Source organism: Gammaproteobacteria bacterium, from assembly GCA_013697705.1.
Classification (GTDB): domain Bacteria; phylum Pseudomonadota; class Gammaproteobacteria; order UBA6002; family UBA6002; genus UBA6002.
Genome location: JACCWJ010000025.1, coordinates 173,015 through 230,685 on the forward strand (window position 1 = coordinate 173,015; position 57,671 = coordinate 230,685).

General features: G+C 38.7%; 52 protein-coding genes (2 of these 52 running past the window's edge). 31 read left to right on the forward strand and 21 right to left on the reverse strand.

The window, feature by feature from the left end; translation table 11 throughout:
- From H0U71_06110 to H0U71_06125, 4 genes are all read right to left on the reverse strand, one after another.
- Positions 1-856: the 5' portion of a hypothetical protein gene (locus tag H0U71_06110; GenBank protein MBA2654621.1), read on the reverse strand. 347 nt of this gene lie to the left of the window's left edge; only the first 856 of its 1,203 coding nucleotides appear in the window; its start codon is at positions 854-856; its stop codon lies beyond the left edge, outside the window.
- Between the two features lie 110 nt (positions 857-966).
- A complete protein-coding gene (locus H0U71_06115; protein MBA2654622.1) occupies positions 967-4,059 on the reverse strand; it encodes a translocation/assembly module TamB domain-containing protein in 3,093 nt (1,030 codons plus the stop codon).
- Positions 4,056-5,762 carry an outer membrane protein assembly factor gene (locus tag H0U71_06120; GenBank protein ID MBA2654623.1) on the reverse strand — a complete coding sequence of 569 codons (1,707 nt, stop codon included), beginning with the start codon at positions 5,760-5,762 and terminating at the stop codon, positions 4,056-4,058. The genes H0U71_06115 and H0U71_06120 overlap by 4 nt, the downstream gene beginning before the upstream one ends.
- A gap of 31 nt (positions 5,763-5,793) precedes the next feature.
- Positions 5,794-7,059, reverse strand: a complete 1,266-nt coding sequence (locus tag H0U71_06125; GenBank protein ID MBA2654624.1) for a divalent metal cation transporter — start codon at positions 7,057-7,059, stop codon at positions 5,794-5,796.
- 96 nt (positions 7,060-7,155) lie between these two features.
- On the opposite strand from H0U71_06125, the gene H0U71_06130 reads away from it, so the two are divergent.
- The 6 genes from H0U71_06130 to H0U71_06155 all read left to right on the forward strand — a co-directional run bounded on the left by H0U71_06130 (position 7,156) and on the right by H0U71_06155 (position 11,590).
- A complete protein-coding gene (locus H0U71_06130) occupies positions 7,156-8,097 on the forward strand; it encodes a type I pantothenate kinase (protein ID MBA2654625.1) in 942 nt (313 codons plus the stop codon).
- 94 nt (positions 8,098-8,191) lie between these two features.
- Entirely contained in the window at positions 8,192-9,271 is a 1,080-nt protein-coding gene (locus H0U71_06135) for a saccharopine dehydrogenase NADP-binding domain-containing protein (protein MBA2654626.1), read from the forward strand.
- A 17-nt stretch (positions 9,272-9,288) separates the two neighbouring features.
- Positions 9,289-10,692, forward strand: a complete 1,404-nt coding sequence (locus H0U71_06140) for a cysteine--tRNA ligase (GenBank protein ID MBA2654627.1) — start codon at positions 9,289-9,291, stop codon at positions 10,690-10,692.
- 111 nt (positions 10,693-10,803) lie between these two features.
- On the forward strand, positions 10,804-10,974 hold the full coding sequence (locus H0U71_06145) for a DUF1328 domain-containing protein (protein ID MBA2654628.1): 171 nt from the start codon (positions 10,804-10,806) through the stop codon (positions 10,972-10,974).
- A gap of 50 nt (positions 10,975-11,024) precedes the next feature.
- Positions 11,025-11,282, forward strand: a complete 258-nt coding sequence (locus tag H0U71_06150; GenBank protein ID MBA2654629.1) for a hypothetical protein — start codon at positions 11,025-11,027, stop codon at positions 11,280-11,282.
- A gap of 101 nt (positions 11,283-11,383) precedes the next feature.
- Positions 11,384-11,590 carry a hypothetical protein gene (locus tag H0U71_06155; protein MBA2654630.1) on the forward strand — a complete coding sequence of 69 codons (207 nt, stop codon included), beginning with the start codon at positions 11,384-11,386 and terminating at the stop codon, positions 11,588-11,590.
- Here the strand turns inward: H0U71_06155 and folD are convergent.
- The 3 genes from folD to gloB form a co-directional block, all read right to left on the reverse strand.
- Positions 11,587-12,438, reverse strand: coding sequence for a bifunctional methylenetetrahydrofolate dehydrogenase/methenyltetrahydrofolate cyclohydrolase FolD (folD, locus tag H0U71_06160; GenBank protein MBA2654631.1), 852 nt, complete (start codon positions 12,436-12,438; stop codon positions 11,587-11,589). The two genes, H0U71_06155 and folD, sit on opposite strands and share 4 nt — an antisense overlap.
- Positions 12,439-13,638 carry a transglycosylase SLT domain-containing protein gene (locus H0U71_06165; protein MBA2654632.1) on the reverse strand — a complete coding sequence of 400 codons (1,200 nt, stop codon included), beginning with the start codon at positions 13,636-13,638 and terminating at the stop codon, positions 12,439-12,441.
- A gap of 382 nt (positions 13,639-14,020) precedes the next feature.
- Positions 14,021-14,779, reverse strand: a complete 759-nt coding sequence (gene gloB, locus H0U71_06170; GenBank protein MBA2654633.1) for a hydroxyacylglutathione hydrolase — start codon at positions 14,777-14,779, stop codon at positions 14,021-14,023.
- A 100-nt stretch (positions 14,780-14,879) separates the two neighbouring features.
- Here gloB and H0U71_06175 point away from each other — a divergent pair, with 100 nt between their 5' ends.
- The 3 genes from H0U71_06175 to dnaQ are packed head-to-tail and all read left to right on the forward strand — an operon-like array spanning position 14,880 to position 16,749.
- Complete coding sequence (locus tag H0U71_06175) at positions 14,880-15,602, forward strand: methyltransferase domain-containing protein (GenBank protein MBA2654634.1); 723 nt, start codon at positions 14,880-14,882, stop codon at positions 15,600-15,602.
- Positions 15,602-16,048, forward strand: coding sequence for a ribonuclease HI (gene rnhA / locus H0U71_06180; protein MBA2654635.1), 447 nt, complete (start codon positions 15,602-15,604; stop codon positions 16,046-16,048). The genes H0U71_06175 and rnhA overlap by 1 nt, the downstream gene beginning before the upstream one ends.
- A 2-nt stretch (positions 16,049-16,050) precedes the next feature.
- The gene (gene dnaQ, locus H0U71_06185) at positions 16,051-16,749 is read left to right on the forward strand and encodes a DNA polymerase III subunit epsilon (GenBank protein ID MBA2654636.1); all 699 of its coding nucleotides are present in this window, start codon (positions 16,051-16,053) and stop codon (positions 16,747-16,749) included.
- Between the two features lie 141 nt (positions 16,750-16,890).
- Here dnaQ and H0U71_06190 read toward each other — a convergent pair whose 3' ends face one another.
- The gene (locus H0U71_06190) at positions 16,891-17,598 is read right to left on the reverse strand and encodes a dienelactone hydrolase family protein (GenBank protein MBA2654637.1); all 708 of its coding nucleotides are present in this window, start codon (positions 17,596-17,598) and stop codon (positions 16,891-16,893) included.
- A gap of 99 nt (positions 17,599-17,697) precedes the next feature.
- Between H0U71_06190 and H0U71_06195 the strand changes: the two genes are divergently transcribed.
- The 3 genes from H0U71_06195 to H0U71_06205 all read left to right on the forward strand — a co-directional run bounded on the left by H0U71_06195 (position 17,698) and on the right by H0U71_06205 (position 20,882).
- Positions 17,698-18,030: a hypothetical protein gene (locus H0U71_06195; GenBank protein ID MBA2654638.1), complete on the forward strand. Its 333-nt coding sequence runs from the start codon at positions 17,698-17,700 to the stop codon at positions 18,028-18,030.
- Positions 18,031-18,045: 15 nt separating this feature from the next.
- Positions 18,046-19,455, forward strand: coding sequence for an ankyrin repeat domain-containing protein (locus H0U71_06200; GenBank protein ID MBA2654639.1), 1,410 nt, complete (start codon positions 18,046-18,048; stop codon positions 19,453-19,455).
- 62 nt (positions 19,456-19,517) lie between these two features.
- Complete coding sequence (locus tag H0U71_06205; GenBank protein MBA2654640.1) at positions 19,518-20,882, forward strand: MATE family efflux transporter; 1,365 nt, start codon at positions 19,518-19,520, stop codon at positions 20,880-20,882.
- A 7-nt stretch (positions 20,883-20,889) separates the two neighbouring features.
- Here H0U71_06205 and H0U71_06210 read toward each other — a convergent pair whose 3' ends face one another.
- The 11 genes from H0U71_06210 to H0U71_06260 all read right to left on the reverse strand — a co-directional run bounded on the left by H0U71_06210 (position 20,890) and on the right by H0U71_06260 (position 32,542).
- Positions 20,890-24,780, reverse strand: a complete 3,891-nt coding sequence (locus H0U71_06210) for a hypothetical protein (GenBank protein MBA2654641.1) — start codon at positions 24,778-24,780, stop codon at positions 20,890-20,892.
- Positions 24,781-25,499: 719 nt separating this feature from the next.
- Positions 25,500-25,796, reverse strand: coding sequence for a hypothetical protein (locus H0U71_06215; protein ID MBA2654642.1), 297 nt, complete (start codon positions 25,794-25,796; stop codon positions 25,500-25,502).
- Positions 25,797-25,818: 22 nt separating this feature from the next.
- Positions 25,819-26,118 carry a hypothetical protein gene (locus H0U71_06220; protein MBA2654643.1) on the reverse strand — a complete coding sequence of 100 codons (300 nt, stop codon included), beginning with the start codon at positions 26,116-26,118 and terminating at the stop codon, positions 25,819-25,821.
- Positions 26,119-26,203: 85 nt separating this feature from the next.
- Complete coding sequence (locus H0U71_06225) at positions 26,204-26,506, reverse strand: F-box protein (protein ID MBA2654644.1); 303 nt, start codon at positions 26,504-26,506, stop codon at positions 26,204-26,206.
- 415 nt (positions 26,507-26,921) lie between these two features.
- Positions 26,922-27,131, reverse strand: a complete 210-nt coding sequence (locus H0U71_06230; protein ID MBA2654645.1) for a hypothetical protein — start codon at positions 27,129-27,131, stop codon at positions 26,922-26,924.
- Entirely contained in the window at positions 27,104-27,379 is a 276-nt protein-coding gene (locus H0U71_06235) for a hypothetical protein (GenBank protein MBA2654646.1), read from the reverse strand. The genes H0U71_06230 and H0U71_06235 overlap by 28 nt, the downstream gene beginning before the upstream one ends.
- Positions 27,380-27,464: 85 nt before the next feature.
- Positions 27,465-27,800, reverse strand: a complete 336-nt coding sequence (locus H0U71_06240) for a transposase (protein ID MBA2654647.1) — start codon at positions 27,798-27,800, stop codon at positions 27,465-27,467.
- Positions 27,758-27,988, reverse strand: a complete 231-nt coding sequence (locus H0U71_06245; GenBank protein MBA2654648.1) for a hypothetical protein — start codon at positions 27,986-27,988, stop codon at positions 27,758-27,760. The genes H0U71_06240 and H0U71_06245 overlap by 43 nt, the downstream gene beginning before the upstream one ends.
- 285 nt (positions 27,989-28,273) lie before the next feature.
- Complete coding sequence (locus H0U71_06250) at positions 28,274-28,567, reverse strand: XRE family transcriptional regulator (GenBank protein MBA2654649.1); 294 nt, start codon at positions 28,565-28,567, stop codon at positions 28,274-28,276.
- Positions 28,567-28,929 carry a type II toxin-antitoxin system RelE/ParE family toxin gene (locus H0U71_06255; GenBank protein MBA2654650.1) on the reverse strand — a complete coding sequence of 121 codons (363 nt, stop codon included), beginning with the start codon at positions 28,927-28,929 and terminating at the stop codon, positions 28,567-28,569. Before H0U71_06255 ends, H0U71_06250 begins: the two co-directional genes overlap by 1 nt.
- 238 nt (positions 28,930-29,167) lie before the next feature.
- A complete protein-coding gene (locus H0U71_06260) occupies positions 29,168-32,542 on the reverse strand; it encodes an ankyrin repeat domain-containing protein (GenBank protein ID MBA2654651.1) in 3,375 nt (1,124 codons plus the stop codon).
- 319 nt (positions 32,543-32,861) lie between these two features.
- On the opposite strand from H0U71_06260, the gene H0U71_06265 reads away from it, so the two are divergent.
- The 10 genes from H0U71_06265 to H0U71_06310 all read left to right on the forward strand — a co-directional run bounded on the left by H0U71_06265 (position 32,862) and on the right by H0U71_06310 (position 44,808).
- On the forward strand, positions 32,862-33,809 hold the full coding sequence (locus tag H0U71_06265) for an MBL fold metallo-hydrolase (GenBank protein ID MBA2654652.1): 948 nt from the start codon (positions 32,862-32,864) through the stop codon (positions 33,807-33,809).
- A 50-nt stretch (positions 33,810-33,859) separates the two neighbouring features.
- The gene (locus H0U71_06270) at positions 33,860-35,113 is read left to right on the forward strand and encodes an MFS transporter (protein ID MBA2654653.1); all 1,254 of its coding nucleotides are present in this window, start codon (positions 33,860-33,862) and stop codon (positions 35,111-35,113) included.
- Positions 35,110-36,366 (forward strand): bifunctional phosphopantothenoylcysteine decarboxylase/phosphopantothenate--cysteine ligase CoaBC, encoded by a 1,257-nt coding sequence (gene coaBC / locus H0U71_06275; protein MBA2654654.1) that lies wholly within the window; start codon positions 35,110-35,112, stop codon positions 36,364-36,366. The genes H0U71_06270 and coaBC overlap by 4 nt, the downstream gene beginning before the upstream one ends.
- 316 nt (positions 36,367-36,682) lie before the next feature.
- Positions 36,683-37,774: a spermidine/putrescine ABC transporter ATP-binding protein PotA gene (gene potA / locus H0U71_06280; protein ID MBA2654655.1), complete on the forward strand. Its 1,092-nt coding sequence runs from the start codon at positions 36,683-36,685 to the stop codon at positions 37,772-37,774.
- The gene (gene potB / locus H0U71_06285; GenBank protein ID MBA2654656.1) at positions 37,767-38,621 is read left to right on the forward strand and encodes a spermidine/putrescine ABC transporter permease PotB; all 855 of its coding nucleotides are present in this window, start codon (positions 37,767-37,769) and stop codon (positions 38,619-38,621) included. Before potA ends, potB begins: the two co-directional genes overlap by 8 nt.
- Positions 38,618-39,385 (forward strand): spermidine/putrescine ABC transporter permease PotC, encoded by a 768-nt coding sequence (gene potC, locus H0U71_06290; protein MBA2654657.1) that lies wholly within the window; start codon positions 38,618-38,620, stop codon positions 39,383-39,385. Before potB ends, potC begins: the two co-directional genes overlap by 4 nt.
- Positions 39,382-40,407, forward strand: coding sequence for a spermidine/putrescine ABC transporter substrate-binding protein (locus H0U71_06295; protein ID MBA2654658.1), 1,026 nt, complete (start codon positions 39,382-39,384; stop codon positions 40,405-40,407). The genes potC and H0U71_06295 overlap by 4 nt, the downstream gene beginning before the upstream one ends.
- A 201-nt stretch (positions 40,408-40,608) precedes the next feature.
- Positions 40,609-41,766, forward strand: a complete 1,158-nt coding sequence (locus tag H0U71_06300; GenBank protein ID MBA2654659.1) for a Fic family protein — start codon at positions 40,609-40,611, stop codon at positions 41,764-41,766.
- Between the two features lie 596 nt (positions 41,767-42,362).
- Positions 42,363-43,523, forward strand: a complete 1,161-nt coding sequence (locus tag H0U71_06305) for an F-box protein (protein MBA2654660.1) — start codon at positions 42,363-42,365, stop codon at positions 43,521-43,523.
- Between the two features lie 211 nt (positions 43,524-43,734).
- Positions 43,735-44,808 carry a hypothetical protein gene (locus H0U71_06310; GenBank protein ID MBA2654661.1) on the forward strand — a complete coding sequence of 358 codons (1,074 nt, stop codon included), beginning with the start codon at positions 43,735-43,737 and terminating at the stop codon, positions 44,806-44,808.
- A gap of 195 nt (positions 44,809-45,003) precedes the next feature.
- On the opposite strand, the gene H0U71_06315 is transcribed toward H0U71_06310, so the two are convergent.
- Positions 45,004-45,693 (reverse strand): L,D-transpeptidase, encoded by a 690-nt coding sequence (locus H0U71_06315; protein MBA2654662.1) that lies wholly within the window; start codon positions 45,691-45,693, stop codon positions 45,004-45,006.
- A 279-nt stretch (positions 45,694-45,972) separates the two neighbouring features.
- Between H0U71_06315 and sohB the strand changes: the two genes are divergently transcribed.
- The 5 genes from sohB (at position 45,973) to H0U71_06340 (ending at position 50,151) form a co-directional block, all read left to right on the forward strand.
- Entirely contained in the window at positions 45,973-47,004 is a 1,032-nt protein-coding gene (gene sohB, locus H0U71_06320) for a protease SohB (GenBank protein ID MBA2654663.1), read from the forward strand.
- A complete protein-coding gene (locus H0U71_06325; protein MBA2654664.1) occupies positions 47,004-47,909 on the forward strand; it encodes a cation transporter in 906 nt (301 codons plus the stop codon). The genes sohB and H0U71_06325 overlap by 1 nt, the downstream gene beginning before the upstream one ends.
- Before the next feature lie 395 nt (positions 47,910-48,304).
- A complete protein-coding gene (locus tag H0U71_06330; GenBank protein MBA2654665.1) occupies positions 48,305-48,670 on the forward strand; it encodes an Hpt domain-containing protein in 366 nt (121 codons plus the stop codon).
- A 22-nt stretch (positions 48,671-48,692) separates the two neighbouring features.
- Positions 48,693-49,400: a bifunctional 2-polyprenyl-6-hydroxyphenol methylase/3-demethylubiquinol 3-O-methyltransferase UbiG gene (gene ubiG / locus H0U71_06335; GenBank protein ID MBA2654666.1), complete on the forward strand. Its 708-nt coding sequence runs from the start codon at positions 48,693-48,695 to the stop codon at positions 49,398-49,400.
- A gap of 61 nt (positions 49,401-49,461) precedes the next feature.
- Complete coding sequence (locus tag H0U71_06340; GenBank protein ID MBA2654667.1) at positions 49,462-50,151, forward strand: HAD-IA family hydrolase; 690 nt, start codon at positions 49,462-49,464, stop codon at positions 50,149-50,151.
- A 54-nt stretch (positions 50,152-50,205) separates the two neighbouring features.
- On the opposite strand, the gene pepN is transcribed toward H0U71_06340, so the two are convergent.
- Positions 50,206-52,851 (reverse strand): aminopeptidase N, encoded by a 2,646-nt coding sequence (pepN, locus tag H0U71_06345; GenBank protein ID MBA2654668.1) that lies wholly within the window; start codon positions 52,849-52,851, stop codon positions 50,206-50,208.
- A gap of 188 nt (positions 52,852-53,039) precedes the next feature.
- Here pepN and H0U71_06350 point away from each other — a divergent pair, with 188 nt between their 5' ends.
- The 4 genes from H0U71_06350 to H0U71_06365 all read left to right on the forward strand — a co-directional run.
- Positions 53,040-54,341 (forward strand): MFS transporter, encoded by a 1,302-nt coding sequence (locus tag H0U71_06350; protein ID MBA2654669.1) that lies wholly within the window; start codon positions 53,040-53,042, stop codon positions 54,339-54,341.
- Positions 54,342-54,374: 33 nt separating this feature from the next.
- Positions 54,375-56,303, forward strand: a complete 1,929-nt coding sequence (locus H0U71_06355) for a hypothetical protein (protein MBA2654670.1) — start codon at positions 54,375-54,377, stop codon at positions 56,301-56,303.
- 65 nt (positions 56,304-56,368) lie between these two features.
- Entirely contained in the window at positions 56,369-57,343 is a 975-nt protein-coding gene (locus H0U71_06360) for a hypothetical protein (protein MBA2654671.1), read from the forward strand.
- 110 nt (positions 57,344-57,453) lie between these two features.
- Positions 57,454-57,671, forward strand: partial view of a sodium:proton antiporter gene (locus H0U71_06365; protein MBA2654672.1) — the 5' end (the start) only. It continues 1,018 nt past the right edge of the window; the window shows 218 of its 1,236 coding nt (coding positions 1-218); its start codon is at positions 57,454-57,456; its stop codon lies beyond the right edge, outside the window.

A 57,671-nucleotide genomic window follows, 5' to 3' on the forward strand; every position in this document is an offset into this window, starting at 1 on the left:
GGATACTGTCGAGATCATAATTATTTGAAACAGCTTTAGACTGAGGATTATTAAAGAAGGTTGGTTGCGACTGACTAGGCATAGCTGGCGCTTGACCGGAAGAATCAAAAACGTTTTGACGCTTGGGAGGTCTTTGACCGGCACTATCTTGCCCGATAGGATATTGAGTGGAGGCTCTCGTAGAAGTATTATTACTGTTGTTATTGCTGGCGTCATTGATTTGGATGAAGATGCGTTTGTGGCTGTTATTTACATCCTCCGAGCCGTTGATAGATGTAACAATTTTCTGCCTCAATTCTTGGCATTCTCTTTTAAGAGTATTGCTACTTCTCTGGTGTTTAACAATTTGATTTTTTAAAACTTCGATGGTATTTAATAGGACGCTTTTTTCTGTGCTAGCCCTCTCTAACATTTGCTGAAGAGCGTTGTTTTCATTAATTAGTTCAATATTGCTTTGTGCAAGATCATCTACAAGGGTCAAGGTGTTGCCAAGATCCTGTCTGAAAAATTGTTTTGAACCATTATGATATTCAGTAATATGATCAATCATCACCTTTTTTGTTTCTGCAGTTAGTTTGGCGTGGATTTGTTCCTTTGGAATTTTGAGAACAGTAACTAGCATCGTTTGTGGGTGCCTAAGCAGGTGCCTCAATCCGTTAAGGAGGGGAGCTGTATTACGGGGAGTGTTATCAAAAAAAACCAGCTCATTGTCAAGAATCGAGCTGATATAAAGAAAAAGGTTGGTTTGGGGTAAAGCCGCATCAAGCTGTGTTAATAAACTATCTAAGGTAGTTTTGATTTTTTTTACCTGTTCTGCACTTAGCTTTATTTTTTCGATCTCACTTAAAACGATCATATTGTGAACTCCAGGGTTTTTAAAAAAAATGAGTATACTACTAAAATTTAACAACTAACATATGGGATGTGCTGATAATCGAATAATTTTTTTCCTACTCAACAATGGAATTATTTCTCTACGGAATACAAAATGTCCACGCCACTACCGTTAGTATTTGCAACGCTTTGCACGGTCCAAAATTTATTTAATAGATAACGTACTTTAAGTGTATTGGTATGGTCGAACAAATCTAAGCTGTAATTAACGTAGAATTTAGGCGATAGATATTTCCCTAGTACAAATGCCGTGTGTTGAGTGGTTTCTTGGGTGCGAGGATCAATTTCTGACTGGGTACCAATATCCAATTCAGCAAGCCCCAATCCTTTTTTAAGTTGGTCTTTTATGTTTAGTAATTTATTATTCCCGCTAAAATTTAAGGCATCAGCGGCTTGTAACAGTAATTGCGTATTAGATTTATTAACTGATTGATTAAGGGAGTTCAGCGGCATTCCTAAAACTAAATAGGAAAGAATATCAGCTGAACTTTTACCCGCCGGCTCAGAATAAAGATTTATTTTTGGTTCGTGGAGCGTGCCTGTCACTTGCACGCCCACTTTAATGGTTTCTTCACTGGCAAATAATGAATTACTTTTCGCTTGTAGTGATCGAGTAGCCTTGATATTCAACCCGGGATTGCTAATAGGGCCTCCTGTAAACAGAAGTCTGCCATCATTAATCTGTAATGTTTTACCATAAATGGAATAATTCCCATCTTGCAGCCATAATTCGCCGTTCGCCACGGTAGCCTTGGTAGGGTCATCTTCGATTTGCATTTGGCCGCGTACTTGCCCTTTAATGCCACGAGAGTTCAAATAAATTTTGTTACCCAACGATAAATGAATGGAGCTCATCATTCGAAAACTACTATTTTCAACCTTTTTACCATCTTCTTGGATAAAGACTATGTCATCCGAAGCAGTTTCAGTATTGCCAAAATCGTGAGGATGGATATTAGCTTCTGGAATTACAATATTTCCCGAGAGTTTTAACGTTTTATCGGCTAAAGCTAGATGCATATTCGGGGTAGCAAAAATCTTTATTTCGGGCTGATTACAAATTAAAACATTGGTGCCTTGCAGATCAAGCTCCAACGGGAAGGCACCTTGTTCAATTTTTGTTTGTCCATTCAGGTTTAAAATTCCCTTTCCTGAAGTAAGGCTGCCACTATAAAGAATTAGATTATTAGTGCTTTTGGCGCGAATATTTACATTAGTTATCTGCAAGTTTATTTTTGGAATCTGAAAGCTTCCTTGACTGAAATTTAATTCACCGGCAATGTTAGGGTTGCTAAGTGTGCCGCTAAACGCATAGTTACCCATTATTTTCCCCGACAGATTTTTAATTGTAGGGATAAGAGTTTCCAGAATGCGAGGCTGATTTAAATTAAAGGATACGTTGCCTGCGATTTTTTGATGGGTTTGTGTTGCACCCAATTTAAAATTCGGTAATTCAAGAGTAGATTTAACTTGGCCGTCTGGAAAAAGGATTGAAAGGTTAGACTTTAAATTGTCTCCATCCATAAGAACGTTAATTTTTCCTCCCGTGTAAGGGAATGTTTCTGGATCATGAAGCTGATAATGCAATAGGCCGGGGCTCAGTTGTGCCGCAACATTAAGCCTAGCCTTTTTCTTAAAGTCAGCTGCGGCTGCCACATTAATTTTACCGTTGATGCGTAGCGATTCAGGAAAAAGAAAGTTAATTAAACTCAGATCGAAATTTCGTATCTCCATTTTACCTTGTAGGCTTTTGCCAACTAAATAAGTGCCATGCAGCATGATGTGACCTTGGCTGCTTATTAATGCAAATGGGCTTAGGGTTAAAGAATGTTTATTAACGACTACAGCAGCTTTTTTTGCTAAAAGCCAACGCTGATTATTATTGTTTAACTCAAATTGATTAATGATGCCTTTCCATGTCTCTGAAGCATAACTACCTATGATATGAATCGCGCCATTTTGATCTTTAGTATTTACCTTAATCTTAATGTCATGATGTTTTAATTCACCGGTAGCTTGCAAGAGAAGACGGGTGATTTTGTACTGCTTAAACACAAAGTTGTTTAATGTAAACTCAGAATCAAGGGTAGGCTTTGTGTTAATACTGCTAACATTTCCGATCGCTAATAACTCACCTTTAGCGCTAGGAAAATAATGATCTATAGTGGCAACATGCAACTTCCAGTTGATTCGCTCGGGTAAATTTTTATCTTGCTGGATTTGTAAGGTTGAGTTTTTAGAAAGAATATTTAAATTTATTTCTGACACTAAACGCTTATTTAAAATAACTTCCCCGTGTCCTTCGATTGGCTGATCATGCACCACGCCTTGTAGCTTATCCAGCTTGATAATAGTATCTTTTTTGTGATGTTGAGCATTCAAATTAAAACTAATAATCTGCGACCACTTGCTATGCCAAAAATCGTTTAGATGAAGATTGTCAGAAACAATTTGCAAATTGTGGTTATTTCCTTCGCCACTACCATTTACAAATAGTTTGCCTTGATGGTTATCATAAACTTCTGAATTGAGGGCATATCGTTTTTTGTTACCATAGAAATGTATTTTACAGTCTGTTTTATTGATAGAAGTGTGCATATCAAAATACATATTATTTTTGTTTTGATTAAGTTTTATAAAGAAGCTCTCATCATTTTCTTTATAAATGAGCACGTCTAAATTTTTCGCGCTGAGATTTGCTGAGCCCACTAAGGGCGGTAGTTGGAGTGTGAAATCCTCGCCGTGCTTTACTTGTAGATTTTTGAGGGTGATTGTATTGGCTTGAATTCCAAAGGGTAAAGGGAAACTATCATGGGAGGATTTTTTTTGTTTTATATTGAGTAAATGCGCATTGATAATAACATTTTCAGCGGTTAATTCTTTCATTACTAATTTTAGCCAAAAAATATTGAACGTATTTTGAGAGGTCAACTTGTCAATATCTAGATCTAGGGTGTCGGAGTGATATTTAAGCTTTAAAATTTCAAGTCTACCTAAAAGCTTGCCAGAAATTTTTTCATAACTCAGGCCAGGCGTTTTTCTGGCAATTATTTTAAAGACAACTTGTGTTCCCGCATCCGAATAGAGAAGAAAGTTACCTGTCATGCCTACAAATAACAAAGCAAGGGTGACTACTGTGTTGGTAACTATTTTTTTTATATTCAAAGTTCTGGTCCCATGCTGAATTGTAATAAGCGAGGTTGCCCCGGTTTATCTAACGCTTGGGCGAGCGTTATTTCTATTGCACCTATCGGTGAACGCCACAGGACCCCGACTCCCACGCTCTTCATTAAATTATTGGTTAGCCCATTACTCACATTGCCAGCATCCATAAATAGAGCCGCGTAGAGGTTGCCTTTAATTTTTTGTTGCAGTTCAACTGATCCCACGAGCAATGTTCTACCGGGGCCGATTTCTTGGAATTGATATCCGCGCACAGTTTGCGACCCCCCGGTATAAAATTGTAATGAAATGGGCAACTGATCGATATCTGAAATAAACGTGTAGCCCAATTGTCCTCTAGCGACGAGCCGAGTTACTGACGAAAGAGGTACCAATGCTTTAGCTTGTACTAATCCTTGAATGAAATCTGTGTTTGATATTAATGACTTAGTTGCACCTCGCAAATTAAAATTAATTTGATAGCCTCTATTCGGATTTAACGGGTCATCACTTTTGATTCGTGACCAATTAAGATTGGGTAACAGCATGGTAGAATTAATGATTGGGCGCCCGTCAGTGGGAACGGAATGCTCGTCACGTAAGCCGAGCGAAAGAGTTTGCTGCCAACCAAAAAATGTTCGAATATAGCTGGCTTCAATTTTTTCATTGCGACTCTTACCGCTGGTATCTAAGTGCTGTTCTTCTGCAGCTGCGCTTAGTTTATATAAATCAGTGACAGGATTATACCCTGGGATGACATAGCTTGCCTCGCAGTGATTCATCTTTTGAGAAGGCTGTATAAGTGCCTCAAAATGATGGCCGCTTGGATTTAGACGACGCACCTGCAGCTCTGCGATGCCTCTTGGTCCAGTATCCGTACCAAATCCTAGACCTAAGCTATATTGCACCTTTTTGCGAGGGATTACTTCAACCTCAATGGGTACGTTTAAGTTCTCAGCTTGTTCCGGACGAGGAGTCACTATGACTTGCTGAAAAAAATTAGAATTGCCTAAGTTTTCTTGCAGCTTTACAATTTTTTTATTGGAATAGGGCGCCTCTTTTTTAAAGGGTACGAATCTTTGCAAAAATCGCCGCGAATAGGGTGAAGGCAAAAAGTGTATCTCGCCAAAATAATAACGTGGCCCTGTATCAAAACGGATGCTGATCGTCGCTTCATACTTTTGTAAATCAATAAAGATAGTGCTCTGCTCAATTTTTGCTGCAAAATAGCCGCGTTGTGCAGCAAGATCAACTAATCCTGATTTAGCCTCATGATAAACTTTTGAGCGAACCACATCTCCTTGTTTCAGTGGAAAATTTTGTAAATACAACTGAAATGCTTCATCCGATAGACCTTCACCGCTGACCTGCAAATCGAGCTTTGTGATCCGCAGTAATTCCCCGGGTTTGATATAAAAGTTTATGACCCAGTTATTTTTCGCATGATTAAGGGTGGTTTTCACATCCGGTTTGAAATAACCGTAGGCAGCCAAAGAATTTTTTATCTCGATGGTGGTCTGTTCTAAATATAATTGCGCCTGTTGCGGGGTCAAAGAATTTTGAACCTCATCGGGGCCACTTTTTGTTCTCACAATAATATCAGCGAGAATATCACCGCCTACTCCATGGAAATTTTGTTTTACCTGAGTGGATGCGATGGTTGTATAGAAAATCAAAAAGGTTATTAGTAAAAATTTTTTTATCATTATAATTCTTTTTTTTACATTATTAACGTACTTAATTATACAGCGGAAAAAAGAGTAACAGCACATACAAATTGCTAATGGCAATTAGAAAGATCAACCCAATTTTGCTCAACAAAACAAGCGCCCTGGGTGGTACAGCTTCTTTTGGCATCATATCTGCACAGGTCGCAACCCTATAGTTCAGAAACCCAAAGATAGGCGCTGTTAGAAATGCGAAGATAGTGGCAATATCGATCAATTTTTTCATGCTCTTGAGAAAATAGCCTGAAAGTAAGGTACTTATCAATATTAATATCAATAATCCTATCCAGTAGATAAGGTCACTATGTTGCTTTTGTTTTGGTATTAAGAGAGTCAAAGCATTGGTAAAAGCACGAGGGTAGGCGTCAAGGCACGCCAAGGTGGCACTAAAAAGCACTGAAAATATAATAATTGCAATGAAAGGTTCGCCCCATTTTCCAATATGCGTGGTGAATAAGGTGATCAGTTGTTCAATGAATAGAAAACCAGAGCTAGAAAAACTTTGACTCGAGGCAAACATGACAAAAGCCCCGAGTGATACAAAGATGACAGCCAAAACAGCGGAAATTGCATACCCAATATTAAAATCGGTTAACCCCTCTTTCAGGGTGGGCCATCGTTTTGTTTCACGCGCTTTTGCCTTCGTCCATAACGTTAGCCAGACAGAAACATCAATCGGGGCAGGGGTCCAGCCCATTAACGCAATAACAAAAGTAAATTCCGCAAAGTACGAAATATTAAATAGAGGGCTGCCTAGGGTTTTAATGCCCTTGGGGAGCGCGATAAAAAAAGTAACCAGTGCGCTAATCACTAAGACTGCAATAATAATTTTCACCGTCCTATCAAGCCAGGGATATCTGCCAAACAATAGAATTAGGCCGCAAACACTCAGAAGCATAATGCTTAAAATTAAGGGTGAAATAGTGGTGTTTAAAAAATATGCCAGAATGTTGGCATCCATCAGGGTTAATGCTGCGATAGTTGGAAAGGCAGTACACGTAATTAAAATAATGTAGAGGAGGAGGGCCCATCGTCCAATTTTGAAATAGCCCTCTAGAATGCTCTGCTTATTTGCGGCGCTGAAACGTTGGGCAAACTCAAAAAAAGGATATTTTAAAATATAGATAAGAAGGATAAGTGGTAGCAGCCGTAAGCCATATTCTGCCCCTGCATGCGTGACTTGGACAAAATTCGCGCCACCTACTGTGACACATGCAAATAAGATGCCCGGACCTAAGTTGCTTAATATACCAGATAAACGTTTTATTTTTTTCACATAATTATTCCGAGCTGGTATAAGGTTACTATTAAATACGATTGGCCATTATATGAATTTTGGCTCTAAAAAGAAAAACTTTTAAGAAAGTGATTTATGGAAATTATTTATTCTCCTTATCTGCGCTTTGATAGATTCGCCTGGCGAGACTTCAGAGGCAATATGCCGTTAACATTGACTAATGAGGATATTGTAAAATTACGCGGAAAATATGAGTCGGTTTCCTTAGATGAAGTAATCGAAGTCTATTTGCCGCTTTCACGTTTGTTGAACCTGTATGTCACTGCAGCACAAGAATTATTTCAGGTCACCGCACAATTTTTGGGTCATCCAGAGCCTCGGGTTCCTTATATAATTGGGATTGTAGGCAGTGTAGCAGTAGGTAAAAGCACGACTTCAAGAGTATTACAGGCCCTACTTTCGACGTGGGATACCCATCCGAATGTGGAAATTGTCACCACCGATGGCTTCTTATACCCGAATGAAATTTTAGCGCAAAAGAACTTATTGCAGCGCAAAGGATTTCCAGAAAGTTATGACCTTAGACGATTAATCACTTTTTTAAACGATTTGAAGGCGGGCAAAAAAGAGCTTGAGGTCCCTATCTATTCTCATCAGTACTACGATGTCACCTCTGAAGTCCAAAAAATTCATCATCCTGATATTGTCATATTGGAAGGCTTGAATTTGTTACAACAGACCCCCGACAGCCTCAATAAACAAAAAACTCAGGTTTTTGCGACAGATTATTTTGACTTTAGTATCTATGTGGATGCCGACACATCCATGATTAAGGAATGGTATCTGGAACGTTTCATGAAATTTCGAGAACTTGCCAGAAAAGACCCGTCACTTTTTTTGCATCAGTTTACAGCAATGTCAGACAAAGATGCGCTATATCATGCAGAGAAAGTGTGGATAGAGATTAATGCACTTAATCTTAATGAAAATATCCTGCCTTATAAGGAACGAGCAAAGTTAATTTTACATAAAGACAAAAATCATTCAGTACAAGAAGTTTATTTAAGAAAAATCTGAGATGCTAGGACCTAGATGACAATCGTTCCCTAGACGAATATACTCTTTTAGTTGTAGCTATCAGCAGTAGTTTCGGAATTAAGAAGGGAAGGAAATGCATAAAACATTCATTGCAGGTGCAGGGACCATTGGCACACTAATCGCCGCTCTATTAGTAAATTCAGGGGGCTATGAGGTTTATTTAGTCGATAATAACCTATCGCATTTGTCCCTACCTCCTTATAAAAATTTGCATTTACATCAGTTGGATGTGAAAGACAGTGAACAGTTAAAGCAGTATCTGCTAGACAATGAGATTGAAATAACCATCTCTAGCCTGCCTTATTTCCATAACATGTTTATTGCGAACGCTGCAGCAGAATTGAACCTTAATTATTTCGATTTGACGGAAGACATTAATGTGGCAGCCGAAGTGCGACGTTTGGCTCACAATAAAGCCGCAGCGTTTGTACCTCAATGTGGTATTGCTCCAGGCTTTATCAATATTGTAGCTAATCATCTCATGACCCGATTTGATAAAATTCAAGCGACGTATCTACGGGCAGGCTGCTTGCCAAAAAGTTCTCATAATGCGCTCCAGTATGCGATTACGTGGTCACTCGATGGACTCATTAATGAATATGGCAATACCTGTTATGGATTGGTCAACGGGGAAAAGGTGGCCTTACAACCGCTTGATGATTTAGAACTGGTGGAATTGGATGGCACACTTTACGAAGCATTCAATACCTCTGGTGGTGTGGGCAGTTTAAATGAAACCTATCAAGGTAAGGTACAGACTTTAAATTACAAAACCTTACGTTATCCAGGACACTGCGAAAAAATGCGCTTTTTGATGAAGGATCTTCAGCTGAATGAAGATCGCCCTACACTGAGAAGAATTTTAGAAAAAAGTCTCCCGAGAACAGATCAAGATGTCATGTTGTTATATGTTTCAGTGACCGGTGAAAAAGAAGGTAGCTACTACGAGCAAAGTTATGTTAAAAAAATTGAGCCCATGGTCTTACATGAGCGAAAATGGACCGCTATTCAAATCAGCACTGCCTCGAGTCTGTGTGCGGTCGTTGATTTAGTCATGGATAACCCCGAGGACTATAGAGGGTTTATCCTGCAGGAACAGTTTGCGCTAGAGAAATTCTTAAACAACCGTTTTGGTCAAATTTTTAATTTATAAGAAGGTTAGGGATCACAATGTTGCATATTTACAATACTCTCACGAGACAAAAACAATTATTTAAGCCATTGGAAGAAGGCAAAGTAAATATGTATGTGTGTGGTATGACGGTTTACGATTTCTGTCATATTGGTCATGGTCGCATCTTTGTAATTTTTGACATGATCGTTAGATTTCTGCGTTTCAGAGGATATGAGGTTAATTATGTCAGAAATATTACCGATATTGATGACAAAATTATTCAGCGTGCCAAAGAGAATAATGAATCTATTCAAGCGCTAACCACGCGCACCATTCAAGCGATGCATGAAGATGAGCGGGCCCTTGGTGTACTTGCGCCGACATCTGTACCCAAGGCCACAGAATTTATCAGCGAAATTATTGCCATGATTGAAACCTTGATGGAAAACAAATATGCCTATCAGGCCTCAAATGGGGATGTCTATTTCGAAACGAAGAAGTTTTCAAGTTATGGTGAAATGGCGCAACAAGATTTAGATAAACTGCGGTCAGGAATCCGGGTTGATGTGGTTGATGCCAAAAATGACCCGCTTGATTTTGTATTGTGGAAATTGGCGAAGCCAGGAGAGCCAGAATGGGACTCTCCATGGGGAAAGGGACGGCCAGGGTGGCATATAGAATGTTCTGCAATGTCCAACAATTTGTTAGGTCCTCAATTTGATATTCATGGTGGTGGTCTAGATTTGCAGTTTCCCCATCATCAGAATGAGATTGCCCAGTCAGAAGCAGCGAATGGTTGCCAGTTTGTAAACTATTGGATGCATGTGGGTTATGTCACCATAGATAAAGAAAAAATGTCTAAATCGTTGGGTAATTTTTTCACTATACGAGAGGTGTTAGAAAATTATCATCCAGAAGTGATACGTTACTTTATGATTGCGAGTCATTACCGCAGCCCTATTAATTACTCACAACAAAATCTAACTAATGCGCGAAATGCATTAGAACGTCTTTATTCATCCTTGCGTAATTTGCCTGAAGTAGGCGAGAAAGATGATAAAGGCTTTGAACAACAATACATTGCTGCTATGGAAGATGATTTCAATACTCCTGTTGCTCTCGCTGTTCTTTTTGATATCGCAAGAGAAATTAATCGATTAAAAGATGAAGAGAAATTTAATGAAGCAGCGCAGGTGAGTGCCCTTCTAAAACGATTGGGTGGTTCATTAGGGTTATTACAAAATGATCCAGAAACTTTTTTAAAAGGTAGCCTTAGTGGTGCAGAAGTTGATCACATTGAGTGCTTGATTAAAGCGAGAGAAACCGCGAGAGCTGACAAAAATTGGGCAGAAGCAGATCGTTTGAGAAATGAACTTCAATTGTTAAAAGTAATCATTGAAGATGGCCCACAAGGGACTACTTGGAGAAAAGAAGCTTTAGCTGAGCATGATTACTCTTAAAAAACAATGGGATTGGGCACTACACTACGCGATTAGCGAGGCTTGACATTGTAATCATGCATGCCTATATTAAGAGACGTTGCTTTTTAATAAAAGTAAAGGGAGTTTACTATGCTAGGATGGGTAATTTTATTTCTGATCATCTCTATTATCGCTGCGGTGCTTGGGTTCACCGGTGTTGCTGTTGCAGCTTCGGGTATTGCTAAGATAATATTTTATATATTTCTAATTTTACTTGTTCTTTCTCTAATTTCGTACATTATGAGAGGTCGGGGTCCCTAACCTCGTATTAATTAGAGGGAAATTCTAATTTCAACTACGGAGATCATTCAATGAAAAAGATAGTTTTAGCTGCTGCTGCTGGTTTATTGACACTTGGCTTAGCTGCTTGCGAACAACGTATTGAACCTGCTACAACAACTGATGGCACAACACCTGCTACCAGTTCTTCTAGCACGACAACAACCGTTCCAGCAGACACAATGACAAGTCCATCAACAACGACCACAACACCTGACACAACAACTACTGACACAACACCTAGCATGGACACTACAAAACCTGCTACAGATACAACAAAACCTCAATAATTCGTTTTTGAGTGTTACGGTAAAGATATCCCTTAGGATATCTTTACCGTTGCTGTTGTAAGTAACAAAATTCTATCAAATTTTAACTCTGAAGGTTCGGTATGAAAAAATTAACGCTGACATGCCTGGTTTTATCCTTGGTGCTGACCCTGCCCGCTTGCCAGCAAAGTCAAAGTGAACTTGATACCGCTAAAATTCAAGAATCGATAGATAAAATCAAATCCAAAATTCAAGAAAGTTTAAATAGTCAGAAATCTGACAATAAGAAAGATGAATCAAGCTCTGATGAGCCTAATAGCGCGGATTAATTGCGTAATTCAGCGGCTTTAAGGGTGTTTTCTAAAAGCATCGTCACCGTCATAGGACCCACTCCACCTGGTACAGGAGTAATCCATGATGCTTTCTCTGCCGCACTTTCAAATTCAATATCACCTTTTATTTTGCCGTCATCCTGACGATTAATACCCACATCCACTACTATCACGCCTTGTTTTAACCACTCAGATAAAATCACGTCCCGTTTGCCAATCGCAACGACAAGTAAATCAGCGCTGGAGACTTTAGCCGCTAAATCTTTGGTATATCGATGGCAAATCGTTACCGTGGCTTTTTTTAACAACAGCTCTAATGCCATAGGTCTGCCAACGATGTTCGAAGCGCCGACAATGACGGCATTGAGGCCCGTTAATTCAATTGCATAGTGTTGTAACAGTCTAATGATGCCAAAGGGCGTGCAGGGACGTAATAAAGGTCTGCGAATAGCAAGTCTGCCGACGTTATAAGGATGAAAGCCATCCACATCTTTGGTGTAACTTATTTTGTCAATAATGCGCGCACAATTGAGATGCTTGGGAAGGGGAGTTTGCACAATGATCCCATCAATAGTTTCATCCTGATTGAGCTGGTTAATAAGCTCTTCCACTTCATCTTGACCAACGTTTTCTGGTAATTCGTAGGCGAGTGAATGGAATCCTGCTTTTTTACAGGCAATATGTTTGTTGTTCACATATATTTGGGAAGCTGGGTCATCACCCACTATGATGACTGCTAATCCTGGGATGCGTTGTTTCTGCAGTATCCTTTTTTGAATCTGAGCGGCAAGCTCTGATTGAATTTGATGAGCTACAGACTTCCCGTCTAATATTTTTGCTGACATTTATCTGACCTTTCTACAACCGGAAACACTAATCTTATGGCCCACCGGTAATTGTTTTTCATTTTTTAAGTGGTTAATCTGTTTAAGATCTTTGGCAGAGATATTAAACTTTTTAGCAATACTCAATAAAGTATCACCCTTTCTTATCTTATATTTTATAGGTTTATGTGAGGTAATCGTTGGCGAAGGTAAGGGTTCTGTTGCTTCAATTTTTGCACACGTTACTTGCTCATCGGGGGTGGTAGAGATTGCACACGTTCCTTGCGGCACTAATAAAGTGAGAGAACGAGGAACTGTGGCCGTATTTTGCCGGATTCCGGGATTAAGTTGTCGTAAGGTGCGATTATCAATACCTAAATCTCGGGCAGTTTCTGATAAATTGATAACGTTTGCTTCTTTCCAGGTTTTTTCTTGCACCGTTGCCTGATTGGCCACATGAGGCAAGGAAAGCTGATATTCCTCAGGTTGTCTAATAATACAAGCAATTGCTAATAACTTAGGAACATATTCCCGGGTTTCCCGGGACAGGGGTAATTCCCAAAAAATACGAGAATGCTTCCGGGCAGCCGACAAAATTTTGCCTTCTCCCGCGTCGTATGCAGCCAAAGCGAGCAGCCAGTCTTTATTAAAATAGTGATATAAGTAGGTTAAATAGGTCAAAGCAGCTTTTGTAGAAGCGGTGACGTCTTTTCTCCCATCATAGGAGGAATTCATTTTTAGACCAAACTTTGTGGCGGTGCCTGGCATAATTTGCCATAAACCCGCAGCCCCTGATTTTGCGCCAATAGCCGGATTGTAATGACTTTCTAAGATCGGAATCAAAGCAAGCTCAGCAGGCAAATTGTTTCGATGCGTCTGTTCGTAGACATAATAAATAAAAGGCTCTGCACTTTTTAAAGCGCGACATAGCTCTTTGGGGTGTTGTTGATACCAGAGTATTTGTTTTTGAATATTGGGATTATTTTGGTCACATTCGATACCAAAATCTTTGCTCAACTGAGACCAAAAGGTGACTTCTTGATGAGATAAATGGAGCCATTTAGGCGCTTTAAGAAACGACTGTGCATTGTTACACAGCATTAACAAGGAAAGAGAAATGAATAATAACCAGCCTGGGCTCTTTTTGGCTCTTATTAATTTGTAGCTACTCGCCCCTGGAAGCGGATGTCCACTCTTGGCGGAATTTAAATGATTTTTCACAAGAAAACTGCTCACATACTCATGTATGCTCCGCTTTATTTTTTGAAAAATCATTTAAATTACGCTCAAAATTGAACGTCCTAGCCAACTAATCACTGTGGGTGCGAGTAGATCCATTAATTTAACCATCGCAGGATATTAGCCCCTAACGTAAAAAAAGTCCACCTCTCTCCTCCCGCGGCCTTCAAACCCCAGTGCCTCTCAATGCAGGAAGAATACTGAAATTATTCATTATAACTAGCACGAACATTCAGATTTGCGCTGAATTTCAACGAAAAATCAAAAGAAAAAGCGCAGCATACTAGTGTATGTAAGCAGTTTTCTTTTGATTTTTCGTTGAAATTCAGCCGAATATGGATGTTCGCATCTAGTGGCTAAGCAGCTAAGAATGATTTTTCCAGTCACGGAGGGCCTTGAGTACTTCTACAGGATGAGTCAGGGGGGAGCCTGCGTATTTTTCAGCGGCTGTTATCACGTTTTTTTGGTCACAGCGCAAAAAAGGATTGGTTTTTTTTTCAATTGCAATCGAGGCAGGAACAGTGGGAGTGTTGTTTTTTCTGAGAAGGAGCGTTTCATTATAACGCTGTTTAATCTCCTCATTGTCAGGTTCAACCAGAAGTGCGAAACGCAAATTATTCTCTGTATACTCATGTCCACAGTAGACTAAGGTCGTTTCGGGGAGAGATTTTAGTTTTATCAGGGATTGATACATCTGCTCTATGGATCCTTCAAAAATTCTGCCGCAGCCCGCAGTGAATAAGGTATCTCCTGTAAACACCATTCCAGCGTCATAGTAGCCTACGTGCTCGAGAGTATGTCCGGGTAATCCAAATGTAGTAAAGTTAAGACCTATTTCATCGATATCAAATTGGCCATCAAGTACGATAGGGCGGGTTACTTGAGCAATAGCGTGGGGGCCATATACGGGCACGTTAGCATAATCCAGTAACCCCTTGACCCCATCAGTATGATCATAATGGTGATGGGTTAACAAGATGGCGCTCAATGTGAGATGTTTTTCCTGCAATAGTTTGATAACCGGGGTAGCGTCACCGGGATCTACCACGGCGCAATAGAAATCTTTTTGGAGACACCATATGTAGTTATCTCTAAACGCTAAAATAGGAAATATGGATGTCATAGCGCTCCCCTCTAAAATAAAGAAATTACATATTAGCATTTTTTGGATAAAATAAGATTTTAACGTAGGCGAATGTCGGGATGGAAAAGGAATAAAGCTATTGGAAAAATCACAGGGGGTTATAAATTATCCTAACAAATATTTTTTAGACAGTGAGCAAGATGAATTAACCTCTCTTTCATCCCAACTTTATGGCTATTTCTTAGTGCAATTAGGGCTAGATGGAACCTATGATTTAAAAACCCCCAGTAGAATTATGAAGCATGTTTATGTAGGGCAGGGCGCTGAGGCAGACGGTAACCTTTGCTTGGTAGAATCTTCCTTCAAAGAACTTCCTTTCCAAAGTGAGAGCGTCGATGTGTTTTTTTTGCCCCATACCCTTGAGATTGCCTCTGAAGCGGATAAATTATTAAACGAAATTTACAACATTCTAATTCCAGGAGGCAAACTCATTCTATTAGGGTATAATCCATTAAGTTTATTAGGTTTGTCTAAATTAGTTAATTCCGCCAAAAATAGTGCTTTCAATGGAAAATTCCGTAGCATTGGTCAAGTAAAGTCATTGTTAGATACCAATCGATTTTCCATTAACTACCAAAACACTTTTTGTTTTAGACCTCCATTTAACACGGAAAATTTGCTCAAAAAAGGCTCTTTTTTAGAGTCAATAGGCAAGCATTGCTTTCCTTCTTTAGGTAGCGTTTATATTTTAGTAGCAGAAAAGAGAATGGCAGTAATACCTCCTTTAAAAATGAAAATTTTTTCAAAGAAAATACCCGTAGCGAGAGGTTTTCCTGAGCCGAGTACTCACAAAGGGTTGTAATGAGAGTAGAAATTTTTACAGATGGCGCTTGCAGAGGCAACCCAGGCCCTGGGGGCTGGGGCGCGATACTTCGCTATAAAGATCAAGAAAAATATATTAAGGGAGCTGAGCTTAATACGACTAATAATCGTATGGAGTTAATGGCCGCCATTAGAGCGCTAGCGGCACTTACGCGTTCCTGCGAAGTGGCCATTACCACCGACTCCAAATATGTAAAAGACGGAATAACTATTTGGCTAGCTAATTGGAAAAAAAATGCGTGGCGCACGAGTCAAAAAAAACCTGTAAAAAACCAGGATTTATGGCAAGAGTTAGATGTAGAAACAAGACGCCATCAACTCACCTGGCATTGGATTAAAGGCCACAGCGGACATAGAGAAAACGAAACAGCAGACAAGTTAGCCAATGAAGCCATTGATGAATTATTGATTACTGCAGGACTTTGAAAATGAGACAAATTGCATTAGATACTGAAACGACCGGTTTATCCACAGAGCAAGGACACCGCATCATCGAAATCGGCTGTATTGAAATTATTGATCGCAAGATCACGGGCAATAATTTTCATTGTTATATCGATCCCGATAGAGAAATTGATCCCAATGCATTTGCAGTGCATGGAATTTCAAATAATTTTTTGTTAGGCAAACCAAGATTTAAAGCAGTGTTTAATGATTTAATCGCTTACGTTGCTGACGCAGAGCTCATCATTCACAATGCGCCTTTCGATGTTGGATTTTTAAATTATGAGTTTTCCTTAATCAATCATTCAAAACAGATGACAGAGTATTGCAGTATCTTTGATACATTGCCGTTTGCTCGGCAACGACACCCAGGTCAAAAAAATAGCCTGGATGCCCTATGTAAACGGTACGAAATTGATAATGCACACCGACAGTTGCATGGCGCGTTACTGGATGCGGATTTATTAGCGCGAATTTATCTTGCGATGACAGGCGGCCAGGGAAGTTTATTTTCTGAAGAGCATGCTACTTCACATGATGAGCACGCGGAAATTATGAAACAACTTGTCAGAGATAAGCCGTTGCCTGTTATGGGTATCTCGGCAGAAGAAGAAAGTGCGCATCTTAAGTTTGTTGAAATTTTAAGTAAGAACGGTGGGACCAATCTTTGGGACGAAGATTAGTTGCTGTTCAGCCTCTAGAGGCGAACGTCCTAGCCAACTAATCGCTGGGAGTGTGAGTAGATTCGAGTGCAACTCTGAATGTTCGTGCTTAATTCTAGATAGTTTCAAACTATAGATAGAGCAAATCTCAGCGTTGGTAATTTACAGAAATACTTCTGTAAAAAAGTTCTGCATAGCAATCCAAGAGCGTTTTTCTGCAAGACTATTATAAACTGTGCCCAAATCTTTATCGTTGGCAACGGGGTTGGTGAAGGCATGCATAGTGTTGCCATAAATATCCATTTCCCATTCTGCTTCATGCTCTGTCATCTCTTGTTGAAAAGCGGCAACTTGAGTTGGGGGAACCATAGGATCATCATGACCGTGGAGGGCTAATATCTTTGCTTTGATTGATTGAGTATTATCGGGTGGAGTCAATAATCCATGAAAACTTACCACTGCACTTAAATCTGTACCCATTCTAGCGAGGTCTAATACACACATGCCCCCAAAGCAAAAGCCTATAGCGCCTATACGCGTAGTATCAACTATATCAATTTTCTTAAGGGCGTCATATCCACTCAGGATACGTCTTTGTAGGAGGGCGCGGTTTTTAATAAAGGGTTCGATTAATGCGGATTTTTCCTCTGTAGTCTGGCCAAATTTATCTTTGCCAAACATATCGATAGCAAACCCTACATAACCTAATTCAGCCAATTTTTCGGCTTTTTGACAAGCGAACTCATTTCTTCCACTCCAATCATGAGCAACAATAACCGCGGGTCGTGGTTTTGATATATCTGAATTAAAAGCCAAATAACCTTCAAGTTCAGTGTCATCATCAAAATAGGTAACGTTTTGAGTCCGCATGTTACGCTCCTTATAAGTACATGAAGTTTAGGTGTTTTTTGCAATATTTATTGAACTTAACTATACTATAGAAATATCAATTAACGAAGAATTTAAGACATGGCTGCAATTTTAAACCAATATAAAGCCGCCTTGGGTGAACACTTAGCAAAAGGTCATGCAAAGTTCGGCAAAGTTGCTCCCCGTAGAGCGTATAAAGATGATGAGGATTCGGGAGAAGGATCAGCCGGACTAACCATTGAAACTCACCCTCTTTTTCTCAATGTTCCTGAAGGGGCTGCGTCAGATCTTTCTTTTATCACCACCGATAATAGTAATGTCGAAGATGAAGCGCTCGATAGAGTTGAGGAGTTAAATCCAGAACTTAAATATCAGGCAGAACTCAATCTAAATTATGCAAAAGTTTCTACACCTAAGCCTACGCCTTTTTAATAGGGAGTAATACAGGTGTCTACACTTGCTAAACAAATTATTTTTGGTAGCACGAATGATGTAGCGGCTTATATTAAGCGGGGTGCTACCTTAAATGAGATTGATGAATATGGCTATACCCCATTAATTCAAGCTGCCATCGTCAATAGTGTGCCTAAAGCAAAACTCATTTTAGAAGCCGGAGCAGATGTAAATTTCACCGATTTGACCGGACGTACGGCGCTTCATTGGGCGGTTGATAATAATAATTTGGAACTTTCAAACTTGCTGATATCACAAGGTGCTAACTCAAATGCGTATACACGGGCGGGGCAGCCTGTTTTAGCAATGCCGGTGTTGCGCGCACAAAGTTCAATCAAACAGCTTCTTTATCAGCATGCGGCAGATTTGAATTTTGCTCAGGATTTTATTAATGCAAAGCTCCTAGGACATCGATTTGAATTAGAAGGCCGGGTCGACATTCTTGACAATAAAGGCACTTTTATCGAAGTTGAATTTGAAGGGTTTTATCTAGAGTTTAGTTTGGCCATTGTTGCAGAATCATTAATAGATTTTAAAAATAATTATGGTGGCAAGCACCTGCGAAATTTTTTTCCTCAGCTTCAAAGTATTATTATTGCATTACAAAATGGCGCTGAGCTCATTAAATACCAACATTACTTGGTGGAAATAAAGGAACACGAAAAGCGTATCGATTCATTGCTGAATGCTAATCCCTTATTAATTCCTGTGGCTTATTCTGGTCATGCTATTAGCTTAATTAAGTATGACGATTGGTTGATACGTTGTGATCGAGGTGCATTTGGGCGGGATAATGGTACGGTTATTTTTTACAAAATGGGCGAACCGCATAATCTAAATAAAGCATTGATAAAAAACCTTTTATACAAGCGCCAAGGAAAAGAATTCATTGATGAGGGGTTGACCCAATTGCTCAAGTTAAAGCCAATAGGGCAGCTTCCGCTTTCTGTCCAGATCTCAGGTAATTGTTCATGGGCAAATATTGAAGCAGTCATTCCTACGATGATGTTTTTATTATTACTGCAGGAACAGCGGTCGCAAGAAGTGGTGGGAATCGAAGATTGTAAAAAGAAAGCCCTCTATTTTTATGAGCAATGGTTGGAGTGGGATAAGAATCGCGCGCTTTACTTTTGCATTAATAGTTTTTATCATTCAACCCCTGCTCGCAAAGCGACTAAGGCAGCAATATTGGCAGCCATACTCTTTCAACAATGTGAATATTTTCGTTCACAAGACCGAGAGAAGGCTGAAAAGATATTACCTATATTAACTATTCCCGAGTATAGATATATACTCAAGAGCTATTTTCAGGTATTCAACCCCGTTCAAAATAATAAACAGATCAAAAATTTAGCTGAATTTATAGATGAATTTGGCATCGACCTTCAAGACTTCCTACATTAATGTAAGTGACTGTCACCTACATTATTAAATAAAATGCCTAACTACCAATAATCATGGATATCATGACAACTAATAAATCTCTGCATCTTACAACTGAAATGAAACATCTCTTGATTTTAGCATTGCCTTTAATGCTGAGCGAAGTTGTCGATGCTTCATTTAGTTTCACCGCGACTCTGCTGTCTGCTCGGTTAGGCATTATTGAATTAGCCGCTGGAGGACTCGTCACGACACTATTTATCACCATAATGATTTTCATGTGGGGAATATTGGTCGCGGTTAGTACCTTGGTTTCCCAACGACATGGCGCCAAAGATCATGCTGGAATATCGAGAGTTTTAAAAGACGCACTGATTCTTGCGACCCTTTTTAGTATTCCGGGTATGTTGCTGGTGTGGAATATGTCGCCTATTTTACTTTTTTTCGGCCAAAAACCAGAAACTATTGAAATAGCAAAACATTATCTGCATGCATTAACATGGGCGGTCTTTCCCGATTTTTGGGCAGTAGTGTTATTGCAGTTTGTGATTGGTTTAGGTAAAACACGTCTCGCGCTTTTATTCAATGCAGTAAAAGTGCCGGTAACTCTCTTGATTAGCTACATCTTTATGAATGGTAAATTCGGTATGCCGAAATTAGGCATTGCTGGCCTGGGGTGGGGCATATCAACAGGCATGTGGATTGCAACCCTATTGCTTTTATCCTACATAATTTTTAATGCTGATCTACGCCATTATTTATTTAAAGAATCTAAAACTAAAAAACACTATATATTTGAAATTTTGCGAACGGGCCTGCCAATTGCAGGCATGTTTTGTATAGAAGTAGGGTATTTTACGGTAATGGCACTCGTCATGGGACGAATTGGGAGTTTAGTGTTAGCAGCTAACCAAGTGGTGACCCAATTTACAGGCTTTTTTACGGTGGTTATTGCATTTGCTTATGCCCAGGCGGTGAGTATTAAGGTAGGACACGCTGTAGGTCGAAGAGAAATTCATGCCACTCCCAAAATCACTTATGGCGGACTCATTGTTGCCGTTGGGCTAATGACAATCGTCGCTTTTTTCTATTGGTTTATGCCGCAACATTTAATCGGAATTGATTTAGACCCACACCATTCTAAAAACATAATGATTACTCACTATGCAACACAGTTTATGTTTGTTGCAGGTTTTGTACAAATTTTTGAATCTGCCAGAATAGTCTTATTTGGAGCGCTAAGAGGGTTAGGGGAAACACATTTCTCCATGATGACTTCACTGGTTATTTTTTGGCTCATCGCCTTTCCGATAGGTTTATTATTAACCTTTGTGATGGGGCTAGGGGGCATAGGCATGTGGATCGGAATGGCTATTGGAACGTTGACGGGCGCAATATTGTTGTTTTGGTGGCTACATCGTGCTTTAAGAATTAGAAAGTGGTTGTAAGATAGGCTTAATCCAGTCTTGTGGCAAAGTCTAAACCATTGCTCTGACTTTTACTGAAATGCTCTGTCATTTCATTGAAAAAACTGTCAAGAAAACTTTCTATAATGCTATCGTGTTCCTGGTCTTGGATGGGGCCTTCTTCTCTCAAAGTGTTCACAATATTCTGCTCGGAAAATTTGAATTCCTTTGTGAGTAGGTGATACAAATATTTACCTTCAATGGGAGATATTGGGGCAGCCACTGTTACTGATAATTGCAAAATTGTTTTGATTAATTTTAAATCAAATCCTCTATCACTGGTTAAAGTTATTGTCATGAGAGTGAGATCAGGAAATTGAACGACATCCTTCATGGATAAACCGCTGAGCTTAACAAATAAAGTCACTAGAGCTGCAATATTATGCCAACGACCCTCGCAATTAACCCCATTAAAGTGGAGGCACGTAGTGATCGATTTTGTGACTTTATGGTAACTACACGTAATCTTCATGCTATGTACACGTAGAGGCAAGTTATACGTGCAGACGAGTGATTGATTTCCAAAATTCATTCCGCATCGCTGCAACCGCAGGTTAGGAGAGAGGTTGCCAATGCTGTCTTCTATGAGAGCGACATGCTGGGCTAACAATGGCGGCAACTCTAAAGAAGGCGCAATATAGTTTGCGAATAAGCAATCTATCGCTCCTAGCAAATTTTGATGCAAGGTGGTAAACACTTCTTCCGCGCTTGAATAGTAAAAGGCATTACCATATTTATTGTTGAACAGGTTTCGGGCAACCTCAAAATCGGGGCTTTCTTGTAGATGGGTATCATCTTCCATCTCATTAGTAGAAATTGAATTTAAAAATTTGAGCATTAATACAATTTCATAAGAAAAATTATTTTGTCTAAAAAATAGGTTATCTCCAAAAGCGTCCTTATCCTTTGGTTTAAAAAGTCCTCCCATAAGGATAGTGTGAAGTAGATTTACCATTAATGTGAGGCTTTTGATAAAGGTAGCTACTTTTTCAGGCGTAGAGATTTCGGGGCTGCCCTTTAATTCTTTGATAGCTGCGTCAATTATATGTATGTAACGGAGCAAGAAATTAAGAACTATTTGTTTAGTTATGATATTACCCTTGTGAAATAGGTCAGCAAAACTGTTGTTAATGCTCATATAGAGGTAAATCAGCTTTAGCCAGGGCTCTGCCATCATATTACGTATGCTTTTGTTAGAAGGATCACGAAAACTTGAAAGATGTGCAAACTCGCCGACTTCAATTTCTGAAAGGCTGCTTTGTGCTACATCGATTATACCATCTCGCTGCATCACTTCGGCTAATGTATTCATTTCATGTAGTAGCGCCTTGAGAACGTTGGAAGCGCGCGCCCCACTCGTAATGGTCGCATTTAATTTCCATGTTTGATAAAAGGAAGTATTAAGCCACAGTTCCACAATTTGTAGGTGTGCGAGAGTGTTTAGTAACTCAATCATTTGTTGCTCTTGATCAGGCAGCATGGTCTGACGTAATTCATCTATGAAATGCACCCAGCTGTGACCGACATTTTCGCTTAAAGAGCATTCCCAACCTACTTTTGCAAGTTTTAACATTTTTTTGTTATAGATTAATTTTTTGGAAACGGTTTTATCCACGTCTATCAATCTTTCAAGACAATCTTTAAATTTAGATTTGGTATTTTGCTCTTGCGATTTAAATGAATGAGAGGCCGCAACATTTGCGCTAGGTGTTTGGAATAAAGTGGCTTTAAGCGGTTGAAAGTAAAATAAGCGTCTTAAATCATGAGGGTCACGATTTGATTGGTTTTGTATTTTGTTACTGAAGAAAAAAAGATTAGGCAAAAGATTAGCGCTAGTCTCTGCGTTTTCAAGTTGCAATTCGCGTTTCCATCCAATAAGTTCATTTTCTACTTGGCTATATTCTTTTATTACTTGTAGGTAGTGCCGATCCTGTAAGGTGCTCAATGCATGTTTTAAATTATCTGGATTGGTAGCTTCCTTCGCGATTTCTAGCAATTCATAATCAGTATAACTAGAAAATTCTTCGCTTTGATTATTTTTGTAAAATGAATCTGTTACAAGGGGTAATACGCTAACGATCGGCGTTTGCGGATGGCGTGTCAAACCCGGTCGTATCGCATTCGAAGGGAGCTCAGACGATAGAATAGTCTCTTCCTCATTGGGATCAATAATCACTGGACCTTGATGTTTTTGTATAGCACATTGTATTTGGTCTAGTTCGTCATATCTTAGCATTACTATGTTGTATGACTTCAGAATGATGGCAATATGAGCTAGTTCATTTGTTTTTTCGTGTGTTAGCGCAGCTTTAATCATTGATTTTCTTGGATGATCAATGAATTTCTGCGTTAATTCTTTCACCGATCTACCAAATATTATTTCTTGAATATTCGTGATAACTCTTGTGCTCTGGTCTGCCATAATTATAGTCTCACCTCTATAATTTCTAGTGCATGCCCGCGGCAAAATACGTCTATCTAAAGAACTTGCTTTTATAGGAGCCACAAAAGGTTGAGGCCGAACTTGAACGATAAAAACGGTTTTTTTTCGCGCATCATAGACAAATTCCAGATCAATTTTTTTGCCCTCGTTAATTTGAATTTCTCTTGCCATTAGTGCTAGATCTTTAGCTACGTTCTCGGGGATACTCGCACGATTTTTTATTGATGCTGGGTTTTTTTTATCCGTTAAATAAGTAAGCGAATTATTTGGGTCACGAACGGGGACTAACCGACTTGATTTAGATTTGATAATAGAAACTACCGATCCTGCGTTATCTACGATAAATGTGTCACTGTCTGCTCCATTCACGACAGCTTCACCATGACCAAATCGGCAACAAATGCTAGTGAATCCAGGCGTATCATTGGTGGGCGCATTTAATACACCGCTCGTAACGATTTCCGAAGAATTGTCGGAGCCCCCAATCTTTTCTCCGACTACATCTTGAAAAATTATACTCATCAATGGAAAAGTAATATTTTTTTCTTGGCCTAAACGCTGAGACAATGATTGTTTAGAAAAGTAAGACTGTAAAACACATAATAACGATTTCATTCGTAAGCCAGGTATATTATCTAGATGGGTAACCGTTTTATTGCCCCCGGCATTAGTGCTTTCTGAGGTATCTTCATTGCTTGTGCTGCGACAGGTAATTTGATGGTTTGTGTTAAAAAATGGCTGGACAAAAAATTTTACAATTTCTTCACTGCTATCGAAAAATACCTCCTTAAGAATAGTGTTAATTTTTTCCAAATGACTTAAGGCTTCAGGCAGAATCGTATCTTTGCTATTACCTTGAGCTGTGAGAAATGCTTCCCACAATTTTTCTAGTCTAGTGCCTGTGTGCTCTCGAATAATAGATACAATATCGTCATTGCTAATCAGAACGAAATCGGGAACTTTGAAAGTAGTCGTTAATTTTAATTGTGATTTAGATAAAAGATGCTGCCATCTTTTAAGATAAGCGCCTTTGTAACCAAACTGTTGCGCATCTTTCGCGAAGCCTATGGCATCTTTTAATTGTTCAATGAAGAGTTGATTTAATTTTAATGGCAGCTGATGAAAGAAAGAATCGGAAAGCATTGTTTGTAGGTCATTAAATTTTTTTTCGCACAGTAAGTTGCGAAATAATGCTGAATAAAATAATTGGGAACGATTAGTATCTAGTTGCTTGATTGCCTTGTCTACGTCTTCTAAAGAAAGGAGCCCTGCATAATTTGAATCTATTATCAAAAGAATATCGTTTAAAAGTTGTAACGAGCAGCTTGTGGTCCAGGGGGTGTCTAATTTTTTATTTACTATCGCGTGAATTATTGTCAGCAAGTGATCCACGTCAATAGCCATGTTATCGCTAATTTCATTATGAAGAGTTTGCATGCTTCCCCGGAATAGTGTGTCGCTGCCTGGATTAAATTAGGACGATCAAAAGCAATGATGAGTAATATTACACGATAATTCTTAACAAAATATGAATCACACCGTTGCATTGGCCATCTATCATGGCAACCGCATCAAAACCCCCCTTGACAAACATTTGAGGCTTGAATTTCCCTGGATTTCGCTACGCTACATCCAGGCTACAACACCCTCAAAGTAGCCTGGATGTAGCGTAGCGAAATCCAGGGTTTATTCAGTTTGATGCGGTTGCCATGGCCATCTATTGTTCTTGGCAGACTAAATTAATGCGGAAGTTTCAAATTTTTTTAAGGCTGATTTAAGGTTTTTAGACAATAAAACCGGGAGCCGGGGGTGAAGATAACTGGCTACTATTATAAGTAGCTTCTACATGCTCTTGCCTCAACAAAGTGACATCTCTTTCTAGATATCTGAGTCATTTTCACCTGCAGGAATAGTTAATGTCTGTGATGAAACTATATTTTCACGCAGTCTACCTTTCATGGAGGTACCCCACTTTGATGATAAAAAAATATTGTTTATGCTATTCTGAGAAGTGGTAGTTCATCTTCTGGTAAGATTTCTGCAGAAGGATTTCGCTGCAAAAAGAAATTAGATAAAGTCTGGATGCCTATCGTCATAGAAGTCCATGTATTGGAAGCGACATCAGTTGCTTTATTAATAATATCATCTTTAGAATATTACGATATCTTATTGGACAAGCCTTTTAAAATGTCGTAACTACTATTTATTGCAGCAGGTACATAATAACCAGCTACTGCTCCTACAATAGCAAGATAGTGCTGGTTTATTCTTATTTGTTCAGCACGTTTATCATCAAGGCAGGATCCAAGTGCATAGTCATTCTCAAAACAGGAAGTAATATCAATATCTAAAGAAAAAGCCATTTGGTTTAAAATATATAATGTCATTGGCAATATTATTGTAAAAGAAATAACATTTCTATTTTTAAAAGTTAACCCAGCCGTCCTAGACATTAAACTCCGCCTTTCACTTTGATTATCGAATAGATGCATATAATCTTTTTTTTAACATAAAATTAAGAAAAACAGTATCAACATATTTTAGAAAAGCGCCGCTGCCAAAAGCGCCTGGCATACTAAAAAAACCTCTTTTTGCGACATATCGGTTTGTAGAAGCTATACACTTGAGTAAAGGTAACTCATTCTTGCCGTAGAGAAACTCATTACAAGCGGCATCCATTCTAGAATAATCCTTTTCGTCATAAAAAAAGACAATCGTACCAGTTATGAGTACCGCTAGCGTAATTAGTAAGCAGATGGCATGTGGGAAAGTCATGCCTTCATTACTTAAATAATCGGCTATTCTGACTTTAGCACCAAGAATGATTTGCGCTTTTTCTTCATCAATTTCTATAAGGGAGTCACCATTTTGCTGTATTTAAATTTTTTAAAAGTGTTGTAAAATCCTCAAGAGAAATATTTTGTTGATTGATTTTTTTGTAGAAATTTTCTTCTATTAGTTTGGGAATAATACTTCCTTCAGTATAAAAATCTGTAATTTTGCCACTCCATGCACCATCTCGATTTACAATACGAGAAAAGGACTTACTTGTTAGCCTTAAGCTTAACTTATCATTTTTGTTTAGAAGAAAAATAATCCCCACTAATATCTCTGGCGGTAACTTTTCTATTGGAAAATAATTGTCCAATTTGGCTTTTAACATTTTTCACCTGATTTGTAATGGATTCTAGCTTGTCTTAAAATTTTTTTATCAAACAAATAGCTGTATTGCAGTCGCTCGGAAATTATACTATGACTCTAAGGCTCGGATCTTAGTCGAAAATGATACCAAAGCCAAATATAAGTCATAAAAACTCAAGACAATTAATAAGTTTAAGCTTGCTTTAAGATAAATTTCGCTAAATTTGAATATTGGGGATTTGTGAGCGAGAGGTAAGGCAACAACTAATAACAATCATAAGTTACCATTTATTCCAAATTTATTACAGCTGAATTTTTTAGCAAGCAAGCCCAATGAAAAATATGTGAGTGATATCGCGTATTCTTAGACAAAGGAAAACCAGCCGGGGGTGAAGATGACTGGTAGCTATTATAAGTAGCCTCTACGTGCTCTGGTTTCAATAAACTGCATCATTGAAAATATTTGTTATTTTCCAAAACATAACTTCACTCAGCATCTGTTCTTGTTCAAACTTATTTTTAATCATTTGAAGTTTTAAATAATCCAATAAGGCGTATTGATGAGACTCTTCGGCGATTTGTAATGAAGTTTTGCCACCTGATGTTTGTTGATTAATGTCTACACCACAGCTAATTCGGCAGAACAAACTGTTCCAAACCCCGGAATAGTTCGTAAACGTTTTGCTAAAGGAGACTCTTGCGAAAGATTATCAATGGTTTGCTCTAACTCTTTAATTTCAGACTGGAGAGCCAGGATGCGTCTAGCGTCACTTATTATTATAGAGCTGACCCATTCAACATCGGGTGAAAACAATGTTTCTTTTTGCCAAGTCAAAATTTTCTTAGCATATTGCCTACCAACTCCTTTTAGTTTTAATAAGCTAATACGGCGCAATTTAGTAAGCTTCCTAATATCATCCTTTGCAGTAAGGAAATTCAAAAACCATATGTTATCAACACTGCCTGTAATGCTTATAAAATCAGGACAAATGCTCTGTAAATCGCTTTGTAAGCGATTTATAATCCTGGCTTTTTTCATTAACTAAAGTACGCCGCCTACGACTTAGAAATTTTAGTTTTTCATTTACGACGGGGGTAATATTGATTTCTTGTAAGACACCTTTAGCAATAGGCAAGTGATCACTTAAAGTAAATAACTCAAACATTTTTAATACATCAATTTCATCAGTTTTAGCTGGTCCTGCAAAAACCTTTTTAAATTGTGCTAGTTTATTGTTATTAACATTTAAGAGTTTATACCCTTTAGATAAAATTAATTTATCAATTGGTCTTGCGTACCCATTGTAGCCTTCCATTGCGACAACAACAGGAAATCTATACTGGTTTTTGTATTTTTTGATTGAGTGAAAAAAAAATTAATACCCGAAGGTGTATGATGAAGGTCAAATTTATCTAGAAGTTCACCGCTAGACAACCCTACGGCAACACGGTGTTTTTTGTTACCAATGTCCATGCAAATTCGTATTTCAGATGTGTGTGGCATTTGAATTTCCTGAATGAATAAATTAAATTTATTATCCAGAAACCACGTCTACTCACAGAGCCACAATCTTTTTGATCGGCACCATCCCGGCAGGATTATCTGAATAATGCAGATGACGAAGGTGGCAATTCAGCATAGTAATCTTTTGCAAGTTACAGACACAGTTTGAGCCACGCCTTCCTCAAACTTATAATACTATTAATATCATGATTGATAAATCGTCATCTACAAATCCCATGGTAGACACAGTTATTTAAACACTGCCGATAAAAAGCCGTCGTCAACCTAAGCAGTAATAGGACCTATAGTTAATTTTATTTTTTTCCCAATTGCATGAGCAGCTTTAACTATAGTAGTTAATGTTACAGAAGTATTTAAAGGATCAAGCAATCGATCTAACTGTGAGCGACTTGTATGAATTCTTTTAGCCAATTCCACTTTGCTCAAGTGTTCTTTTTTCATCATTTTTTCAAGTTCGAAAACAATGACTCTTTTGATTGCAACCGCCTCTGCTTCCTCTAATAAACCTTCTTTCTCAAGAAAACTATCAAATGTTGAACCTTTATGTTTATTACTCATCATGCACCTCTTGAAGTTTCATATAATCGTTTTCTTTTTAGTGACAGGTCCAATTGAGCTTGTGGAGTCTTCGGTGTTTTCTTAATGAAACCATTTACTAATATCATCACACCCGTGTCTAAAAAAAAGATTACCCTCGCAATCCTTCCTCTTGCTAGCTTGGATCTTACCTCCCAAAGCCCTTTCCCCAAACTATCCACAAGTGGCATTCCTAAGGGCCATCCGTACTGTATGGTTTTGATGTCTGCTCCAATTGTGTATTTATCTTCCTTTGGTAATTCTCTTAGCCATTCTCTAACTGGTTCAGAACCTACTTCTGAACAGAAAAATCTTACCTCTAATTTCTGGGTATTTTTATACATTTATTATCCCCCCATTAATAAGTGTACCATATATGGTACTTTATTCAAGAATGCATATTCTCATCATTAATCTCATTTTTAATAAAAATTTGGGTTAGGTGAATTGTGAGGCAACGTTAGTTGGCTATAAGCAGTCTTAAAGTTAGATATTTCCGTGAGGCAACGCGCATCTATTGTTCTTGGCAGACTAAATTAGTGAGGAAGTTTCAAATTTTTTTTTAAGGCTGATTTAAGTTTTTTAGACAATAAATTCGGGGGCCGGGGGTAAAGATGCCAGGTAGCTATTATAAGTAGCCTCTACATGCTCTGGTTTCAATAAAGTGACATCCCAACGATTGCTTTCTAAGAATTTGTAAATATCCTTGTTTACTTCGTCAATAAGTAAAGTAAAGGGGGTGTTATTTGCGCTGTGAAATTGGTTTTGATGCGCAGCTTTAGCTTTTCGATTTTCCGAGATTAAGCCGCCTAAGAAAGTCTCAATTTTTTGGGTCGATTTCTCATCGGTCTCAAGAACTTTAATTAATGAAACTATATTTTCAATCCCCTGATTTTTTATAGGATTTAACAAAATATATTTCTTAACTGCATCATTGAAAATATTTGTTATTTTCCAAAACATAAATTCACTCAGCATCTGTTCTTGTTCGAAATTATTTTTAATCATCTGAAGTTTTAAATAATCCATTAGCTCGTATTGCTGAGCCTCTTCGGCGATTTGTAATGCTGTTTTGCCACCTGATGTTGGTTGATTAATGTCTACACCGTTTTTCAGGAGCAGGGATATAAGTCCAAGATAGCCTTTTTTTGCCGCTATATGAATAAGCTCTTGACCTGTTGGATTTATCATTCGTGTTAACGAGGGAAAACAATCTATTAATTTTTGAACTTCTGACATATTGTTATTTTCAATGTGCTTGATGCAATCCCCGTACAACACAGGGAAAGATGATGAGCGACAAGAAGATACGCTTAAACCGAGTTGCGAAAGAACTATTGGACCGCGAGGTTTAGCACAGTATTTTTGATAATTATTTTCTTCGAGGATTTGTAATGCAGTCTTTCCATCACCGGGAAGGCGTTTCGCTTCTTTATCAATTCCTGGAAATTGCAGTAACGCTGTGATTTTATCTAGATCAAATCTACTAGCTGCAATAAATAAAGCAGATTCACCATTATCTTTTTTATGATTAACATTCGAGATACCTGAAATGCTGAGAATAAGTTGGACCATCTCTGCGTCACCTTTTTCAGCGGCATTGGTCAAAGCAGTATGGCCCTGACTAATGACTGTATTTACATTATTATTATTTGTTGCAATAAGTGCTCGTACAATTGTTTTATCATTACCCAGAGCTGCAATGGTAAGAGGTGTTTGTCCATTGCTAGTGATGAGACTGGGATTTGCGCCCTTTTTAATAAGAAGATCAAAAATAGCTTGTTTCCTAAGCCAACTAGCCATGAGGAGGGGTGTCATTCCATCGCAGCTTGATGTAGAACTCTTTATATTTATATCCGCACTGCGTAATGAAGTGATCATGTCAACTAGGTCAAGGAATCCACATTCTACCGCATAATGCAATGGAGCCTTGCCCTCTGCAGATCGTCTATTGATATCCGCACCGAAGGCTGTCAGTAATTTTACCATTTCCGTATAGCCTTTGCTCGCCGCAATATGAATTGGTTGCAGACCTTTTAAATTCGAAATGCGATTTAATAGAGGATAGGTTTCTAATAATGTTTTGATTTCAACTCTTTCGTTATTCTCCACTGATTTCATGAATGAGCTACAGAGATTTGGGTAAGGATTTTTATGAGCATTTGTTTCTTTTATACCTAGCTCTGCTAACAAAGATCGATCTTGAGGTCTAAGAACATACTCATCTGGGTGAATATAGATTTGTTCAATCAAGTCTTTGCTCAGATAAATAGCGGGCACTAACGCTTCAATATATTCAATCCCAAGGAAAAATGATGAGGGTAAACTTCCAGTGGTAACCCAGTTTGCAATAGCTTTTAGTTGTTCATCTGGCCATTGGAATAGTAAAAGCTCCATGAAATGATAAGTGCAAGGAATTATGCTTTTATTTGCTACTATTGCATTCACTGAGTCACGGTAATTAAACAAACTCAAAAATTTGACTACATGTTGTAACACAATGAACGATTTACCGTAGCCATCACTGGCAGTAATAGTTTGATTGCGATCTAATATCACCACTCTTCCATATCTTGGTTTGGCGTTTTTCTGGTTTAGAGAATCTTTTAGATGTTTATCTAATGAAGAAAATAAGTGCTTCTCTGTTAGATCCCTATAAGTTCTATAATTAAAGAATTCTTTATCGAAATTATTGCCCCCTCTTTCAGCAAAATTAAGCAGTTGATAGTGCGTGAGTCCTTCTTTATTTAGGAAGCTTGCGTTAAAGGTAACAACTATTGCAGAATTATTTCTGATAAAATCAAGACAACCGTGATATATTTTTTTTGTATTTTTCCTGTAACCAAGGTTATGAAGGCGGTTAATGATAGTGGTTTCGATGTTATTTTCAATTTTATATTTTGCGTTGAGTTGATCAATATTGGATACCACATCTGACCAAGTCTTTCTCGCTTGAATATGGGTTATTTCTGAGGAAGTAAGTGATGTGTTACTCTGTTTGAACGGTTTTGAAATCAAAGTGACAATTTCACTTAAATATTCTGCAAGCAATAGTTCATTCGGCACCCTTCTTAAGTTTCTTGCATACCAACTGAAAGAAGAAAATAAGTGACCTTGGTTATTATTATTAGCATTAATAATGTTCTCATTTTCTAGTGGTATGCCTTTCGGTAACAACTCCTGAATGAGATCATCTTGTACTATTTTAAAATAATCAACTTTGTTTAACCGAAAAAGACGCTGTAAAGTTATAAAGCAACTTACGGAGAAAAAACCTTTTTCGCGGGCAATTCCAGCTGCGCTTCTACCAGTGGCTAAAGATTGTCTTGTTGCAAGATCAATACCAGGAAATTTTGATAATAATCCTACTTTGTCAAAATTACCCTGTTCAGCGGCGATAAATAGAGCAGATTTGCCATCATTTTTTTTATGATTGATAATAGTTATATCAGGTACAGAAAGCACCAATTTCATTATTTCTAAACTTGCATAGTCAGCTGCATTTGTTACAGCAGTATCTCCAGATGAAATTATTGCGTTTACCTTTATATCTTTACCAGAGGCGATTAATAGTTCAACGCAATCTTGTCTATTATAAAATACGGCTACTGTTAAAGGTGTTTGACCATTTCTAGTGGGGCTGCTTATATCCGCTCCGGCCTGAATAAGACACTCTAAAATTGATTTATCAATATTTTTATAACAAGCTATGACTGTGGGTGAGTGCTGGTCCATATTCGTTGCAGAATTGGAAGTTTTAATATTTAAATTAATATTCTGTATTTTTGTTAAAGCTATAACTAGCTCAAGATTATTCGCTTCAATAGCAAGATGTAAAGCTGCTTTGCCATTATCAAGTAACTCATTTAAAATTTTTGGATTGGCGTTTAAGATGCTAATAGCAATTTGCGTTTTTTTATTTTTAAGGGCACTAAGAAGCTTGGCTTTTGGATTCATTGCTGACCTTGAAAAATTTTTTCGAAGTAGAGAATTGGCGTAAGTTTGATTACTCATGTTATATTAGTGACATTAAGTAAATCTTAAGTGGTCTTAAAGTTACGTTTCGATCCATGGCAACCGCATCAAAAACCCCCTTGACAAACATTTGAGGCTTGAATTTCCCTGGATTTCGCTACACTACATCCAGGCTACTTTGAGGGTGTTGTAGCCTGGAGGAAACGAAGTGTAATCATTAAGTGGTATTATTGATGAATAGCAGGATAGGTGAACAAGAAAATTAATAACACTCAGGACGATTTTATTTAAGAGGCACAGAATGACCATTCGTTATAAAAACCCTCCAGAAAGTCCTAAAACCAAGCAGCCACTTCGCTTATGGATAGCGTTTATTGCACGTCGTCTATTTCCTTTTAAAAAAATACCGGTACCTCAAGACCATTTAATTCCGGCCCCTCAAATTCTTGCAAATTACCAGCAACTCAGTGCATTTAATACGTTAACCTGGTTAGGGCATAACAGTTTTTTGATTAAGATGGATAACAAAAATATTTTGACCGATCCTTTTTTTTCAAATTACGCATCGCCTGTTCAAGGTACAGGACCTAGGCGGACAGTGCCGACTGCGCTAACGATTGCGCAACTGCCTCCAATCGATATTTTAATTGTAAGCCATGATCATTACGATCATCTCGACTTACCTACCATCAAAGCCCTACCTAATAAAAAAAATATTGTGGTAATAGTGCCTTCTAAGCTGGGTAAATATTTTTATCGTTGTGGTTATACGCAGGTGCATGAATTAGGTTGGTATGAAAATATCAACATTCACGCGCTTAAGATCACGGCTTTACCAGCAGTGCATTTTTCGAAACGTACGGTATTTACCAGTAATAGAACGCTCTGGGCAAGTTTTGCAATCGAAAGTGGAGATTGTCGCCTGCTCTTTATGTGTGACTCTGCCTATAGCCCTCTTTATAGTAAGTTGGGCAAGGAGTACGGGCCATTTGATTATGTGCTGGTTGGCATCGGAGCTTATCGTTTAAGAGAACTCATGTGTCAAGTGCATACTTCTCCACAAGAAGCGATTGAAGTCGGCAAAGATCTTCAGGCTAAAAATATAGTCGCAATGCACTGGGGAACCATTCAACTCGCAGACGATCCGCCCTTCGAGCCACCTGAATATTTTATAGCTGCCGGCCTGAAAGCAGGCTACACCCAAGAACAATTGTGGGTGATGAAAATAGGGGAAAGCCGCAAGATTTAGCATTGATCTGTAATTTAAGGATGATATAATCACACGTTTGGTTATTCCTCATGAAATACTTCATTAACCTCTCCTTGCTCAAACGGAATCGCAACTTCTGTTTCCTTTATCTTGGTCAGTTTGTCTCCTTTATAGGTGCCATGATAACCGTGGTGGCATTACCTTATCAGATATATCACATGACACATTCGACCTTGATGATAGGTCTTTTGAGTTTATTTCAATTATTACCGTTGCTAGTAACTGCCTTGATAGGCGGGGTATTCGCTGATCGTTATCATCGACGCATGTTATTACTGTGTGCTGAAATTCTACTTGCAGTGGGTTGTCTTTTATTGGCTATGAATTCTGCATATACACCCCGTATTTTGTTTATATTCATTATTGCCATCATCATGTCTGCAATTACTGGGTTACATCGACCGGCTTTAGATAGCATTGTCCAGCAAATAGTTAAAAAGGAAGACTATCCTGAAGTAGGAGCGCTAGCGACGCTGAAATTTAGCGTGGGGATGATAGCCGGTCCTGCTATAGGAGGAATTTTAATCGCCTCTGTAGGGTTAACTGCTACCTACATCGTGGATTTTGCTACCTTTGCATTTTCGTTACTAAGCCTACTTTTGATGACCCATATTCCTAAGCCGCTTGCTGGAAAGGACGAATCTACTTGGTCCTCATTAAAAAGTGGGTTTAAGTATGCAACTTCTAGACAAGAATTAATGGGCACTTATTTTGTTGATTTCGTTGCCATGATTTTTGGTATGCCTATGGCATTGTTTCCTGCGATTGCGGCCTCCTATGGAGGCGCTAAAACGCTCGGCTTATTATATTCCGCGCCGGCCGTAGGGGCCTTATTTATTTCGGTTTTTAGTGGTTGGACGAAACATGTAAAACGTCAAGGATTAGCCGTTGCTATATCCGCAGTATTCTGGGGAATTGCTATTGTCTTTTTTGGGTTGGCCTCAAATTTGTGGGTGGCTTTATTCTTTTTAGCTTTGGCTGGTGGTTTTGATTCTATCAGTGGCATTTTTCGCAGCATCATGTGGAATGAACTTATTCCTAATGATTTTCGTGGCCGTTTGGCAGGGATTGAGATGATTAGCTATTTGAGTGGCCCCAAACTGGGAGACACCGAATCTGGATTGATAGCGAGTGCTTTCGGAATTACCTTTTCCATCGTTTCAGGCGGTATTCTTTGTGTGGTGGGCGTGGGATTTTTATGTATGTTTCTGCCAAAGTTTTTAAGCTACCGTCCTAATAATGACTTCCTTGAATCAAGTTTAACTGTTGAGATGGAGAGATGAGTATGAGTAATCTCAAAGGTAAGAAAATATTATTGGCGATCACTGGTAGTATTGCTGCATATAAAGCAGCGGAATTAATTCGACTTCTTAAACCCCTGCAAGCTGATATTAAAGTGGTTATGACGAAGGATGCTTGCGAATTTATTACAGAACTTTCTATCCAGGCACTGTCAGGAAAACCCGTGCATCGAGAATTACTCGATCACGATAGCGAAGCGAGTATGTCACATATTACCCTGGCGAAGTGGGCTGATTTATTGCTGGTTGCGCCAGCCAGCGCCAACATACTGGCAAAGTTTGCAGGGGGTATAGCTGATGACCTATTAAGTACTCTATATTTAGCGTGCCCATCGCCTACGGCTATCGTCCCCGCAATGAATCAACAGATGTGGCGCCATGCGGCTACCGGTAGAAACAAAAATATCTTAACAGAACGTGGTGTACTTTTTTGGGGGCCTGGTGTGGGCTCGCAAGCGTGTGGCGATACTGGCCCAGGACGCATGATTGAGCCGAGCGAGATAATTGCTCACTTGGAGGATTTTTTTGCTCCAAAAATTTTATCTGGCCTAAAAATTATCATTACAGCAGGGCCTACCCGCGAATTAATAGACCCAGTCCGCTTTATCAGCAATTTTAGTTCAGGGAAAATGGGTTATGCATTAGCCGCCGCCGCGCGCGAACTCGGGGCTCAGCCATTATTAATCTCTGGGCCGACCCATTTGCCTTTCCCAAGTGGTGTTGCAACAATCTCTGTTCAAACTGCGCAAGAGATGCACGACTGTGTAATGAGTAATATTGCCGGCTCTGCTATTTTTATAGCCTGCGCCGCCGTTGCCGACTATAAGCCTGCAAATGTCGCTACCCAAAAAATTAAAAAGCCAGCCTTACCTATTATTGAATGGGAAAAATGTCCCGATATTTTGATGGCGGTGAGTCAATTACCAGAGCCTCCTTTCTTAGTGGGGTTTGCCGCAGAATCTGAAAATCTCTGTAGTCATGCCAAAGATAAGCTTGCGAAGAAAAATCTCGATATGATTGTGGCCAATCTAATTGGACATCCTGACTCTGGATTTGATAGTGATTTTAATGAAGTTACCGTGATCACCCACGAACACATGACTGACATTCCGCACATGGAGAAAAGGCAGCTTGCGTATAAATTATTAGCGTTGATAGTCTCGCAATATCAAAAAAAACGAGAGGACTTACTGTTGTCCGCATCCAGTAATTTACTGGTAACTGCTCACCCCTAGAAGCAGAGGTCCACTTTTGGCGGAATTTAAATGATTTTTCACAACAAAACTGCTCACATACTCATGTATGCTCCGCTTTTTCTTATGAAAAATCATTTAAATTCCGCTCAAAATTGAACCTCCTAGCCAACGAATCACTTTGGGTGCGAGTAGCTACATTTACTGTAGACAAACCTGGCAATTGAACCCATAATTGCCCGCTTTGCTTAACCACACACCATAGGTATCGGAGGCTTATTGTAATAGCTTGTGTCTATTCTCTGCCATCGTTCTAGCGGCTCTCCCCCAGGAGATCCCAGTATATGAGGGTACGTAGATGAATGAAAATATCATCGAAGTAAGAAATGTCAGTAAACACTTTAATAATCACCAAGTGCTGAACGACATCAATCTTCAAATTCAAAATGGTGAGTTTCTCACACTTTTGGGACCATCTGGATGCGGCAAAACCACACTGCTTCGTCTTTTAGCTGGGTTTGAGGAACCCGACCAAGGTTCTATTTGGTTGCAAAATAAAGAGATAACCACTACTCCGCCCGAGATTCGCCATGTGAATATGGTGTTCCAAAGTTATGCGCTTTTTCCCCATATGACGGTTTACGAAAATGTAGCGTTTGGTCTGCGTTGTCAAAAAATGTCCCATGATATTATCAAACAAAAAGTCACCGAGGCGCTCGCGGTCGTAAAATTAGCCAATTTTGCAGAAAGAAAACCTCAGCAGTTAAGCGGCGGCCAACAGCAGCGGGTAGCAATTGCAAGAGCGGTGGTTAATCAGCCAGTCGTCTTGCTACTGGATGAACCATTTAGTGCCCTCGATTATAGTTTGCGCAAAAACATGCGCATCGAACTAAAAGAATTACAGCGGCGTTTAGGAATCACGTTTATTTTTGTCACTCATGATCAAGAAGAGGCACTTTCGATGTCTGATCGTATCGTAGTGATGAATCAGGGACGTATTGAACAGATGGGATCGCCGCGTGATGTATATGAAGAACCAAAAAATTTATTTGTTGCTGGTTTCGTGGGTGAGGCAAATATTTTTGAAACTAAAATAGAGAAAAGCTCTCCCTCTGAGGTAGAGGTGCTTATCGAAGGGCAAATATTCCGCTGCCAAAATAAAAAAGACTTAAAAACAGATCAAGAAGTACATGTCATGTTGCGCCCCGAAGATATTAGAGTATGGGATCAACGCGAAATTGAGGATACAAGTGATATGTTACCGGGCTCTGTGGAGCAGGTTATCTATAAAGGCAGTACGGTCGATCTTATTGTACGGTTGAAGAGCAATAAATTAATTTCTGCAAGTGAATTCTTTGATGAAGACGATGAGAAGCTAGAGTATGATGTGGGCGAAAAAGTATGGGTACATTGGACTTCAGGCTGGGAGGTGATTATCCCACATGAATGAATATCCTCTCTTTAAAAGATTTTCGTTAGGACTCATCTGGATTTGGCTGACCGTTTTTGCGTTTTTGCCGATAGTATTGGTGATTACGGCTAGTCTATTACATCGCGACAGTATGACGCTGTTGCGATTGCCATTTACAGTTACAAATTACCTGCACCTATTTAATAATGCCTACGTTAAAATTTTTTTAAAGTCTTTTGAAATCGCAGGGCTCAGCACACTATTGTGTTTGCTCATCGCTTATCCGTTTGCGTACCTCATCGCACAAACCAAGGTTAAATATAGATCGCTTCTCCTGCTGCTAGTCATCATTCCTTTTTGGACCAGCTCACTGATCCGAACATATGCCATTATGGCCTTGCTAAAAACAAAGGGCATATTAAATCAGTTCTTACTTATTACCGGAATTATTCATCACCCTTTACAGTTACTTTACACTGAAACTGCCGTATTTATTGGCTTGGTTTACGATTTGTTGCCTTTCATGATCCTTCCGCTTTATGCAAATATCGAAAAATTGGATCACACTCTCGTAGATGCAGCCCGTGATTTAGGCGCTAAAAAAATCACAATTTTTTTACGTATTATTTTGCCATTAACCATGCCAGGTATCCTTGCCGGCATCATGCTGGTCTTCTTGCCCGCGATGACGCTGTTCTTTGTGCCCGTTATGCTAGGAGGGTCAAAAACAATGTTATTGGGTAACTTAATTCAAAATCAATTCCTCACCTCCAACAACTGGCCGATGGGAGCTGCGACCAGCGTCTGCTTACTATTAATTATGGCGGTTTTAATAGCTATTTACTGGCGAAATTCCAAGAGTGAAAATAGGCAGGATTTAGTGTGAATAAAACCAGCAAATTTTTTTATCTCACCTCTGTCTATTTATTCTTATACCTTCCAATAGTAGTTGTCGTCATTTATTCCTTTAATAATGCATCGCGTTCTCTTGTGTGGCATGGCTTTACATTAGATTGGTACAGATATTTATTACAGGATAGCAGCTTATTGGTGGTTGCTTGGCACTCGTTGATAATTGGTATTTTAGCAGCGACTATAGCAAGTTTCATGGCAACTTTAGCGGCAACAAGTCTTTACCGCTATAAGTTTTATGGCAAACGATTTTTACATGGCTTACTTTTTATTTTGATTGTGTCTCCGGATATCGTCATGGCCATCTCACTTTTAATGCTTTATTCCTGGCTCCAAATCCCGCTAGGATTTTGGACGTTATTATTATCCCATATCACATTTTGTATGCCTTTTATCACTATTATCATTTATTCTCGGATGACTTCTTTAAATAAATACATTTTCGAAGCCGCTAAAGACCTCGGTGCCAATGACACAGTGATCTTTAGACGTATTATTATTCCTTTGTTATGGCCAGGAATATTATCTGGATGGCTAATTGGATTCACCTTGTCATTAGATGACGTCATTATTAGTTATTTTGTGACCGGGCCAAGCTTTCAAATTTTACCCTTAAAAATTTATTCATTAGTCCGCATGGGGGTTAAACCCGAAATAAATGCGTTATGTACACTCTTATTAGTCTTCACTTTAATTATTGTTTTAGGTTCGCAATTAATGTTGAGAAAAAAACAATGAGAATATTATTCTATTGCATGCTTTTACTGGTGAGTAGTGTGGCATCAGCTAAGCAAATTTTGAACGTCTATAATTGGGCGGATTACATGCCCGCGAATGTAATTAAACAATTCGAAAGCGAGACCGATATACAAGTTAATTATACGGAATATGATAGTAATGAAACTTTGTATGCAAAGTTAAAATCTAATTCACGTTTAGGCTATGATGTTATTTTCCCCAGTTCCTATTATGTTCATAGAATGCGACGCGAAGGAATGCTGTTAGCCCTTGATAAAAACAAATTACCTAACTTTAAATACTTAAACAAATCCTTGTTGAACCAAAACTTCGATCCAAATAATACTTACAGCATTCCTTACCTCTGGGGAACGACAGCTATCGTAGTGAACAGTAAGTATTTGTCCCCGCAAACTGTTACCTCCTGGAAAGATTTCTGGAATCCCAAATTCAAAAATCAACTACTTTTGTTTGATGATATGCGCGAAGTTTTTGCCCTCGCTTTATTTCGTCTGGGATATTCAATAAATGACACCAATCCTCAACATATTGAACAAGCTTACCAACAGCTCAAAAAACTATGGGAAAATGTAAAATTATTTAGTAGCGAAGCAGAACAGAATATTTATATCGATGAAGATGTCTATATAGGTATGGGATTAAACGGAGAAATTTTTAATGCCATGAGTGAAAATCCTAGCTTAGTATACATTTATCCGACGGATGGTTTTGAAATTTGGATGGATAATATTGCTATCCCCATTAACGCGCCACATCTTAAAGAAGCTTTATTATTCATTGATTTTTTAATGCGTCCTGAAATTGCAAAACAAATCTCCACAGCAACCGGTTTTTCCACTCCAAATCAGGCGGCGATAGCGTTACTGCCTGAAAAAATGCGCAAGAGTTACATTGTAAATCCAGATAATAAAATCCTGCAACGCGGTCAATTTTTGTTGGATTTGGGCGAAGTAAATGCAATCTACGAACAATATTGGAATATGTTAAAAATTGGTGAGTAGCGGATTGAATGCAGTATGGGCTTATAACTAACGCTTTCAGCTACTCTCATAAAATTGATAGCAGACATCTTCGGACATTTATTTGTCAGTTACTCTATTTTTTTTACAAAAAACTTCTATAATCAATAGGATGAATATTGATATATCGGACATTAAACCGGACATTTCGACATGTTAGATAGAGGTGAAAATACTTCGCTTATGGAGCCCTTGCTAATAGCAGAAAGCTCCCCACACCGCAAAAAGCTAACTGATCTTGTCATGGAGTTAGCTTCTAAATCTGCCGCATTTAAAAGTAGCTTGCCTTCTCCCATAAGGATATCTTTAGCAACCTTAGTTCGTGGAATGAATTGTTATTACAGTAATCTAATCGAAGGTCACGATATCCACCCCATTGCTATTGAGCAAGCGCTTCAAGGTCACTACAGTAATGATATCAAAAAGAGAAATTTACAATTAGAAGCTAAAGCTCATATCCTTGTACAGGAATGGATTGATAATGGCGGTATTCAAGGGAGTCTATTTTCTAAGGCTACAATAAGACAAATCCATACAGAATTTTGCAGCTTATTACCTGAGGATTTGTTATGGATTGAAAATCCCACCACAAAAAAGAAAATCCAGGTAGTACCGGGTCAGCTTCGTCAACAGGATGTTATAGTAGCTAATCATATTGCGATTAGTCCTGGAGCAGTCGATCGTTTCCTTTCTTATTCCGAGAATATATACCACCGTTTAGGCAAAGCAGAAACAGTTTTAGCGTTAGCGGCCGCGCATCATAGATTGTTATGGATACATCCTTTTCTGGACGGTAATGGTCGAGTAGCACGTTTACAATCTTACGCTATTACCCTTCAACTGTTAGATAGCTGTGGGTTGTGGTCGATAGCGCGGGGTCTTGCGCAAAACGTGAGTGAATATAAATCTCACCTTGCAAATTGTGATCTGCGTCGAAGGAACGATCTAGATGGTCGAGGCAATTTAAGCCAGGAAGCACTTATCGATTTCACCTATTTTTTTCTTAGAACTTGCATTGATCAAATTAATTTTATGGAAAAATTAATGCAGCCAGATAATTTAAGAGCCAGAATTTTAGTATGGGCAAAAGAGGAGGTTAGCCTGGGCAATTTGCCTTCACAATCCATTCAAATACTGGACGCTATTTTGTATCGCGGTGAAATCTCTAGAGGAGAAATTTCGGGAATATTAAATATTACTGATCGCCATGCCCGTCGCATAACTTCGTCCTTAATCGATAAAGGAATCTTGACCTCTGCAACACCAAGGGCTGCTTTAAAATTAGCGTTTCCAGCTACTCTTGCAAGCCGCTTACTGCCAGGTTTATTTCCTCCTGAATAATTATTTCAGGACAAACCTTATAAACTTTTTGACTGTATATCAGAGGTTAATCTCAGCTATCCGCTTCAAAATACCTAATCATTTATAGCATAAGATAAAATCATTATTCATGTTTAAACGTAACTATTCAGCCACTAGAAGCGAACGTCCATTTTCATTTTTCCTTTAAATGCAGTGCAAAACTGAACGTTCGAGTCAAATTCAAAAATTAGTCTGAATAGTTACGTTTAAACAAGCTATCCAATAACAAATTTAGCGCTAATTAAAATACAGTTTCTTTGGCTAAATAATTTAAAAAAATTGACCAATCTTCATCTATCGAGAAATAATCAAGTTTGTCGTGAGATAAATGCGACTACAGCTCTTATTTAGATTTATCTAAATTCACCTTAAAACAAGCTTAATTTTGTTAATATCTTGAGTATTTATGGCTGTATATCTTGCTTTTGTATCATTTGCTATTAAGATGAGAGTGTGTAAAGTTCCATACGTATAATTTCCGACTACTGCAATACTGCTATTTGTTCGTCACAAATTTTTTTTATCAAAACAAATTTGAAGGCAAGCTATAACTCCTTATTCGAATCAGGTGAAAAATGTTAAAAGACAAATTAGACAATTATTTTTCTATAGAGGATCTACCGCAAGAAATATTGCTGGAGATTATTTTTCTTCTGAAGACAAATGATAAGTTAAGTTTAAGGCAAGCGAGTACGTCTTTTTCTCGTTTGATAAATCGTGAAGGCGCATGGAGCGGGCAAATTAAAGGTTTTTATGCTGAAGAAAATATTTTTCCTAAACTAATAGAAGATAATTTCCACAAAAAGATCAAACAACGGAATCTTTCTGCTGGTGATTTAACAAAACTTTTAAAAAATTTAAAGAATGCTAATGGCGACTCTCTTATCGAAATTGATGAAGAAAAAGCACGAGAGATTCTTAGTGCTAAAGTTAGAGTAGCCAATTATTTAAGAAACAGGGACATGGTTTTGCCACATGTCATCTGCTTACTAATTACGCTAGCGGTACTCATAACGGGTATGACAGTCTTTTTTTATGATGAAAAGGATTATGATAGAGCTGTTAATACTTGTCATGAGTATGACATGCGTGAGTTAGCTTTACTTAGGTGTGTGGCTTCTACAAACCGATATGTCGCAAAACGAAGTTTTTTTAGTATGCCAGGCGCTTTTGGTAGCGGCGCTATTCTAAAATATGTTGATTCTGCTCTTCATTTTAAGCTAATCAAAAAGGATTATATGCATATATTAGATGATCAAGATGAAAGGCGAAGTTTAATGTCCAAGGTGGCTTGGTTAACTTTTAAAAATAGAAATGTGATTTCTTTTGCAATAATATTGCCGATGACATTATCTATTTTAAACAAAATTGCTTTCTCTTTAGAGATTGATGTTAGTCCCTGTTTTGAAGGTGACGATCTAAGTCTAATTTGCCTCGAAGAAAAGCGTGACCAGCAAATAGAAATAAACGAGCGTTTTCTTGCTATTATAGGAGCTGTAGCGGGTTATTATGTGCCTGCTGCAATAAATAGTAGTTGTGAGATTGTAAAATATTTGTCCAATAAGATATCGCAATGCTCTAAAGATGACATTGTTCATAAAGCTACTAATGTAGGTTCCAATGCATGGACTTCTGTAAAGACAGGCATACAGTCATTCTCTAATTTCTTTTTGCAGCGAAGTTCTTATGCGGAAACCCTATCAGAAGATGAAGTACCACTTCTCAGAGTTATATAAAAATTTTTTGTAACTATTCAGCACTAATTTTTGAATTTTGCTCGAACGTTCAGTTTTGCGCTGAATTTAAAGGAAAATGAGAATGAAAAAGCGCAGTATACAGGGGTATGTGAGCAGTTTTCTTTTCATTTTTCCTTTAATGAGGCACCCTTAATAATTTGATAAGCTTTTTTAAGTATGATTGTGCATTAATTTAACAAAGGTAAGAGCAATGCTATTTAAAGAATTTTATTCAAATCTAGAGCGTGATTTTTTGCGGAAACAGGATTCCACAGGCTTTAATTTATTCCGTCAAATGGCGGACACTAAGCTTAATAGATTAAATAATTTTAGCGATGCAGATAAATCTGATATAAATAAACTGATTGATTTTATTTGTAATAATATTTTTGAGGGTGAAGAGGAGATTGATAAAAATAAATACCAAGGATGTAAAGACAAATTTGAGTCCTTTATCCAATTCCTTTTTTTTAGAAGTCTTAGACTCACCAACATAATGAATAATGTCGACTTAAATCTTAATGATTTATGCCAACACTATCTGAACGTTCAACCCAAAGAAAAAATGGTGGTCAAATTTAAAGATGCCTCATCAACAAAGACCCGGAATCTAGTTTCCCGTTTAATCGAACATTTATCTATGATGACAACCACCCTCAGTACTCCTGGTTATATTCAAATTATTAACGAAGGATTGATGCATTTCGCCTCCAAAGACGAAACTGACGTATTGCTAAAGCCCGAAAAAACTGCAACTTCTTTGATAAGAATGTCAAATAGTAATCCTCAATCCATTGTCTGGACTATTAATCATTATGAAAAAGAAGAAGAAAAAGAAAAAGATGAGTGGCGATTACGTTTACTGTTAAACACAAATAAATGCCCCACACCCGTTGCTGAAGTTGCAATCAAGTTTAAAGATTTCGCCAGCGATACTTCGGAACAAGACTATACTTTTTTAGCATTTAAGTCTTTTGACAGGTTGAAAACATATGTCAAAGAAACGTGTGACGATTATTGTATTGCTATAAATTTTGAACGTATTTGTGGTGGAAGCTCGAAAGCAGACTTCCTGGATAAGCTGTCAAATCCGGACTATGTGAAAATTATGCAACATGAGCATGACAAGATATATTATGAAGCCGCATCTAGCCCAGCACAACAACTTGGCATGTTTGGCATTCTTTCAACTCCTAATAATCGCGGTGAGAATAACAACAACAATAATAATATCAATAATAATAATTCAGACTCCCCAGGAGAAGCTCAATACTACGATGTTTAATAAGATGGTAAATGTCATTATGACGTTGAGTTCAAGGATGAAATCTCTCTCTGCACAAATTTAAAGTCAAAAATTTGATGAAGCGAATACAAGAAGTACTACATTTTCTCAGGATGAGACGCGACAAAGGAAGAGTAAGCTCGCCCTCTTGAAGAGGGGAGATGTAAGGGCGTAATCTCTTACGCCTATGTAGCCTTAATAAGGAAGGACTAACACCTTAGTTCTCCCAGGCTGACCCACAAATTCTTCATTGAGCCATTTTGCATCTTCATTGAAAAGCCGGACACAACCATGGCTGGCATTGTAGCCCGGGACCTCATCAGAACCATGCAGGGCGTAACCTCCTTGAAAAAACATTGCATAGGGCATGGGCGCGCCACCTTTTTCAACGGGAAATTGTTTAGAAATGCAGTTTTTGCCTCGAACGTCATAGATTTGAAAGCGGCCCATCACTGTTTTACCGGGTTCCTTGATATCGTAGCACCATTCCCGACCGCCTGAAGCGGGCCCCCATTTAAGCAGCACACCTTCTGTATCATAAGCACCCCAAGCCAACAAAGTTAAGTCAACAACAATGAGCTTTGATCCGGGAGAGGAAATGGTAAAAGGGAAGGGCGATAAAGCCATAATATCTATTGTTTCCAGCTCGGGGGGGACGGCTACATACATTCCTGACTTAAGCCGGGTATTCATCCTATTCAAACGCTGAACAATATTTCGTTGATCGGGATCTGGAAAAAGTCGATTCCATGTATCTCCGCGTTGGGCTTGAATAGATTCATATTGATCGGTTTCACATAATTTCGTACTAAAATATTCTTCTGCTTGGACGGCGGTAAAAGAGAACAACGTGCTGAATATTATTATTGTTATTGCTTTATACATTCTTATCTCGTTAATTTAGGCATAGCGTCAGATTTAAAATAAAAGAAATTAGGTAACTACTCGCACCTAAAAGGGGACGTCCTAGCCAACTAATCACTTTGGGTGCGAGTAAATACAAAATTAGCTATATTTGCAACTCTTGTTTAAGGCATTTATTACAAAAATGCTAGCTGTTCAACTAAATATGGACGTTGTTGCCACGTTCTAAATTAGTGCTGAATAGTTATAAAAAATGTTAAACTCTTTTGCTTATTTTTTGATAAAATTTCTAGCCTTTGTATGGACGAGGAGATAAAAGTGTTACATTTTTTTGCCGAATATGGCCTTTTTTTAGCTAAAGTAGCCACGCTGGTGCTGGCCCTCATTGTGCTAATTTCCTTTATCATTGCTGCTGCTTCAAAGGGCAAATCAGCAAAAGAAAAACTCAAGATCAAGAAACTCAATAAGCGGTTTGAGGATTATAAGGACACCTTAAATGACCAAATCTTAAATAAGAATGAACTAAAGCAGATAGCGAAAACTGACAAGAAAAAAAATAAAGCCGCTAAAAAACAACCCCATACACGTAAAAGAGTTTTTGTGTTGGATTTCAATGGGGATATAAAAGCTTCCGCAACTACCTCTTTACGTGAAGAAGTGACAGCTATTTTGACCGTCGCAAATCCGAGTGATGAAGTAGTGGTAAGGCTTGAAAGCCCTGGCGGAATTGTTCCTTGTTATGGCCTTGCCGCTTCACAATTAAAGAGATTGCGTGATAGAAATATATTTTTAACTATAGCGGTCGATAAGGTAGCGGCTAGTGGGGGCTATATGATGGCCTGCGTAGCTAACAAAATTTTAGCTGCTCCATACTCTATCATCGGATCAATAGGCGTCGTTGCCCAGTTACCGAATTTCCATCGTTTGTTGAAAAAAAATAATATTGATTTTGAGCAAATCACGGCGGGAGCTTATAAACGTACCCTGAGCATGTTTGGTGAAAACACGGAAAAAGGCCGCGAAAAAGTGCAAGAAGATGTCAATAATGTTCATGAAATATTCAAAGAATTTATTATAGAAAATCGGCCTAATATCAACATTGATGAAATTGCAACGGGAGAACATTGGCACGGTGTACAGGCGCTAAATTTACAACTCATCGACGAATTGATGACCAGCGATGATTACTTGCTGAAGTCAAGTTTCGATAAAGATATCTATGAAGTGCATTACGAGCCCAAAAAATCGTTTGCCGATAAGTTCTCGCTTTCATTAAAAAAAGCTTCCGATGAATTTTTAGGGCCGACTCAGAAGTTTGAGTTGTTCTACTAATGCATAGCCATTCGCACGATCACGGCGACCATAAACATAATCTCACTCAAAATGTGCTGATTATTTCTATGATACTTGCCTTTGTCTTCGCAGGCATTGAAGGTGTTGCAGGTTGGTGGTCTCAATCTCTCGCCCTACTCAGTGATGCCGGCCATATGTTTTCCGATGCGCTGGCTTTGGCACTTGCTGCGTTTGCAGCATGGGTGGCGAAGAAACCGCCTTCAACGCAACATTCCTATGGTTTAGGCAGAGCAGAAATTCTAGGCGCATGGGCAAGTAGTTTACTCGTACTAGCGGTAGCCATTTTTGTGGTGGTTGAAGCCATACAAAGACTTCATGCTCCGCAGCCCGTCTCGGGTGGGGTGGTGATGCTAGTCGCTTTTTTGGGTGTTGTTGTCAATATAGGCATCGCCTGGATATTAACCCATGGAGAACAGAGTCTCAATGTGAGAGCAGCGGTGCTCCATGTCATGGGGGATTTACTAGGATCTGTTGCTGCACTCATTTCTGGAGCCGTGATTTATTTTACCCATTGGACTCCAATAGATCCTATTTTATCCATTTTTATCTCGGTCTTAATTGTGGTTTCAAGTTTTCGCTTACTCAAAGAATCGCTAGTAATACTCATGGAAGGCGTTCCACTACATTTAGATATCAATACTATAGGCAAGGCCATGGCGAGTATTGACAAGGTAAGATCGGTTCACGATTTACATATTTGGACCTTATCCTCGGGGGTTATCGTTTTAACTGCCCATGTGGAAATTGATGAGTTTCATCAGTGGAATGATATTCTGCATACTCTTCGATCAATGCTAATCAAAGAATACAAAATTGAGCATGTCACCTTGCAACCCGAAACACATACTCACGTAATTTATCATATGCCTTCACGCCCGATTTAGAGTGGGGCCCTCACCCCAACCCTCTCCCGCGAATGCACTTAAGAGAATTTTAGGATAGTCATTTACGCGGTAGAGGGAGAAATAGGGATGCATGCTATGAAAACTCTCTGTGCGCGTTTCTCCCTCTACCGCGTAAATGACTATCTTAAATTCTGCCAAGCTAAATCGCGGGAGAGGGTTGGGGTGAGGGTTTTTAAAATAGTACACGCTGCCTCGTGGGAAATATGTCCCAGACAACATGGAAGTACCTGGCACGACGCTGACTGGACCCACGAGCCATAAATTAGAGCTTCACCAACTAAGAATTTGCTAATCAATATAATTAATAAGATAATTGCGGGGGTCATTTTTTGACTGTTCACAAACACGGATGATTTTATTTAAAGGAATATACTATGAATAATGAAAATGTAGTTGATCACCCTCTTTCTATTGATTGGCAATTGAGTATTACATTGGCTGGTGGTGATAAAAAATTAGCCAAAGATTTATTGGAAATGTACATAGCAGATTTACCTAGATCGAGTGAGGCTATTCATGCTGCCCATCTCGAAAAGCAATACGGTGAATTGCTTAATCAGGTTCATAGGCTTCACGGCGCATCATGCTATTGTGGGGTGACACGATTGAAATCTATACTGTCCAACATGGAATTTGCTGCAAGAGAAAAACAAACTCAACAATTTGAAGACGCCTTACATGAATTCGATGAAGAAGTGAATAACGTTATGGCTTCTTATAAGATGGTTAGTTTCGCGTAGTTCTTATTATATATGAGGCATCATGGCAATATTTAGCAATAATGTAGACCCCGCTGAGATAGCAAAATTTTCATTGTTAGCTGAAGATTGGTGGAATCCATTTGGAAGCTCCAAACCATTGCATGATATTAATCCTCTACGATTTGAATTTATCAAAAAATATACCCCTCTCAGTAATATGGCTATTTTGGATATTGGCTGTGGAGGGGGAATTTTATCTGAAAGTTTAGCCAAAGAGGGCGGTAAAGTTACGGGAATTGATCTTTCCGAAGACGCTATTAAAGTTGCGACCTTGCATTCCCAGGACCAAAATGTCTCTGTCACCTACCAGGTGGCTTCTGCAGAAGATTATGCTGAGGAATTTCCCGCTCAATTCGATATAATCACGTGCATGGAACTTTTAGAGCATGTCCCGAGCCCTGATTCCATTATTCAGGCTTGTGCAACATTACTGAAGCCCAAAGGCCATCTTTTCCTCTCCACTATTAATCGAAACCCGAAAGCGTATTTATATGCGATCCTCGGTGCGGAGTACTTACTTAAACTCTTACCCAAGGGAACGCATCAATACGAAAAATTCATCCGTCCTATAGAAATGGCCGAGATGCTGCACCAAGCTGACCTACAGTTGGCCCACATGTCGGGTATGCATTATCATCCCATTTTCAAAACCTACTCATTGACAGATGACGTTTCCGTCAACTACTTAGTGCATTGCTACAAGGGATGAAGTTGATAGATAAACATAAGTCAGGCATAATTTCTCGTTATCCTTTTTAATAGTGAGTTAGATGACTTTCCCCAAAATAAAAACCGTTTTATTCGATCTTGATGGCACCTTACTGGATACAGCCCCTGACTTGGCCTACGCATTAAATAAACTCTTAGAGCAAGAAGGACTCTCGCCAGTTTCTTACGAGAAAGTAAGAGAGGTAGCTTCTGATGGTAGCCGGGCATTGCTGGCGCTAGGTATGCAGGTCAACGAAGAACATCCCCAGTTTGATAACTTCAAAAACATCTTTTTAAAGTATTATCAGCAGCATATTAGTGTTAGTACTACGCTTTTCCCCGGTATGGACATAGTGTTGAATCATCTCGACGAACAAGGCATTGCCTGGGGCGTCGTGACCAATAAACCGAGTCAACTCACCCAGGTATTAATGTCAGACTTAGAGCTAACAGATCGCTGCGCTTGTATAATTGGAGCGGATGCAGCGCTTCGTCCTAAACCTCACCCTGATTCACTCTTGCTTGCCTGTGAAAAGACCCAATCGTTACCAAGTGAATGCGTTTATATTGGTGATGCTGAGCGTGATATAGAGGCAGCTAAATATGCAGGAATGCGATCCATCGCGGCGTTATATGGGTATTTACGTAATGATTGCTCACCGGAATACTGGCACGCTGATTATTATATCGATCATCCTAAAGATATTGTTTGTTGGCTAAATAAACAGCTTTCATTCGCCGAGTGCAATTAATGGGGTAGGTTGTAGATGATATCTATCTTACAACCTTCCCATATAAATAAATCCTTAGACCAAACTTTTGGTTACAATTTCGTAAACATCATTCGATAATTTTGGCACGTTAGATATACGTGTAAGCTCTTCTCTCATCAGTGCTTGGCGATCTTTGTCATATTTGCGCCAACGAATTAAGGGTTCAATTAATCTCGCTGCAAGTTGTGGATTAAATGAATCAATACTCATCACAAGATCCGCTAAAAAAGCATATGGTTCACCACTTTTGTCGTGGAACCGGAGATGATTATAATTTGTAAATGCACCAATCAACGCCCTTGTTTTGTTAGGATTTTTTAAGTCAAAACTGGAGTGTGACATAAGCGCTTTAACTGTTTCAAAGGTATGCGGTAATGTTGATATGGCTTGCAGAGAAAACCATTTGTCGACCACCAAGGGCTCTTTTTGCCATTGATCATAAAATTCATTAAAGGCCTCTTCACGCTCCTTAGAATCGATGTTAGTCAAGGCTGATAAAGCCCCAATGGTATCGGTAAGATTATTGGAGGTATGAAATTGTTTCATAGCCATGGCAAGAATTTCTTTTTCCTCTAATAACATTAAATAGGAAAGACTAAGGTTTTTAATGCGTCGTTGCCCCATCGCTTCTTTGTCTAAACTAAACTGGGAAATATTATTTTCATGATAAAGACGTAAAAAATCTTTTTTAAGTTGGGTCGCTAAATGTTTTCTCAAATTTTTGCGAACACAATAGATGGCGGTGATATCCGCACTATCCATCAACTCCAACAGGTATGTTTCCGCAGGAAAACTCAGCATTTCTGCCATAAGAAGTTTATCTAATTTTGAATTATTGAGAATAGTGCTGAACGCCTCGGTAAATTCATCACCAATTTGTAATTCTTGATCAGGTTGGTATTTATTTACCAACTTAATAATAAGTTTTGCAGCCAACTGTTGACCTGCATCCCACGAGTTAAATCCATCTGTATCATGAGACATTAAAAAAATGAGCTCTTCATCTGTGTAGGGATAGTGTAATTTGACAGGCGCTGAAAAGTTTCGCAGCAACGAGGGCAGCGGCTTTTGAGTAATATTGTTGAACACGAATTTCTGTTCCGCTTTGGTAAGCGAGATAACTTTTACTTTTTCACCTTCCTTGCTGTCATCACCCTCCAGATGTAATGCTAATTCTTCGCCCTCGGGACTAAGTAATGCCATACGAATGGGGATTAAATAATCCTCTTTTTGGGCTTGATCCGGCGTAGGAGGGGTGAATTGTTTCAGATGTAGCGTAAAGGTTTTTGTTTTTTCATCATAGTTTCCTGTGGCTTCCACCTGCGGGGTTCCTGCTTGAGTATACCAGCGACGAAATTGCGTAAGGTCAAGGTCAGAAGCTTGTTCCATTGCTTGTACAAAATTTTCTGTGGTCACAGCCTTGCCATCGTTGGTGGCAAAATAAATATCCATGGCTTTTCTAAAGGTTTCTTTGCCGAGTAAGGTTTCCATCATGCGGATGACTTCGGCGCCTTTATTGTAAACCGTAACCGTATAAAAATTGTTTATCTCAATATAAGAATCTGGTCGGATGGGATGGGCCATGGGGCCAGCATCTTGAGGAAATTGAAAATTGCGAATCACATTGACATCTTTAATGCGTTTAACTGCGTGAGATGTCATGTCAGCGGTAAAATTCTGATCACGGAAGATAGTCAGGCCTTCTTTCAACGTAATTTGAAACCAGTTGCTCACTGTTACTCTGTTTCCAGACCAGTTATGAAAGTATTCGTGACCGATAACACTTTCAATATTGATATAGTCGTCATCGGTAGCCGTATCCGGTTTTGCTAAAATATACCGGTCATTAAAAATATTTAGTCCCTTGTTTTCCATCGCTCCCATATTGAAGTCGCTTACTGCAACTATCATGTAGATATCTAGATCATATTCACGGCCGTAGGTTTCTTCATCCCAGCGCATTGCCCTTTTAAGCGAGCCCATTGCATAGTCGCTTTGTGATAGGTTGCCTTTTTCCACATAGACGCGGAGCAACACTGTGCGCCCAGACAGGGTGTCAAAAGTATCTTCTAGCCACTCATAATCTCCGGCTACCAGCGCAAATAAGTAACAAGGTTTAAGGGAAGGGTCTTCCCACATGACCCATTGTCGGTTTCCTTCAAGCTCCTTACTGTCCACCAAATTACCATTAGACAACAACACAGGATAACGCGTTTTATCGGCGGTAATAGTCGTAGTGAAGCGAGTGAGTACATCAGGTCTATCTAAGAAGTAAGTGATGCGTCGAAAGCCTTGGGCTTCGCACTGCGTGCAATAATTTCCCTTTGACTGATATAAGCCGCTCAACGCTTTATTTTCAGCCGGTTTGATCAACACTTCAATTTCCAGCGTAAATTGATCTGGAACTTGCGGAATAATAAGCTTGTCAGCGGTCACTTCATATTGATCGGGATGAAGCGTTGTACCTTCAAGAAGAATCGTCCTTAATTGTAACTCCTCTCCATTTAAACAGAGACTATTATCCCCCTTAGATTCTGGATTGCGGTAGATCTTCAGGATACTTTTTACAATTGTGTAGTCAGGATGTAGATCGAAATGGAGGAAGACATTTTCAAAGAGGTAGTTACTTGGTTCATAATCCTTGAGATGGGTCTCTTGGGGTTTAGTCATTTTAGCCATCAGCGTCTCCCTGCATTTTTCAATAAGGCAGTGATTATAGCAATTTTCTCCCTAAGGACTAGAAATTAGATTCATTTTTAGTTACATTGGTCGCCAATACTAATTTTGCTTTTTATAACTCCTTGAATAATAACAAAAACTTTTTTTGGTGATAAAAATCACTTTAGTTTGCTACAGGAAAAAATCATATGACCAAAGTAAGCAACCAAGGCGTTTTCCAAAGACGTTTTCTTCCCTGGCTTATGTTTGCTATGGGTGCCTCGTATTATTGTCTCACTTATTTTCTGCGCGTTTCTCCGAGTGTCATGAAGAAGGATTTACTTACCCATTTTAAAATTACAGCCACAGAATTTGGTAGCTTAAGTTCAGCCTATTATAATGCCTATACTCCTATGCAGCTTTTTGTCGGGGTTATTGTCGATCGTCTTGGAGCTAGAAAGGTGTTGGTATCTGCTTGCCTTATCTGTATGGTGGGTTTGAGCATTTTTATTCACGCTGAAACGCTGCAGCTCGCTAAAACAGGCCGTTTTCTGATAGGTTTTGGTTCTGCATTTGCCTATATTACCGTATTAAAATTGGTCGCTCTATGGTTACCTCCCAATCGATTTGCGACTGCGGCTGGATTGACGTCCGCCTTTGGTATGTCAGCAGGTATTTTTTCTCAAATATATCTAGCCTCCTTTGTTGAAAAAGTGGGCTATAAAAGTGCGCTTTCAACGGGATTAACTGCAGGTCTTATTTTATCAGTGATTTTATTTTTGGTAGTGCGGGATCGACCCAAAGCTCAACGTGCAGAAGCCAAGCTTCCGGGCAATCAATTAACCTTGGCCCAAACTTTACGCGGCTTAGGTTATGTTTTGATGAAGAAGGAAACGTGGGTAATTGGCTTTGTAGGTCTTCTTTTATACTTACCTGCCTCTGCCTTTTTAGATCTTTGGGGAATTCCTTATTTAGAAACCGCTTACCATGTGACCTCTGAAAAAGCAGCCATGATGATTTTCTTCGTTTATTTTGGTTGGATATTGGCAGGCCCATTAATTGGCGCCCTGTCTGACAAAATTCGCTTACGTTGTTTACCGCTGTTGGTAACCTCTATTTTTTCAACAATTTTTAGTGCGATGGCTTTTTATATTCCAAACTTACCTTTCCCCCTTCTCTATACCCTTTTATTCTTGTTCGGGGTGACTTGTGGCTCACATCCTTTAGTGTTTTCATTGAGCCGTGAAAAAAATCCAGAACAAATTTCAGGGACTGCAACGGCAACCACCAATTTTTTCATTATGTTGGGGGGGGTGTTATTCCAGCCTTTCATGGGTAAAATTTTAGACTGGCATTGGAGTGGGGCATTAATTGACGGGGTTCGTGTGTATACGTTATCTGATTACAAATTTGCGCTCGCAGTGGTACCTATTGGACTATTCTTATCGTGCATTTTAATTTTATTCATTAAAGAAACTCATTGTAAGATTCAAGAACAACCTTTACTCTAGTTGGAACGCTGATAAAGTTGAGGATGAATATTAATGTCGCAACTTAAAATTATCATTGAATTAGAGGGGCAGCCTTCAAATCCACCGCAGTTACTGACGTTATCGCACAATTCTTTTTTGAAACAGTTGCAAAGCAGCGCTTTTCGCTCTGAGCTGAGTTACTACATTATTTACTATATAGACACCCTCTATTCACAAATGCCAAAACAAGCTTCGGGCTTGCCTCGTGAGCTCTCTCTCGTTTGTGGCATATTAAAGCAAGCTATACCCCAGAATGATAAAGCTGGCTTTGCAACAAAGATTGCTGAGCTCGAAGAGATTCTAGAACTGAAGGTCTTTTTTGAAAAATTTACCGAGGATAACCCCAATTATAGTGGCAGCTTCACTAGTCATGATATGGCAGCAGGGACACCGCTTAGACTGGCGATTGAAAAAGCCAATAGATTGAGACGTCTTATCCTTAATACACATTGTGATTCTCTCACATCTAAGGTAAAAAAATATAATGGAGAATCAGAGGGCAAGCAATGGTCTACTCCTCATGATAAGGGACAATCCCTTGGTTGGAAACAACGTGCTAAAGCGTATTTTATTACCTATCCAAAGAAAATTTTTAGTGGTTTTATAGCTAGGGTAACTGCTTTGTTAGATAAGTTGTACCCTAAGAAACCCGCCCCAGCTGCTATGAAAGTTGAAGTGCCTGTGGTAAATATTCAGCCTAATGAAGTGACACAATCCATTGCTGGTAAAGATCCATTAATTGAGAGCCTACTCAATTTAGCAGTGCTAGTTAATTATCCTTGTCCTTTAGTATTATCAAAGTTGACAGGTGAACAAATTATTTCCACGCTGCAACTGCAACATGAGAGTCTGAGTTCGGATCAGTCAAATAATCCACATGAACTTGTAAAAAAGTATTTTCAGAGTGAAGGTAATCTAACGAAAAATATAGATTTTTACTCAATACATCAATTAATTGCAAATAATCCGTTTCTTAAACATTTCCGCCCACGAGACTATGTTTCACAACTTGATTTTCATTATTATTCGATTAAGGTGCAGTTATTTCTTCAGCTATTAGATAATAAGCTAATCAATACTAATGATGTCATTCGCCAGGAAAAAACTCAGACTGATGAGATTGTGAAAAAAATTCATGCGGTTCGACCAGTAGATGTAGGGCAAAACTATTTTTGGAATTTGATTTGCCACCCCCAGCAAGCCGAGAATATCGCAGATATTTACAAAAGTTTTGCTCCTACTTACCCGGCCATTTTTGAACATGAATGTCAACGAATCAGAAAAGTACTCATTCGCTTTATTGATGAACTAAGTCTGGAAAAGAGGACTAATAGTCAATTAGATGATGCGTGTTTAATGAATGACTTTATACATCTTATACAAGCCTCAGAGATAGGCGCAGTAGTTAAAGTAAATTTAGAAATCATGTTTGCAGAGAATTCGACTGAATACAATACCGAGTTTTTTATGCGTTCGCTAAAGAAGATAAGCTGGAATGATTCATCCTTACCTGAAAGAATTGACCAATCTATCATCACTAATATGGGAAAATGGAAACCTAACCTCGTCTTAATGGGTAGATTTTTAGTTGCGGCTGATGCAACACTCGCGCCTCAACTGCCATCGGGGATAGAACTTCTAAACTTGTTTTATATGACACTCCCTAAATTAAGTCTTGAACACATTGTGGACAGTGTGCAGAAAATACTCCCTCAATCTCAGGATCAGTCTATAGCCTGGAATTTTTTGAAAGGAAGACTGGAGAATTTCTATGCTACCACAGGTCTTGAGGAAGATTTAGCCTGCTTGCAAAGGGCTTTCAGCAAGATGAATAACCAGATCAGCCATAATGCTGGACAACGATGCTGGGCGCCCTTTAGCAACACCTGGAGAGGTGATCCTCCTCCTCCTCCGCCTAACGCTCCTACACTTGTATATTAGTCCTTCTTGTAATCCCTCAAATATCTGTTTATAATTCATCCCCTCTGTAACGGGAGAAGCAATGGATGGCTGAGTCTGATAACAGGCCCCGTGTGAATGCAGAAGATATACAAGGATATTCTTCGTCTTTCACTGGGTACCTACCTAAACAAAATTTTGGGAAATTAATTTCCTATATCTATGATATTGTCTATCAATCGTACCTTCCTTTTTTTCTCAATTATTTAAATAAAAAACTCGATGAGTTTGAAAAGAAAAGTCAGGTAGAAAATCTGCAAAATATCACAAAAGTAACTTCGTTATTACGTGAATGGTTTAAAATCAAAAAAACATTTAAAAAGCACAATATTAAGAATGTGCAACCGGATCTTTATAGTCGTGCTGAGTCGTTGAAAAAAATACTCCTCAAAAACTCACTTCAAAATATGATTGATCTCAACACAGAGCCCCATAAAGTTAATTACCGTAATAGTTATCAGCAATTCAGTTCGCTTATGAAACCCACGAACACCGCTAGATCACAGATTACCTATAATATTCCAACAAGATTACATTGGCGTTCTGCTGAAGCTCAAAACGAAATCAATTTCGTTCCTAAACCTTCAATTATGTCGCGCATTTATCTGCATACATCGTTTCATCACTTATCAAACATACTGTCAACTAAGGTGATCAATAATTTGTTTGACAATGATAAAGTCAAAATTTGTGATGCAGCCTTTGAGACCAATGATGCTGAATTAGTCTGCGGCATTAGTTTAAAATTGACACCGGAAATACTTCCGGAAAAAGGCAAGAACCCTTCCTTCTGGCAACAACTACAGGCTCACACTGTTCCAAGAATGCTCTCCCACTTGCAAGACATGAATTTAAGCGAGCATATTGGGGAGCTATTTTTCAAAACGCCAAGTCATTATGCTGATTTTATGAATCTATTACAGAACAATAAGCAATTTGATCTTCTTAGCCTGGTAAGATCCCTAGATGAAAAACAGCAAATTGTTATTCATCAAAATTCTTCCGAATTAAGGATGATGTAACCTTTAGAGTGCGTGCTGAGTGTCCCGCAACTGAGGTGAAGTAGTATTACAGAAGACGCTGTAAACAAAAAAATGTATCATCAAAATATTCATTTATTAGTTGGTGATGCATGGATTTGTATTCTATAGCAAGTTTCATTTTGACCTTGGCAATTTTTGTTGCCTATATCAATCATCGTTTTATAAAAATGCAAACTACCATTGCTATTATGATGGCATCGATGCTTATTTCATTAGTGCTGATTATATTTACGCATGTGGGTCTCTATTCTTTTCCACAAACTACAATACAACTCATTACCCACATTGATTTTAGTAAGCTGTTAAT

What these genes read in the sequence shown, in the direction of transcription:
- H0U71_06255 (MBA2654650.1), bottom strand. Translation starts at nt 28,929, where the DNA reads ATGTATAAAAATACCCAGAAATTAGAGGTAAGATTTTTCTGTTCAGAA.
- H0U71_06120 (MBA2654623.1), bottom strand. Translation starts at nt 5,762, where the DNA reads ATGATAAAAAAATTTTTACTAATAACCTTTTTGATTTTCTATACAACC.
- H0U71_06245 (MBA2654648.1), bottom strand. Translation starts at nt 27,988, where the DNA reads ATGCCACACACATCTGAAATACGAATTTGCATGGACATTGGTAACAAA.
- sohB (MBA2654663.1), top strand. Translation starts at nt 45,973, where the DNA reads ATGGACGAGGAGATAAAAGTGTTACATTTTTTTGCCGAATATGGCCTT.
- H0U71_06250 (MBA2654649.1), bottom strand. Translation starts at nt 28,567, where the DNA reads ATGAGTAATAAACATAAAGGTTCAACATTTGATAGTTTTCTTGAGAAA.
- H0U71_06225 (MBA2654644.1), bottom strand. Translation starts at nt 26,506, where the DNA reads ATGTTAAAAGCCAAATTGGACAATTATTTTCCAATAGAAAAGTTACCG.
- H0U71_06135 (MBA2654626.1), top strand. Translation starts at nt 8,192, where the DNA reads ATGCATAAAACATTCATTGCAGGTGCAGGGACCATTGGCACACTAATC.
- H0U71_06305 (MBA2654660.1), top strand. Translation starts at nt 42,363, where the DNA reads ATGTTAAAAGACAAATTAGACAATTATTTTTCTATAGAGGATCTACCG.
- H0U71_06145 (MBA2654628.1), top strand. Translation starts at nt 10,804, where the DNA reads ATGCTAGGATGGGTAATTTTATTTCTGATCATCTCTATTATCGCTGCG.
- H0U71_06330 (MBA2654665.1), top strand. Translation starts at nt 48,305, where the DNA reads ATGAATAATGAAAATGTAGTTGATCACCCTCTTTCTATTGATTGGCAA.
- H0U71_06155 (MBA2654630.1), top strand. Translation starts at nt 11,384, where the DNA reads ATGAAAAAATTAACGCTGACATGCCTGGTTTTATCCTTGGTGCTGACC.
- H0U71_06220 (MBA2654643.1), bottom strand. Translation starts at nt 26,118, where the DNA reads ATGACTTTCCCACATGCCATCTGCTTACTAATTACGCTAGCGGTACTC.
- H0U71_06325 (MBA2654664.1), top strand. Translation starts at nt 47,004, where the DNA reads ATGCATAGCCATTCGCACGATCACGGCGACCATAAACATAATCTCACT.
- H0U71_06130 (MBA2654625.1), top strand. Translation starts at nt 7,156, where the DNA reads ATGGAAATTATTTATTCTCCTTATCTGCGCTTTGATAGATTCGCCTGG.
- potB (MBA2654656.1), top strand. Translation starts at nt 37,767, where the DNA reads ATGAATGAATATCCTCTCTTTAAAAGATTTTCGTTAGGACTCATCTGG.
- H0U71_06150 (MBA2654629.1), top strand. Translation starts at nt 11,025, where the DNA reads ATGAAAAAGATAGTTTTAGCTGCTGCTGCTGGTTTATTGACACTTGGC.
- H0U71_06260 (MBA2654651.1), bottom strand. Translation starts at nt 32,542, where the DNA reads ATGAATCCAAAAGCCAAGCTTCTTAGTGCCCTTAAAAATAAAAAAACG.
- H0U71_06310 (MBA2654661.1), top strand. Translation starts at nt 43,735, where the DNA reads ATGCTATTTAAAGAATTTTATTCAAATCTAGAGCGTGATTTTTTGCGG.
- H0U71_06355 (MBA2654670.1), top strand. Translation starts at nt 54,375, where the DNA reads ATGTCGCAACTTAAAATTATCATTGAATTAGAGGGGCAGCCTTCAAAT.
- folD (MBA2654631.1), bottom strand. Translation starts at nt 12,438, where the DNA reads ATGTCAGCAAAAATATTAGACGGGAAGTCTGTAGCTCATCAAATTCAA.
- H0U71_06195 (MBA2654638.1), top strand. Translation starts at nt 17,698, where the DNA reads ATGGCTGCAATTTTAAACCAATATAAAGCCGCCTTGGGTGAACACTTA.
- H0U71_06360 (MBA2654671.1), top strand. Translation starts at nt 56,369, where the DNA reads ATGGCTGAGTCTGATAACAGGCCCCGTGTGAATGCAGAAGATATACAA.
- H0U71_06295 (MBA2654658.1), top strand. Translation starts at nt 39,382, where the DNA reads ATGAGAATATTATTCTATTGCATGCTTTTACTGGTGAGTAGTGTGGCA.
- ubiG (MBA2654666.1), top strand. Translation starts at nt 48,693, where the DNA reads ATGGCAATATTTAGCAATAATGTAGACCCCGCTGAGATAGCAAAATTT.
- H0U71_06240 (MBA2654647.1), bottom strand. Translation starts at nt 27,800, where the DNA reads ATGGAAGGCTACAATGGGTACGCAAGACCAATTGATAAATTAATTTTA.
- H0U71_06300 (MBA2654659.1), top strand. Translation starts at nt 40,609, where the DNA reads ATGGAGCCCTTGCTAATAGCAGAAAGCTCCCCACACCGCAAAAAGCTA.
- H0U71_06140 (MBA2654627.1), top strand. Translation starts at nt 9,289, where the DNA reads ATGTTGCATATTTACAATACTCTCACGAGACAAAAACAATTATTTAAG.
- H0U71_06265 (MBA2654652.1), top strand. Translation starts at nt 32,862, where the DNA reads ATGACCATTCGTTATAAAAACCCTCCAGAAAGTCCTAAAACCAAGCAG.
- H0U71_06340 (MBA2654667.1), top strand. Translation starts at nt 49,462, where the DNA reads ATGACTTTCCCCAAAATAAAAACCGTTTTATTCGATCTTGATGGCACC.
- dnaQ (MBA2654636.1), top strand. Translation starts at nt 16,051, where the DNA reads ATGAGACAAATTGCATTAGATACTGAAACGACCGGTTTATCCACAGAG.
- H0U71_06270 (MBA2654653.1), top strand. Translation starts at nt 33,860, where the DNA reads ATGAAATACTTCATTAACCTCTCCTTGCTCAAACGGAATCGCAACTTC.
- H0U71_06315 (MBA2654662.1), bottom strand. Translation starts at nt 45,693, where the DNA reads ATGTATAAAGCAATAACAATAATAATATTCAGCACGTTGTTCTCTTTT.
- gloB (MBA2654633.1), bottom strand. Translation starts at nt 14,779, where the DNA reads ATGACATCCATATTTCCTATTTTAGCGTTTAGAGATAACTACATATGG.
- coaBC (MBA2654654.1), top strand. Translation starts at nt 35,110, where the DNA reads ATGAGTATGAGTAATCTCAAAGGTAAGAAAATATTATTGGCGATCACT.
- H0U71_06210 (MBA2654641.1), bottom strand. Translation starts at nt 24,780, where the DNA reads ATGCAAACTCTTCATAATGAAATTAGCGATAACATGGCTATTGACGTG.
- H0U71_06215 (MBA2654642.1), bottom strand. Translation starts at nt 25,796, where the DNA reads ATGTCTAGGACGGCTGGGTTAACTTTTAAAAATAGAAATGTTATTTCT.
- H0U71_06205 (MBA2654640.1), top strand. Translation starts at nt 19,518, where the DNA reads ATGACAACTAATAAATCTCTGCATCTTACAACTGAAATGAAACATCTC.
- rnhA (MBA2654635.1), top strand. Translation starts at nt 15,602, where the DNA reads ATGAGAGTAGAAATTTTTACAGATGGCGCTTGCAGAGGCAACCCAGGC.
- potA (MBA2654655.1), top strand. Translation starts at nt 36,683, where the DNA reads ATGAATGAAAATATCATCGAAGTAAGAAATGTCAGTAAACACTTTAAT.
- H0U71_06350 (MBA2654669.1), top strand. Translation starts at nt 53,040, where the DNA reads ATGACCAAAGTAAGCAACCAAGGCGTTTTCCAAAGACGTTTTCTTCCC.
- pepN (MBA2654668.1), bottom strand. Translation starts at nt 52,851, where the DNA reads ATGGCTAAAATGACTAAACCCCAAGAGACCCATCTCAAGGATTATGAA.
- H0U71_06190 (MBA2654637.1), bottom strand. Translation starts at nt 17,598, where the DNA reads ATGCGGACTCAAAACGTTACCTATTTTGATGATGACACTGAACTTGAA.